The sequence below is a fragment of the Providencia sp. wls1922 genome (assembly GCF_009706505.1).
Taxonomy (GTDB): Bacteria; Pseudomonadota; Gammaproteobacteria; order Enterobacterales; family Enterobacteriaceae; genus Providencia; species Providencia lanzhouensis.
Window position 1 is genome coordinate 1 of sequence record NZ_WLUG01000107.1, and the last position, 53623, is coordinate 53623.

The following is a 53623-nucleotide window of genomic DNA, read 5'->3' on the forward strand; positions in this document are numbered from 1 at the left end:
CTTACCGCCTAGCTGCAATTCAAATTATTTAGAGTATTGTTTTTCTGGCATATTTTAGTGATCACTTGCCGAGCAAGTGCAAGAAGTGAATATGTTTTTCATACTGGTCGAGGATGTCATGAATGATCTGCTCTTTCGCCCAGCCCATCACGTCGTAATCCTGCCCACCTTCTTTTAAGTGAATTTCTGCGCGATAGTATTTTTGCTCTTCACTGCGCTCTTCATCACTGTCTGTTCCCATACCTGCCAGGGCAAAGGCCGGCTGAATATAGTAACGTAGGCGAACTTCGTATAAAAAGTTCATATCTTCGCCTAAATCCACCTCAAATCCGATCCTATCGTCTTTATCGGTATGGATATGGCAAACCGTGCCTTGCTTGGCGAGCTCCTCAGAAACCATCTCCATGGATGGTTTCACGGACTCTTCCATAAAGCGTTTTACATGAGCGCGTTTCGGGAAATAGACAATATTACGTAAGCGGCGCTGCCACGGAATCGGGTTACGGCTTGCTGTTGGGGCGATAGTGGCTAATTGCTGGCTATCACGCTTATAGGCATCCACTCGTAACGCTTTGAATAATCCATAAATGGAGACAAGCAGAACAGCGGCGAATGGCAAGGCACTAGCGATGGTTAAGGTTTGCAGCGCCTGCAATCCTCCCGCCAACAGCATGGTGATTGCCACAACACCCATTAATCCAGCCCAGAAAATACGTTGCCAGACTGGCGTATCGGAATCGCCACCCGAGGCGAGGGTATCGACCACCATGGCACCGGAGTCTGCGGAGGTGACAAAGAATACCACCACCATCAACATGGCGAAGAAAGATAATACTGTTGAGAACGGGAAGTAAGTTAGAAATTCAAATAGGGCGAGTGACACATCCGATTGCACCGTTTCTGCCAGTCGGGTTGCCCCTTGGTTTTTGATTAAATCAATGGCGGTATTACCAAAGAACGTCATCCACATTAGGGTAAAGCCCGCAGGAACAAACAGAACGCCAGTGACAAACTCACGAATGGTACGACCGCGAGAAATTCTTGCGATAAACATCCCAACAAATGGTGACCATGATAACCACCAGCCCCAATACAGCAGCGTCCAACCCCCTAGCCAATCACTGGATTTAGGTTCGTAGGCATACAAGTTAAACGTTTTGCTGACGATCTCTGAGAGATATCCCCCCGTATTTTCAACAAAGGATTTTAGCAATAAGACCGTCGGACCTAAGATCACAATCAACAGTAACAACAGGAAGGCGAGACCGAGGTTCAGCTCAGATAAAATACGGATCCCTTTATCTAATCCAGAGACGACGGATAAAGTCGCGAGAGCGGTGAAGGCGATAATCAAGCCAACTTGCACGGTTTCATTCACCGGTAAACCGAACAGATGGTTCATTCCCGCGTTAACTTGCAGTACCCCAAAGCCAAGAGAGGTCGCGACACCAAATACGGTACCGACTACCGCAAACACATCGACAGCGTGACCTAAAGGACCATAAATTCGGTCACCAATAATGGGATATAGGGCTGAGCGCAGGGTAAGTGGCAATCCGTGGCGATAGCTGAAAAAGGCCAGAATCAAGGCGACAATGGCGTAGATAGCCCAAGCGTGTAATCCCCAATGGAAGAACGTCAGGCGCATGGCTTCTTTGGCGGCTTCTACGGTTTGCGGATCCCCTACTGGTGGATTGAGATAGTGCATGACGGGCTCGGCAACGCCGAAGAACATCAAGCCGATCCCCATTCCAGCGGAGAACAACATGGCAAACCACGAGACATAGCTGAAGTTGGGCTGTGCGTGATCAGGACCTAATTTTATCTGTCCATAACGCGAGAGTCCCAGATAAGTCACACTCAACAAAATGATGGCTACAGCGAGAATGTAGAACCAACTGGCGTTGTTAAATAGGTTCTTTTGAAGATGACTTAGATGAGATTCTGCCATTTCAGGCATTAAGGCGGCAAAACCGACGATAAGCAGAATAATGATAGCCGAACTGTAAAACACAGGGGGGCTGATTTTGGTGCGTACTTTTTTGTTTTCAGTCACGTTTTGACTCATAACGACCTTCTTTGATTTTTATTTTATTTTTTGCATACCAATCTTAAGGGGGCATGCGGCGAGCTGTCCTTCTGAATGAAACAATAGGTTATTGCGAAAGGGTTTCCCTATAGGAAACGAAATAGAAAGAACAATAAAATGGCTAAATTGTGAGCGTTGATAACGATGATTTATGGCTGAATTATCAACAAAAATTGGTAAGTGGTGACCCCCTTTGAACCCTGTGATGAACAAAAAACGAAAGGGTATACTGCCATGGTAGGCATTAATGATCAACCTAAGCGGTAAAATGAAAATAAACATAGGGTGTAAATTTCATGTTATTTATCAATTCATTGTTTATTTATCTTACTGTATTTTGGTGTTATTTATGGAAATGTAGCCAAGTGAGCAAAAGAGATAATTATGTGGCTAAAAATAGCCTTAAAGCGGGCTAAATAGCAAAATGAATTAACGCTTATGCGCATAAAAAAAGCAGACAATATCAGTCTGCTTTGGAATGAAAAAAGGGGAAAATGCGATGATTTATTTCTTCGCATCATTCTCTGATTTTAACGCTTCGGTTTTGTCTTTAGCGTCAGTGGCGAGTTCGTCAGCCTTGTTAATGGCATCCGTTTTCATGTCTTGCGCTTTTTCTGAAAACTCACTAGATGCTTTGTCATACTGTTCTTTGAGTTTATCGGCCGAGTCAGATGCGTCTTGTTTCAGCTCATCCGCTTTTTTCTCACCTTGGTCTGCTAACTCTTTGGCTTTGTCTGAGAGTTCAGATGCTTTGTCTGAAGCATCGTTTTTCACATCTTGCGCGGTGGCTTTTGCGCTATCAGATAACTCAGTCGCTTTTTGCTCAGTCGCATCTTTTAACTGGGTAGCTTTTTCTTCGACTTGTTGAACCGCATCGTCTTTTTTTGATGAGTCATCGCAGCCAGCGACAAGGGTTAAAACGCCAGCAACAACAAGAGAAGAAATGATTTTATGTTTCATTATTAATTCCTTAACAGGTCATGTTAGAAAAATACTAATTAAACGGTAAATTCATTTGGGGCTAAAATACCGACATAAACACATCAAAATGTAGCACACGAAATGGAAAAAGATCCATGTGGCGTCTGTAAAGATGTGTGGAAAGGTACTTGTGTGGGAAGGAGAGAGCGCAAGTGAGTAAACACCCACTTGCGCTGATTGAGGGTTATTTCTTTAAGTCGTCATACAGCATCATGGATGCTTTATTTTCTGGGTCACCAATCCAACGAGGTTGTGGTTGGTACTCATTGTTAATCAGACTTTTTTGTGGCTCAAATCCGGTGTACTTGAAACCTGCCAAATCAGACCATGTATAGATAAAATCCATATTGCTGTATGGGCGAGCGGTTTTATCTTTCAAGTCAAATTGATGAGTCTGTAACCATTCTGGCGACTGCCATACTAAGAATGGAACGTTGTACATCACTTTGCTTGGCTTGCCTTCACTACGACCTAACATTTCATGTGGCGGCGTGTCGTAAACATCTTCACCATGATCGGAGAAGAAGACTAAGAAACCATTTTCTTTTGAAGAATCGAAATCTTTAATCAGCGTAGAAACCACATAGTCATTGTAATGCTGAGCATTATCATAGGCATTGTAATCTTTGATTTGGTCGCCTTTTAAGTTGGTTGGCACTGGGCTATTGCTATCGGTGAAGATGGCTTTATCTTCAGGATAACGGAACTCATAGCGCATATGGGTACCCAACAGGTGCACCACAATAAATTTCTTCTCAGCAGGATCAGCTAAGGCTTCTTTGAATGGGTCAAGCACCACGTCATCATAAATACGGGAGCTTTGCGCCATATCGTTGTTCAAATAATATTGCTTATCGGTTTGACGAGAGAACGCCGTTAGCAGCGTATTTCGCTCGGTCATGGTTTGCTGATTGGTGATCCAGAATGTTTTAAAGCCCGCTTGCTTCATCATATTCATAATCGATGGGCGGGAATTAAACAGATCAGGCTCAGTTTCTGAAGCAAAAGTTAAAATCTGTTGCAACGCTTCGATGGTATAAGGGCGTGGCGTGACCACATCATTAAAGACCGTCAAATTGTTTGGATACTGTTTTTCCAGTTGATCAAGCTCTGGCGTTGTTTGACGAGAATAGCCATACAAGCTCATTCTGTCGCGGCTGGTGGATTCACCAATCACTAACACAAACGTTCTTGGGGTATTGCCATTGGCATCAACAAAGTTTTCTAACGGTGGAATTTTGCTGTTGTCGCGGATTAATTCTTCCATGTTTGCCAGCTGGTTCTTATACAGGAAGTAACCACTTACAAACTGCCATGGTGCGGCATACGCTAATTTACTGTTAACGTAGGAAACGACGTTCTCAAAAGGGCGTTGCTGTTTGATGGCTTTGTTGTAGTAAGGCACACCAAATAGCACGATCAGAACGAGCGCGGACACAATCACACGTCCAGGTACTGGCAACGTGACAGGTTTTAAACGTGTCCATAGGAAAATAGCGCCGAGGGTGTAAGCCAAAATCACCGCAATCACTTTAAAGCTCAGATATTGGCGTAAGAATTCACCCGCTTCGTTGGTGTTGGTTTCGAACATCACAAACATCACGCTTTGGGATAATTGATGCCCATACACCACGAAATAAGCAAGAGCGACGACCGAGGATAGCCATAAAACAATCCCGATTAAGCCTGCTACTAGTTTGATTTTTCTAGGGAAAAATAGTGCGGGAACGAGCCAGAGTGAGCTATAGAGTAGAGAATCTCTTAACCCGATGGTATTACTTTGCCCGGTGATAACCACATACAGCTGTAATAAAGATGAAAAATACCAGAAAAATATTAGCAGCCAGAACAAGGACATCCAGCTAAACTTTCCTGCTTTTATCGAATTAACCATAAATTTTTAGCTCTTAATTATTAGTTTCGTTAAGTAACAATCAAAACATAGTCGAAAAATCGTTTTTTAGATAGATAGTTATCGAGTAAGTTCAAATTATATTAAGAATGTGTTTACTGTTTTATTGTTTATTGTAGATGCAGATAAGAACTAATTTATTACATTGTTTATCAATGATTTTTAAATCATTTATAAATTTTTCTTTTTGGCGCTCATTTAATGATTAACCTATTAAGAAATGAGGCTTTCCTTCACATTTTTCATTTATTGCATAAGCAATGGAATTGATATTATTCTTTGTTAATCTATTAGCTAGAAATACTGATGGCATTTAATTGATAGGGGATGCTTAATGCGAGGCATAAACGATGCTAGATAACGCCTTTGTGGCTTTTTTGAAATCCGCTTTAGCCGTGAGAATTCTGCTCTCCATTTTGATTATTGTTGATGGCGGGCTCATCTTAAAGCCCATCTTAAGTGCTTACACGGACTATATCGATTGGCGCCAAAGTGGATTTACCGAGTGGTTAAAATCCTTAGGGTTTATGAAATTGCTGGATATTCCCCGCTTCTTATTGGGTATCTCGCTTATCTTTCTTTCGCTATTTATGATCAATGGCGCGCGCATTGCATGGGTTTTCGCACTCTTATTATTGGCAATCATTGCCTTTGTTGACTTAAAAGTGGCGACGGAACATGTGCGACAAGGTTATTTCTCTTTTGGCTTGTTTGTCGCATTAACACTCTTTTGGAAACTGTACCCTCGACACAGTATCAGTAGCGCGGGGTTTGTGGCGCTCACCTGTATTATTTCATTATTGCTCTATTCCATTTTCGGTACGCTGTATATCGGCGATGAATTCTTACCCGTTGTGAAGGATGGCACCACGGCATTTTATTTTGCGCTGGTGTGTATGACGACCGTAGGGTTTGGCGATATTGTTCCTGTCACCCTGGATGCTAGGGTCTTTACGGTGACTGTAATTATCTTAGGGATCACCATTTTTACTACCTCCGTAGTGTATGTGGTAGGCGTATTAGCCAAAGGTACCAAAGAGATTGTTCGCAAGAGGTTTTCATATATGAAAAATCATTATGTGGTGATTGGTAGTACACCGATGGCGGTTAACGTCTATCAAGCACTGAAAAAACGGGAACTGCCTGTCGCCGTGATTTGCCAAGAAAGTCACCGCAGCCACTATCCCGAAAAAGATAATATCGTGACAGGAGACCCAACGGACTCCGCTTTATTGGCAGAAGCCAATGTGAAACAGGCGAAATGTGTGCTGATCATGACCGATAGTGACTCGTTAAGTACCTTTGCCTTGCTCGGTGTAAAAGCGCAATCGGGTAGTAAAAGCGAAGCAAAAACCGTGGTATTGGTTAACCAAGAATCAAACATGGATAAAATCCGTTTGCTGAACCCGGATATGCTGTTTTCACTCTCGTCCCTTGGCTCGGAAGTTTTGATGCAAGTGCTTTGCGGTGAAACAATTTCTAATGACAGCATTAGTGATATGCTGCTGAACAAAATTACAAAAAGCTAGCGACCTCACGGATGTTAAAAGGAACTCAGCCCCATGTTAAGTGCGGATAAAATTACCTGCCATCGACAAAATAGAACGCTATTTCGGCAGCTGGATTTTTCGGTTATGCCGAACCAAATTTTGCAGGTAGAAGGACCTAACGGGGCAGGTAAAACCACACTGTTACGCATGATGGCTGGGTTATTAAAGCCGGATGAAGGTGAAATTTTATGGCAGCAGCACTCCATTGAAAAACTTAAGGAAGAGTTTACTCGCCACTTGCTGTATCTAGGGCATAAACCGGCTGTAAAATCACTGTTAACCCCCTATGAAAACCTGAAGTTTTATTACCAAATGCACCACCAAGAACCTGAAGGCGACAAAGTTTGGTCTGCGCTAGAAGAAGTCTCTTTGATGGGGTATGAGGATATTCCTGTCGGGCAGCTTTCAGCAGGGCAACAGCGCCGAGTCAACCTTGCCCGCTTATGGTTAAGCGATGCGCCACTGTGGATTTTGGATGAGCCATTCACGGCGATTGATGTGGCGGGGGTAAATCGTTTAACTGAGTGTTTTCATCAACATGCAGAGCAAGGTGGCATGATTTTATTTACGTCGCACCAAGCGATGACAGGGCACTTTGGGACATTAAAACTGACAGGTGGGTACGAGTGATGTTTTGGCTATTAATAAAAAGAGAGCTTAAAATTGCCTTTCGTAGCTTCTCCGAATTGGTTAACCCACTGTGGTTTTTCTTAATCGTCATCACGCTTTTTCCATTGAGCATTGGACCTGAACCGCAATTATTGGCACGGATCTCTGTGGGGATTTTTTGGGTTGCCGCCATTTTATCGTCGTTGCTTTCGTCAGAACGTTTATTTAAAGATGACTATCTGGATGGCTCGTTAGAGCAATTATTACTGGCACCACACCCTCTGTTTATCACGGTTTTAGCCAAAGTGATTTCCCACTGGCTAGTGACGGGACTGCCTCTGGTGCTACTGTCTCCTGTTGCAGCGGTAATGTTATCAATTAATGGCGACACATTATTGGTGCTAGCGGGGACGTTACTGCTAGGAACGCCAGTATTGAGCTTTATTGGTGCGATTGGTGCTGCGCTCACCGTATCATTAAAAAAGGGGGGCGTACTGGTCAGTTTACTGGTGCTACCGCTGTATATTCCGGTGTTAATTTATGCGACGGGCACGATGGAAGCATACAGTTTTAATATGCCTCTTGGCGGATATTTTGCGATCCTCGGCGCACTATTTGCCGCAAGCATCACCTTTTCTCCGTTGGCAATTGCTGCCGCATTGAAGATCAACGTGAGTAACAGCTAGGGGAGATTTTTTCCAATTGAGCTGATACAGTCGGTGATGTGATGCTCAGTGTAAAAGGAAAAAACGTCATGCCCGCTGTTCCCTTCATCAGTAGCGATAATTTTAGCCGGCTGTTATCTGACCCGATGCAGCCGAGCGGGCAATGGGCGTTAATCTATTTTTGTGCATCATGGTGCCAGCCATGTAAGAGCATGCAGCCTATCTATTTACAACTCACGGATTACTTTTCTGATAATGGTACGCACTTTGGCGGTCGTATAAATTTTGGTGGCAGTATACATTTTGGAATAGTAGATATCGCTCAATCTCCGACAATAGCCCCTCAGTATGGAATTAAATCCGTGCCTTCCATTGCGCTTTTCCATGATTCTCGTCTTGTGGATTTAATGGCAGGGGAATATCGACTTTCACAGCTGATTACTCAAATAGAAAATAGGTTGCTATGTTCACATTGATATTAGAAGGTTTGGTGATTGGCTGCCTATTAGGATTAACGGGCGCTGGTGGTGGTATTTTAGCGGTTCCTGCCTTGATGACATCTCAAGGATGGGGCGTTGCACTCGCCGCACCAGTGGGGTTATTGGCCATTACATTGGCGGCATTAGTTGGTGCTATTCAAGGGCTTATTCAGCAGAATATTCGTTATAAAGCAGCTATTTGGATTGCGTTAATTAGCATTCCTACCGCGAAATATGGCGTTTATTTAGCACAAATTGTTTCACCCCAATGGCTGACTTTAGCATTTAGTCTCGTGATGCTGGTGGTTGCATATCGTATTGTTTTTAAGAAAGTAATTAAAGATGATGATGCTCCGTGCAAAATAAACCAGCAAACAGGAAAATTTATTTGGAATATCAAAACGGCATCTATATTAGGGGGAATTGGATTAGTTGCTGGATTACTGACGGGGCTATTAGGTGTAGGCGGCGGGTTTATTATTGTGCCTGCAATGAAAAAGTTCACCAATTTAAACCTTAAAAGCATTATTGCCACCTCGCTGATGGTGATATTCCTCATTGGCAGCATTAGTATTTCAATTAATATATTGAATGGTTTTGAATATCCATTAGAGGTGAGCGCAACTTTTATTTTAGCCTGCGTTTTAGGGCTGGTTGTTGGGCGTTTTTTGATTGGCTATATCCCTGTTAATATTGTTCAAACTATATTTGCATTATTGGTTGTTTTTGTTTCATTTTATTTGTTATATTCAATTTTTATTTTTATAAAAAATAATGGAATCCCCAGTTTTTTAATATAATAACTTCATTTCCACTACTCATTTATTAGTGGTTTTTCAGTTATTTTACTTTTAAAATATTTTTTTATATTTGGCTTGATTCAAATTGAGAATATTAGGCATAAGATGCTATTGGTTTGATGTATAAGAAAGAAAACTGATTTATCTTCAATGATAAACAGGTATAATGGATTAATCGCAATTCTTATTCAGCAGCGACATCAACAGGACACGCTATACCCTACCAAATACAATAATCATTACAGGTTGACTAGCATAAATATGACTAAACAAGATAGTTCAACAACCATCATTGATATCGCCAAACGCGCGAATGTGACCGATATTACGGTATCTCGAGCTTTTAATCACCCAGAATTGGTAAAAAAAGAGACGCGAGAAAAAATACTCGCTATCGCGCAAGAATTAAATTATGTCCCCAATGTATTTGCTCGGAATTTAAAGAATAAAAATAGCCGCATTATTGGGGTTGTTACGGACAGTACCTTTAACCCGTTCTATGTTGTATTAATCCAGACGGTTTCCCGCTTAGCGAAAGAGAAAGGGTATCAGGTGATGATCTTTGATACCGATAGCGATGAAAAAGCCGAGCAAACGGCTATTGAAACCTTAGTCAGCTATAAGGCTAGCGGTATTTTACTTTCGCCTGTGCGTGACGATAAAGCCTATCAACCGAGTTATTTATCACTGATTGATCAGCATAAAGTCCCTCTGGTTTTTGTTGACCGTTCTATTTATGGCAAAGATTACCCTGGGCTATTTTTGAAGAACTTTGAAATCGGGGCATTAACCGGTAAATATCTCAATCAGCAACGCAGCGAAAATACCTTAATTGTCTCAGGGCCTGAGCATTCTGAAATTAGTCTTTCACGCTTAGCGGGTATTTATGATCAATTTACTAACCGTAAAAATATTCATGTCCTGTACAGTAGTTATATTTTTAGTAAGAAAGATGAAGAGTATTTAAGAGAAAAAATAAAAGAACTCTATACACCCAATATGTATATCGTGGGCTTAAACGGAATTATTACCGCGGGGATGTACAAAATTATTTCTGAACTCGGATTATCTTGCCGTTATTTCTCGGTGGACTTACCGCCTTATGCTGATACTTATCATTTATCGATTTCAGGCGTTCACCATGACTCAGTTTATTTAGGTAAACGAACAGCGGAATTACTGTTTGCAGAGATAGAAGGTGGTACCACTAAAGAAACGGGTTCCAAGCAAATTTTCGTCAATGGAAAACTTGTGACTTACGATTAAAAAAATAAGGATTTCATCATGAAATCCTTATTTGTTGTTTTTCGTAACAGCGTGAAAATCAACGCTTCATTGAGCTAATTAAGGTTGCGCCCCAGATAATTAGGCCTTTTACAATATATTGAACGTACGGTGAGATACCCAGAAGGTTCAAGCCATTGTTTAGTACACCTAAAATCATTGCGCCGATCAATGTGCCGATGATCATCCCGCGACCGCCTGCGATAGATGCACCACCCAAAACGACTGCTGCAATAGCATCAAGTTCAAAACCGACACCGGCATTAGGCTGACCGCTCATAACGCGAGAGGTAAAAATCAGTCCGGCAAATGCGGCAGTGAAACCACTGATGACGTACACCAACATTTTATAGCGCTCAACGCGGATACCACTTAAACGCGCCGCCTCTTCGTTACCGCCAATGGCATAAATATAGCGGCCGAATGGAATATGATTAAGCACCACATAAAAAATCAGATACAGACCTAGCATTAATAGGATAGGTACCTGAATTCCCATCAACTCTTCACGTCCCCAAAAAGCAAACTCTTGAGGTAAGCCAGAAATAGGGTAGCCACCGGTGTAAATTAGCGCTAAGCCTTTCGCAATAATCATGGCGCCTAAGGTCACGATAATTGGCGGCATTTTACCGTAAGCAGTTAAAATCCCATTAATAAATCCAAACGCGATACCAGATAACAGACCCAGAGCAATGGCAATGGAAGGATCCATACCATAATATTTCATTAATCCAGCCATCAATGTACCGGATAGCGCCATCACCGCCCCAACGGAAAGGTCGATCCCTCCGGTTAAGATGGCAAATGTCATCCCGATAGCAATGATTGCATTAATAGAAACTTGGCGGGCAATAGTAGATAAGTTATTTACCGTTAAAAAATGCTCATTAAAAATGGACATACAAGCAAATAAAATAATTAACCCAACGAGAGGTAAAAATGCCGGTATCTTGGTTAATTTGGCAAAATTAAATTTATTCTTCGCCAGTGGAATTGTACTTTGGTTAGACATAGTCATGATCCTATATAATATTGCCGGCCGCATGTAACATAATCTGGGTTGAGTTAATCTCGTCCCCACTTAATTCAGCAGCAACTTCACCATCTCGAAACACCAAAACTCGATCGCTCACGCCAATAACTTCAGGCAGCTCTGAGGAAATCATAATAATTGAGATCCCTTTTTCGGTAAGTGAACGCATTAATTGATAGATTTCTGATTTTGCTCCGACGTCGATACCCCGTGTAGGCTCATCGAAAATAAGAATTTTGGCTTGTTTATTTAGCCAACGTGCAATCACCACTTTTTGTTGGTTTCCACCGCTAAGCGTTGAAACCGCTGTATCTGCTTCTGGTGTTTTAACTTTGACTTGCGAAATTAAATCAAGAGATAACAAATGTTCTTTTTTATTTTGAATTAAGAACAGTTTTTGAGCGTGGTTATTTAGCCAAATATTTTCTTTAACTGAGAATGGCAAAACCAAACCTTGGGTTTTACGGCTTTCAGGTAAAAGTCCAATGCCTAACTGGAGCGCTTGTGCCGCAGATTTCATTTTGACTTCTTGCCCCTCTAGAACCACTTTTTTCTTGTAGGCTTTATCCGCGCCCATCATGGCGAGAATATTTTCAGTGCGGCCAGAGCCGACTAAGCCTGCAAGACCGAGGATCTCGCCTTTTTTCAATTGAATGCGATTGGTTGGGCTAGAAGCAAACCGCTGAATTTGAGCGTCTAGAATGACCTCTTGTCCATCAAAATGACGTTTTGGCGGGTAGATATTTTCGACTTCACGACCCACTATCATTTCGATGATCACATCAAGGTCGGTATCATCCACCTTACGGGATCCAATATATTGACCATCTCGCAATACGCTAATGGTGTCGCAAATTTCATAAATCTCTTCCAAGTGGTGAGAGATAAAGAACATGCCGACGCCTTTTGCTTTCAGGTCACGCATCACATCAAATAGGTGATTGGCTTCTTTGGGGGTTAATGTTGCCGTTGGCTCATCTAGTACCAATATTTTGGCATCCAGAGAAAGCGCTTTGGCAATTTCCACAAATTGTTGTTCAGCAATACTTAAATGGCTAATGGGTTCATCAATATCAATATTAACGCCCAACTCAGATAGGATTATCTGCGCTTTTTCACGCATCAGCTTTCTATCTAATAAGCCAAATTTATTTTTAATTTCCCGGTTTAAAAAGATATTTTCAAAAGCATTTAAATAAGGGATTAACGAAAACTCTTGGAAAATAATACCGACGCCCGCTTTAATGGCATCACGATAATTATGGAAGGTGTACTCTTCGCCTTCGATAAGTATTTTCCCGCTATCTGGTTTATGAATTCCACACAGCACTTTCATTAGCGTTGATTTACCCGCACCATTTTCACCCAGCAGTGCGTGTACCTCTCCTTTTTCTAAAGAGAGATTAATATTATCTAGCGCCTTAACCCCAGGGAAAGTTTTACTGACATCTTTTAATGCTAACAATTGCATCATGTTGCTTCCCTTATTTTCTTTACCGCTTAAAAATGGGTAACAAAGCGAGTTGGAAAGTGAAATGCTTTCCAATAAACAGAGTGTCATTCATTTTTATTAAGAGTATTGCGCCGGGGAATAATCCGTAGGCGCAATACCGAGTTCGACTTATTTATTTACTTTGTTAATTGCTGATTACCAATGGAAATCTTTAGCATTGGTTTTATCGATTAACTTAACATCCAGAGGAACTTCTTTAGGTACGTTAGCTCCCCAGTGTTTTGCTAAGCCCATGGCTAAACCAATACGTACTTGGTCACGTGGGAATTGTGCGGAAGTAGCGATAAACGGTGAATTACCTTTGGCAATTTCAGCGACGGCTTCAGGAGAACCATCAACACTCACCAGTTTCACATCACGACCTGCAGATTCGATTGCCGCTAATGCGCCTAAAGAACCCACATCGTTCACACTAAAGATACCATTCAAGCCAGGGTTAGCTTGCAGCATGTTTTCAGTGACGTTCATCGCAGTATCACGCTCTTGTTTACCGTTTAATTTGGTCACAATCTTGATGTTTGGATACTCTTTCATGGCGGCTTCAAAACCACGAACACGCTCAAGGATTGGCACGACAGGGATACCATCAAGGATAGCCACTTCGCCTTTACCACCTAATGATTCACCTAAACGTTTACCCGCCATTAGACCTGCTTCGTAGTTTTTAGAACCCACGAATGAGTCGATTGGACCGTTAGCTTGTGCATCGATTGCAATCACCACGACACCCGCTTTTTTCGCAGCTAATACAGCTGTTTCTGCACCCACGCTATCTGCTGGGTTAATCAGCAGAATATCGATTTTTTTCTGAAGCATATCTTCGATATCGCTGGTTTGTTTTGAGACATCGTGTGCCGCATCAGCGATATAAAGTTGAGCGCCCATTTCACCTGTTGCGCTTTCTAAAGCCTCTTTCATGGTCACGAAATATTCGTTATTCAGTTCTTGAAACGACATTCCGACAGAAACAGGTTTTGCTGTCGCGTTAAAAGCCATGCCCAGTGTTAAAACGCTTGCTGCAACAGCTAACTTTTTAAATTTACTCAACATAAGATGTTCTCCTAAAGAGTCTTTAGTGTTATAGGGTACTGCTAATATTTATGATTATTAATGACTTACTTTAATTATGCTGATATTGCATTTCACTATATTGCACTACAACAGCATTATGGCTTGATAACGACTTTGATAGAGTCTGCCGATTTCGCCATAACAAATGCCTCTTCCCAATCATCGATTGAGTAGAAGTGGGTAACGATATCGTCAGCACATACTAACCCGCGGCTAAATAGGTCAATGGCGACCTCGTAGCTGTATGGGCCTAAGTGAGCACCTCGGATATCTAACTCTTTACGGTCACCGATAATTGACCAGTCTACGGTGGTTTCTTTACCGAAAACGCTGAACTCGACGAAGCGACCCAGTTTACGGATCATTTCTAACCCTTGAGTCACGCCGATTGGAGCACCAGTCGCTTCGATGTACACATCGCAACCGTAACCTTCGGTCATCTCTTTAACCAGTTTGATGGCATCTTCTTTCAGTGGGTTGATCACCACGTCAGCACCAAATTTCTTCGCTAATTCAAGGCGTTCATCGATAGCATCGATAACGACTAATTTTTTCGGGGTTTTGAGTTTCGCGACTTGGATCATGCACAGACCCAGTGGACCTGCACCTGCGATAACGACAACGTCATTTAAATCGATATCACCACGACGAACGGTATGGATAGCGCAGGCCATTGGCTCGATTAACGCCGCATCTTTTTCTGAAAGCTCATCTGGAATTTTGTGAATAATGGCACGCTCAGAAAAACGCATATATTCCGCCATCCCACCATCGGCAACTTCTTTTTGGAAGCCGTAAATATCATGGGTTTCGCACATCCAATATTTGCCTGACTTACAGAAACGACACTCCCAGCAAGGCACGATTTGTTCCGCTAAAATACGATCGCCTACTTTCAGACCATATTTTTCACCAGAACCTTCGCCCAGCTCAGCGACGCGTCCGTAAAATTCGTGTCCTGGTACGACAGGGGCTTTGATCCATGGGTTTTCACCCCAGAACATTTGAGCGCCATCATTCGCTTTACAGTCACCTGCACAGATACCGCATCCATCTACTTTGATGACCACTTCACGAAATCCTGGTGTTGGTCTTTTTATCGCTTCAAAGCGGTAATCATGGGGGCCATGACATACAACAGCTTTCATTTTTTCAGGTAGGGTACTCATATTCTAATAACCTCATTCTGGATGTTGGCTATAATGTTGACGTCAACATTAAACGTCGTTTTTGTAAGTAAACCGTTCTCTTTGTAATGCTTGACGGCTAAAAATAATAATGGTGTGAGAAAAGTGATGCTCTATTGTTATAAATAAATTGTTTAGTTTTTAATATGACGACGTCGTCATTTTTGAGAGATGCTAAATAAAAAAGTGATAATTGTGATTCAAATCCTATTTTTTATTTAAGAACTCTTTTGTTTATGAGGTTTGTTTGCCAGACAAAAATGCAAACTATAGTGGATGCGATGATTTTCGAAAGAGTATAATTAGTTTCGTTATTTTCAGAAGTGAAGAATCTTTGAAAAAACATTTCAGCTAACACTTTAAGGTGAAATTTGAATTTGTTTGCGTCATTAATGTGATCATGATCGATTTGGTGTAGCGTATAAATCTCTATTAATCCTTTTCTTTGCTATTTTTCCGATTGAATAAAAAGTGTTATATCGATAACTTAAATTAAATATCTTAGCATTAATGATTTTTTTAATTAAAAGGCATAAAAATGGCAACGACAATGATTGTTCTTCTGGTTTTACTGCTTATTTTAGCGGGATGGGGTATTTCTATTTATAACCGCTTGGTGAGTACCCGGAACCAAGTTAGCAATCAATTTGCCAATATTGATGTGATTTTAAAACAGCGTGCTGACCAAATTCCCCAGCTAGTCACGATAGTTGAAAAAGCCATGGAGCATGAAAAAGCGCTATTTACTTCATTGAGTGATGCTCGCCAAAATTATTTCAGTGCTAAAAATGTGAATGAAAAAATTGCTGCATCAAATGAAATGGATAAAGCGTTAAAAAGCCTCGTCGCGGTTGCTGAAAACTACCCAACGCTAATATCGGGTGAGCAATTTACCCAATTACAAATCGCACTAAGCGAAGTGGAAGATAAAATTGCTCAGCGCCGCGAAGGCTTCAATGATGCAACAACGGAATACAATACGGCGATCCAAATGTTCCCAGACAGTATTTTTGCCAATATTTTTGGTTTTACTGCGTTGCCTTTATTGGAAATCACTGAAGCTGAGAAAAAATATGATGGTATTCAATTCAAATCATAATCACCGTTAAAGGTATCATCTGTGAATATCTACTATTTTTTAGGTGCCGTATTAGGCGGCATTCTTTTTTATTTAGACAGAAAGTATTCAAAAAAGCGTAAATTAAACTGGGGCATTATTCTTTTTACTGCGGTGCTATTTGGGGCATGGGAAACTATCTCGCCGAGACCTGGTGAATATGAACGCTACTTTTTCTATGCTGTGGCAGTAGGGATGGCTTTTGCGGCTAGTCGTATTGTCGTTGGAATAACGGAAAGTGCGTATGATCGCTATCAACGTTTGCAAAAGGAAGGCTCCTCCAAATTTATTGCATTATTAAAAACCCTTGTTGGCACTGCATTGGCTGGGTGTTTAACCATGGGCTTTTTTATTGATATTCGCCTCTTTTTTGTGGCTTTCGTCTTATTGTTTGTTTTCAGTTTTATTCAAAATACCCCCGAAAAACGCTTTCTAAAGTTTCAAAAGAACCTCGCAACTTCAAAAATTCGCTCAATTGCGATGGGGCTCGTAGAAGTAGAAGGGAAAATAACCTCAGGAAAGGAAGTCAAAAGTAAGTTAGGTAATCGTAGCTGTTATGGTGCTTTTTATTACGAGTACTCTATCTCTACGGATAAAGAAGGTAAAAAAAGTTATACCCTCAGAGACAGCAGTGTTCAGCTACATAATTTCACCATGACGGATGATACTGGCTCTGTGAATGTGATTTGTGACCCAGATTATTTTGTCCATACCGGATTATCCCCCCATATGGATTATGAGAGTGGCAATCGTCGTTATAAAGAGTATTTACTTGAAAGTGGGAAGAGCTATTTATTGATTGGGTCAGCGGACAGTGAGAATGGCAAAGTGGTGATCACCCGTAAAGCGCCACACATGTTATTAGGTGTTTCGCCATCAGATTATGTGACTCGCTGGAATAAATCCGCGCCAATGCGTCGGAATATTGGAGTGACAGCAATGATTGCAGCTATTCTGATTGCGCTAATATTAATGACGCCAGTGAGTTATCAAGATGGATACTTAACGCTTCATTTTAACCAAATTTCGTTATCTGACAGTGAATGATATGAATCAGATTATCTTTTGGATTTTTGTCGCGGTGATAGGCACCATTTTGGTTCGCTATATTGTGGGGATCTACAACAATATTATTTTCTTGAAAAATAATTGCGACAAAGCATTTGCCAATATTGATGTGCTCCTAAAAAAACAGGCAGATTTAATGCCACAATTAACAATCGTAGCGGAAGGGGCAATGACTCATGAAAAGCGTTTAATTAGCGAATTACTGCAAAGTCGTCAGCACTATTTATCCACGGAACAGCTCGACGTTAAAGTGGATTCCGCAAACCAATTTCGCTCACATTTAAAGCCGATTTTTTTACTGGCAGAAAAATACCCCAAGCTGATTAGCCAGCAGGCGTTATTAGCATTACAAACGTCAGCAAAAGGGTTAGAAGACCAAATTGCGGATCGCCGAGAATTTTTTAATCAAACAGTCACGTTATACAACACCAACATTCGTCTTTTCCCGAATCTCATTTTTACACTCTTATTCCGTTTTAAAGATATTCCCTTGCTGTATGTTCAACAGGAGTCTGCATCATGATCACAATTCCTTTTTCATGGTTTGGTTTCACCGATTGGTTGGTGAATAAAGGGGAGCCGGGGTTGATCGTGATGTTTGCTACGTTTGGAATGATCCCTGCCTGTATTGTTTTCACGCTAGTGATGAGAATGATCGGGATGAAGAAATTTATCGCACCCGTAGTATTGGGCATGATTAGCTCAATGTTTATCAGCATGATGGTGCTTATTCCGCTGTTATTAATTTTCCGCTTCGATAATATTCCAAAAGCGATGTTAGTTTGGATGGCGGTTCTAGGAAGCTGTATTGTCTTTTTCCTAATGAACATGGATTACATTGAGATTTGGTCATCAAGCCGAGAAGATAAAAAGAGTGTGACAGCGAGAAAGAAACGGAAAAAATAAAAGGCATTTTTTACTATTGTTTACATTATATATGACTGTTTTATAGCGTAAGTCAAAAAATAAATTATTAAACTGTAAGATAATGACTTCATAATCCACCAAATAAAAATCAGCTACTAGTATAAAACACAAGAAGTAAGTAGAAGTAGTCATATAAAGACTCTCTAAATATGACGATCGGAAGAGGTGGTTAGATAAAAGTACCATTATTACTCTTTATTGTTGTAACAACCTGGCGATGGTTTTGGTATAACTTCACAAGTTTGTATAGTTTCTTTGGTTTACTGTGTATAAGTGTGAATGGTTTATTTGGCTGTCTATCTATATGGCATTGATTTTTAACTAAATAAATTTATCTCTATATTTTTTTGTCAATTATCGACCTTTTGTTTTTACTCTGTATATGTGTTAAATTGTAATTCTTCGCTGTTAGGAACAAATAAAAAGTATATTTGATATAAAAAACTGTATTTGCATTCTTTTTATGATGATTCTAGGTTTAAATATATTCAACAGATAATCTTAAAACGAGTAATTGAGTTTACTTGCTTGTTTTCTATGATGAAACATACTGAAATACTTTGTAATAAGGCAAAATTAAATAACTTGCTTTATTTAGCCTAATTCAAATCTTAAAAATATATGCTTATAATGGCTCCATCGAGTTAATTAGGCTGATGGAGTTTGTTAGCATTAAATCGATATTGAAAATAAATAAAACCAACTAAATATCTAAAACATTCTTGTTTGAATTTTAATTTTAAAATTCCAATAGGAGGGGTTTTATTCGTTTAAATATTATTTTTATTTTATAGGATTTATTTCATGTTTAAGAGAACCGTAATTGCATTATCTTTAATTTCTGTTTCAAGCGCGACATTAGCAGCGGCACCCGTGGCTAATTTAAAAGTATCAGGTTCAATTACGCCACCAACTTGTACTATTAAAGGGCAGAATGAAGTTGACTTAGAATATGTATTTGATGTGTCACCTGGAATGTTCCCTGTTTCTGGTAATTTAGGACTTGATGCAAAAACAAATAGCATTGAAGTGATTTGTGATGCAGCAACTTATTTAACTTTCTCCTCTACTGATAACCGTGCGAGTTCTGTATTAACTGCGGGTGTATATAACTTTGGTTTAGGTCTGTTTGATACCGATAAAAAAGTTGGTTTCTATACAATCAATATGAAGAATGCAACAGTTAAAGCGGATTCTTCAAGTGCTGCTCAAACTGTCGGTATTTCGAATGGAGCAACATATGCCACAACAATGTATATTGATAAAACGAAAAAAATGGCGTGGGCAACAGCTGCAAGCACATTAAAAGCAGGGCAAATTTTTGCAGCAGACTTTGATGTAAAACCAACTCTGAGTTCCGAATTGAAAACAAGTTCGGGTGATGCTGAATTAGATGGTCATGCTACATTAGCCTTTGCTTTCTCTCTCTAATTTTTTGATTGAAATGAATAGATATAAATTTATATCTATTCATTATGGAACGGAACTATGATTAAAAAAATAACACCATTAATATTATCGACAGTGTTAATATCTCCAGCTGTATTTGCCAATACAACTGCAAATATAAAAGTATCCGGCAAAGTTGCAATGCCAACCTGTTTAATTAATGGAAATGAACAGTCAGATGTTATTTTTGAATTAGCAAAAACATCGCCAAGATATTTGAGTCAAACATCCTATACGGTATTACAATCACCGGTTAAAAAGAATGTCACTGTGACTTGTGATGCGGAGACATATTTAACCTATCGTGCAACGGATACGTATCAAAGTACGCCATGGCCAACGTCATCTGCGGATAACTATTTTTTCATAGTGCATTCGGATAATGCAGATAAATCAGTCGGTGCAGTGATGTTTGCTGTTTCCAATGTCACCATTGATTCTAAAACTGCTTTTGTTGCAAGTGATGGCGTTACAGCAAATAACACTGTCATGACCAAAAAAATACTTAATGGTTTTGGTACAAAGAGTTCAACAATATTCGCTAATAAATTAACAGCAGGAAAAGTATTTTCTGCAGATTTTGAAACCAGCGGTGTTTATATTAACTCTATTAACCAATTAACAGCAGCGGGTATCGATTTGACGTCTAATGTCGATTATCAAGCAGAGGCTGTGCTGGCTTTTAACTTTGGTATTTAATTAAATTCTAATGAGATGTATTTCTTGGGGAATATATGCGTTTATTTGTCACTCCAGTAACTAAAGCTACATTACTATTTGCATATTGTAGTCTGTTTTTTAGTGAAGCAGTTTATTCGCATACTTTTCAAAATAGAAATATTATTGAACAGGTTGAGTCACCCCCTACGTGTGAAATCGCCATCCCTGATGGCGGGCAATATCAATTTAATCAATTGCATGCTCGCCAGTTTAATGCGATTAACGCAACGGAAATACCCGAGATTACCAAAACATGGCAAGTGTCGTGTAATACGCCAACTCAATTGCTTGTTCAGTTCTCGGATAATCGAAGTGACTCATCACAATTGGGAAATGAAGATTACTTTGGGTTAGGGAAGGTGAATAACCAGGGACGATTAGGAAATTACCAGCTGATACTTAATCAACCTAAAGTAGATGGCCAAGCGGTTGGGATCGGTGTAGTGGAAGGCGCAGGGCCATTTCAGCGCATTCAAGGAGCGGTATTAAAAGGGAAAAAATATGCATGGTTTACAAATGAAAACGTATTATCCAGTGGAAAAAATTTCACCGTTAATATAGCCGTTAAGCCTATATTAAACAGCCTTAAAGAAACCAATGGTCCAATTATTGAGGCTGTGGAATTAGATGGCAGTGCAGATATTATATTTTCATTTGGAATATAGCTTTAATTATTAGTAATTTATATTGGAAATAAAAATAATAATGAATAAGAAAAATCATTTTTCTTATTGCCATCTATTTTTAATTTTTGTCGTACTGCATGTAAATAATTCCGATGCATCTGAATCAATAAAGGGTGGAGCAGGATCGTCAATTAATTTTGATATCGACTCTTTAAAATCACTAGGGTATGGGGCAGAGGTCGCTGAATTCTTTATGAAGGGTAATCAGTTTTTACCCGGAAATCATGATGTCACCATAAAATTAAATGGCAGTAATGAATATACTGCGAATATTGAAATCAATGAAAACGGTGAGCTTTGCCTGACTGACGGGTTAATGAGTAAGTTAAGGTTAAAAAAAGTTAACTTAGCTGACGGATGTAATACATTCGAACAAATTTATCCTGAGGCAAAAATTGCATTACATCCTAGCTCCTACCAAATTGATATGGTGGTTGCCGAAGAGAATTTAGACCCAAAACTACAAGGCAATGAGTTAACGTACGGTGGTTTTGGTGTTGTCAGTAACTATCAGTTATATGGGATGCATATTAACGGTAATTACAGTCAGCGTTTCTATCAAGGAGAGTTTGAAACGGGTATTAACTGGAATAATTGGGTTTTACGAAATAACAGTAGCCTCTCCGCTGGAGATTCAAAATCACAATATCAATTTAATGAAACTGTACTGTCAAAAAGCATCGAACCCTTGCAGTCTTTATTAGATATTGGGCAGCTTAATACGCAAGGTGCCTTTTTTGGGGGAACACCGCTTGATGGTGTGCAACTTTACTCAGATAGCTCTTTGCAAGGCTCGAATATTTTAGTTGTTCCGGTGACTGGTTTTGCAAGTACACCATCAACTGTTGAAGTTCAGCAAAATGGGCGGCTGCTATATCGAACGATGGTACCAGCAGGACCTTTTGAGTTAAATCGCATTAATAATGTGGTGATTGGTTCGCCTTTGGATGTCACGGTTTTCCAAGATAATGGTGAAAAACAGCAGTTTCAGGTGGTGACGGCCAACCAGCAAACTGCGGTGTCACCCATGAGCTATCAATTTTCAGTGGGGCGTTATCGTAGCCAAAGTGATTTGCAAACGGATAAACCCATTATTGGTAGTGCAGAAATCAGCCAGCAATATGGCATGTCAAATTATGGGGCAGGCGTACTTTATTCAAATCAATTTCAAGCGGTGAGTGGACGACTTAACTCTTATTTTGATTTTTCAACACCGATTTCTACGGGGATTGGCGTTCAAAGTGCGAGAAATAATGAAAAGCGCGGGGAGCAGATCGATTTCAATAGCAATATTGCATTTGAGAAAATGACATTCGGGGCATCTGTTTTATATCGTACGAATAAATTTCCAACCTTGGATAGTTCATTATTAAAAAAGCAACCCGCTCAGGATGAGCAAGAAAATACGAATAGATGGTTTAGTGGAGAATTACAAACTACCTCTTCGTTATTTGCAAGTTGGGGTGATGTTACATGGGGGCGCTTTAGCGCTAACGTAAACCATAATCATTTTTATGGCGATAAATCTGATACCGTTTTTTATTCAGCGGGCTATAGCCGAAAAGTTGCAGATATATCGTTGAATGTGAATTACCAAACGGGTGATGATCGAGATAGCCGAATTTTTATTAATGCATCGATGCCGTTAGGTAAGAAAAAAAGCATGAGTATGCAGAGCCAATATTACCAAGATAAAACCATGGTAATGGCAAATTACAATCAGCAAGTCAGCGATAATTTAAGGTATTCCGTTGGGGCTGGTCGTAATGATGGCACGAGTGTCGTGAATGGCAGTATTAATAATGCCAATGCGTATAGCAATATTTCGCTGAGCGGTTCGATGTCCCAGAATAATACGCACTCAGTCACTGTCTCTGCATCAGGCGGCATGGCGTATTCCGATGGGTTATTTGCAACGTCATCCGTACCTTTAGGAGACACCTTTGGCATCGTGTATGTACCGGATGCGCCAGGGGTTAGAGTCAACACGATGGGCAGTGGCACCACGATAACGAATCATTTTGGAACGGCAGCGATTTCATCGTTACCAAAGAACCAAAAGTCTACCGTGCAGCTAAATACGGAGAAACTGCCTCTGAATGTGCGCTTGGATACAACGTCGTTTGATGTTGCTGCGGCGAGAGGGACTGTCATGACGAAACGCATTCAGGCAACCACAATGCGGCAATTATTGTTGAGCATCAAAATGGCCAATGGCAATGACGTTCCATTTGGTGCCAGTGTGCTCAATAAAAAAGGTGATTATATGGGTGTCATTATGGGGGAAGGTAATTTATTACTTAGTAATGAGCAAATTGGCGATGACATTATTTTGCGCTCACCTAACTCTGATGATTGCATTATTAAATATAACGTACCGGAATTTTTTTCCGCTGAATCACTTTATGAAGAGGCAGATGCTATCTGCCAATAATCTTAATATTATTTGAATACAAGTTTGAGGTTTCAATGAAAAAGTTAATTTATATCGCATTTTTAAGTTTAATAGGCTTAATGAGCGTACCTGCAAAAGCGAGTTTCCAATTAGAAACAATGACTGTTATTTTAGATGCTGGTGAAGAGCGCAAAGTATTTAGTGTAAAAAACACATCGAAAGAGCCTATCTTATTATCAACAAAAGTCTCTGATTTAGAAGGTTCTCAGCCTATGGCTAAAGATATTATGGTATCTCCGCCTATTGTTAGAATTGAACCAAATGAAAGCCAGCAAATAAATTTTGTTTTAAAGAAAGGGTTAGATTTAAAACAAGAACAGATTTTGCGTGTTTCTTTCCAAGGTGTCGGTGCCGTTAAGCAAAACTCTGCAAAAATGCCTATTCGCCAAGATGTGGCCATGCTGATTACGCCAGCTAATGGGGTATTAAGCCAAACACCTTGGAAAAATATCGCTGTTAATCAAAAAAATAATCAACTGACGTTGACGAATACAGGGGATCAAGTTGTTCGTTTATCACCTTCAGTCACGACATTACCGAGCAATGACGCTTATACCATTGATCAATTTTATTTAAGACCGAATGAAAGCAAAACTATTAATGTGAAAAACACAGTACAGGAGTTAGTGATTTCACCGTTAAGCCGTTACGGTTTTAAAACTCAAAATAATGACACTATAAAAGTCACTCATAATGGATAACTTTATCTATCGGTAGGACCGAGAATTAAATTTTTAATTAATCGTTCCAGTACAGGGAGATATATAAAATATGAAGAGCGTAGATGAAGATAGTAAACCCGAAAATCATGTTTACTCCGTAATAATCGGCAAAGAGCTGAAACGAATTCGTAAAAAGAAAGGTTTCTCGGGCTCTAAGGTGGCTAGTCAGTTAGGTATTTCACAGCAGCACTATTCACGATATGAATGTGGGAAATGCCGCATTTCTGTTGATACATTATTAAGTATTCTTTTTATTTTAGATTTTGATTTTGGAGACTTTTTTAGTGAGTTAAGGTTCCTGCTGAATAATGATTATCATGGTGAAATCCCAAATGTGAAGTTAAGTGATACTCACAAGGATATTGAAAGTTATTTTGATAAAACAAGTTAGAATTTAATCTTATTAAGAACTTTTCTTTATTTATTCTTTTCTACATTCATCTTGATTGTAAATCCGCCATTAGGCGGATTTTTTTATATTAAAGAGTGACTAATAAAATGCGAAATCAAGCTTACTGAATAGTCGTAATATATTCTGCATTCCAAATATATTCTCCTGCTTGACTTGGGCATTTTCCTTGTAAGTGAGTTTCAATCTGTTTCTCTTTTTGCCCTGCTGGCATTTGAATGACTTGGGGCGGTTTATTGAGAATACTTTGGTTATCAAGAACAATATCAAAATCATCAGGTAAATCATGAGATCTTACGGTTAAATCCATTTTTTTACTTTGTCCCATATATCCCACAAAACCCACAGTTAACGGAATAGCAGCCTTCAGGTTGTCACCGGGTGAACAAGTTTTTAAATCAATGACAGCCGGTGCGCTGATATGAGGATACGCCATACTTGATGCATGTAAATTAACAATCGTATAGGTGAGAGTTGTCGGTCTAAACAGTATCTGTCCTCCGCTATAATTATTTGTCACTATGCTACAGTATAAAACCCAAGTTTCATCATTAAATCCTGACAGGCTCGTGACATATGTAAGTCCATTAATTGAATTATCCCCCCCCAAAATAATTGAGTACTGTACCACTCCCATTGAGTCTAATTTTTCCATCATTAAAGGTTTCTGCATAGACCCCTAATCCATGACTATAGAAAACGGTTTTCATTTCCTCTAAGCTTGGCCAGCATGCAGATCGTAATGGACCTGATGTGCCGTCGGGATTGCTGTAATCTACCTCAAATCTAAACAATGTACTTCTATTTGCGGACGTAATTTCTTCAATATATACATCTTTAATTTCTTTTAGAATAAATGTTGTTTCCGCATAAACAGACAGCGGAAACAATGAAACAATAAAAATAAATAACTGGCGCAATGTTGTTGACCTTACTGGTTAATTCGCAATTTACATCGGCTCGATAGTGACAGTAATCTGTCCATTAACGTCACCAACAGGGGTACTTGAAGTTGAGGCTACCTGCGGAACGACAGTGATTTCAGTCTTAACCCCATCTTTGGTGCTGTCTCTTTCCAAGGTGGCTGTTGTCGACGATAAATCAAGATAGTTTTCATCGAATTTTAAGCAGTAGCGCATAAAGTCAGCATCCGTTTTAATACAGGAACCATCTGCTTCATTTGCTTTGAAGGTGTATTTATATTTGTTAGTGCCTGAACAGGTGGCGGTCAAAGTAAATATTTTAGAATAAGTATCTAGGTCATCTCCGGTTGTTTTACCATTGAATACAGAACTCGGAATTTTATCTAAAGTAACGGTATCGGGTGCATCAAGTGAGCAGCCTGCCAAAACAGTCGCTTTTATTTTAACTAACGCACTTGCACTTTCCGCGCTGGCTAAGTTGATATTTACACCACTAACACAGGTGATGACCAAAATTAATTTCACGAGTTTATTGATAATTAAATTCATATTAAGCCTGTTATTTAAATAAAGAATTAAAATAGTTTTGTTATTGACCAATGATTATTGGCAATTAACATCGAATCGAATTAATGATTGCAGATCTGCATTTTCAGGTAACGAATATATGGCTTGGCACTGATTTTCATCGTCATATCCCCATTTGGCTGTTAATTCGCCAGAGGATTCGAGCCCAGATAAATAAACCTGTCCATCATCATTCACAATTGCCGTTTGGTGCCCAATCGAGACCAAGGTGCCGAAAGGCAAGTTTTTGCCATTTTTTACGATGTGAACCAGTGCGCGAGCACCTTGGCGAGTCACAAAGTTTGCTTTGACGATAGCGCCACGAGTCGGCACCGTCGTAAGAACGCTGTTTTCAATTTCTGTTTGTTCATCTAATTCGCTGCTATCTAGGGCAACACGATTTAAACGATATGGCGTTGCGTAAGGCTTGATGGTGTAACCGAGCCAATCTGTTTTCACACCACTGGTATGTTCGACGGGAATATCGCTCGCTCCCGGTGCCGAAATCAGAATGTTGGTCTCACCAAGGGGTTGACTAAAAATGATGCCGTCAGAGTGCAGGGTCACTGCACCAGAAATACCCGTTGAAACTTTACGGTAATCCTGACCGTAGCTATAACCGGCTTGAGTATTTCCATAGCCGCCTTGGTAGGCTAAGTTGATATTCCCGTCATTTCCATTACTCGATGAATATCCTTGAGCAACGTTCCAATTCAGGTTTTGTTGAGCCAGTAAACTTCCGCTTAAGCTGGTCTGCTGGACTAACTCTCCTTGGTTATCGTGGTTAACACTATAAGAGGCATACATTGACGGCGCTCCTTGAGGTAACCATTTCTGTAACGGGATGGATACCGTTAAGAAAATATTCCTATCCGTTGTTTTTACATCGTATTGATCAACATTTTTATTTAATCCATATGAGAGCGTGTAATTAATATCGCCAATCTGGCTACTCAACCCTGATTGTATGGACACCGAACTGCCATTTCGCTCCCAAAAACTCTGGCGGACACCGGTTAAATAAATAGAACCAACCCCTGTTATCTTTTGTGAGATATTGGTCTGTATTCTTTCACGCTTATTATCGTAAAGATTAAAATAGTCGGTATGGTTGGTTTTCAGTTCCCCATTGGTATCAAGGGTTTCATTTTGTGATAGCCAGCCAGACATCCGGTTTAACGATGTTTCTTGCAGGGTATAGTAGCCTCGGGTTGAGTAGCGATACCCAGTGAGTTGAAGGTTAGTGCCGGTTTCAGGGAAGGCTCGTGCGTATAGAAAACGCAGTGACTGTCCTTGATAGCGACTCCCATCGGTTAATTGGCTATTGGCATGGGTGATATCTGCTGAAAATGCCCCCCATGTCCCTAAGTTAAAGCCGGTACCAACTGCTCCTGCCAGATAGTTTTTAGCATATTGAACGCCGCCATACAGCGTTGTTAATGACGATGCTCCCCAGATAAGCGTCGTTTCTCCAAATTGAGTCGTATCATAATTGCTGTTATCCGAGCGAAGCTCACCGGCGGTCAGGCTATAACTCATTCGACCTTCTCGTAATAACAGCGGAACAGAGGAATAGGGCACGATAAATGATTGAATATCGCCGTTAGCTTCAAGAATACTGACTTGCAAGTCACCACTCGAACTCATGGCGTTTAAGTCGGTAATGGCGAACTCACCAGGCGCGACATTAGCTTGGTAAATTAAATAATCATTTTGGCGAATTTCAATGGTCGCATTACTGTTTGCTACGCCGCGGATAATCGGCGAAAACCCTTGTTGACTAGAAGGGTACATACTTTCGTCCGTTCGCAATTGTGCGCCTCGAAAAGCCAGTGAATCGAAAATGGTATTATTAGTTGAACTGTCGCCTAATACTAAACGGCTTCGCCAAGGGATGATCCCTCGCTCGACATAGCTGTTGAGATGTTGCCAGTTACTTTCTTGATTATGTTTGCTTTTATAGCTGGTCCATGTCCGGTTATCACGGTATCTCCAGCTCCCTAAATTGACGCCATTTCTTAGATTCAAATAGATATTTTTACTGAAATCGTGCTGATATTGGTTATCAGTGACACCTAATGTATAGCTGGTAAATAATGCATTAATTCCTTCATCCCATTGGTTTGTTGGGATTTCATCTTTGGCTAAATTATTTAATGCTATTTGAGGAATACTGATATTCAATTTCATTTTCGGAAAATCAAATTCAGTGCTCGCATTAGGAATTAATTGCGCCAGAGGAATACATTGATGGTTGTCCGATTGTAGCAATGGAAGGCTATCAATATTGACTCCCAGCTCAGCCAGTTCCTGCGGCGTTAACAGTGGGATTAACCCTGTTTGGTCTGCTACGAATTTAGGTAATTGGTCATCTTGCTTTTGGCAATCTTGTGCTTTGACAAAGGTAATATTTCTTCTGTATTTGAGATTGCCATTCAATAAAACATCAACGTCATAGGTTCCTGGTAATTGTGAACCTTGGCTTACGAAAGTACTTAAGTCAGCAATATGCTCTGAATCGATAGAGATCAAAGAAGGTGGAAAATAGTAATTTTCTCCCTCTTGGGCGTTAGTGCTTGGTATTACAAAAAGGCAGATAAATAAGTATGAGGGTCTCAAATGGTTATTGATGATTTTTTTGTATTTTTTTAGTGAAACGAACATAGAAAACCTTATTTCCATTTGAAATAAAATAGATTAATTCTTAATTGAAAATGGCTGGTTTTGGTGAAGTGATCCCACCAAAATCATTGATTGAACTGAACGTCAATTTACTGGTATCAAACCCTGCTGGTGCATTAACCTCAATATGACTAAATGGTGCGATCATCGTTGATGGTAATTCATTATTTCCTGAATGAAGATCCGTTAAGGTCATGTAATACGGTGATGGATTTGATATTTTAATTTTTTGGTTATCAATCTTGCTAAATCGGATAAGGTTTTCTGCTTCCTTTGGTGTGATCTTTAATCCTTTTGGTCGAACGAAAAGTTTAACTCGAGTTACAGCCGCAAGGATTAATGCATTCTTATCAGCTAATTCATTCCGATCAAGGGATGGAATAGCCTTTACATTAAAATAAAATAGAGATTCTTTATCTTTCGCTAATTGTTCACCCACATAAACTAATCGAATAGTATTTTCATTTCTTGGTGCGCTAGTAAATAAAGGGGGAGTGGAAATAAAATCGCTTATTTTATTTCCTTTAGCATCTTCAATCCAAGTTTGAACTAGAAAAGCTGATTTGTCTGAGGTATTTCGAATACCCGTGGTAATTTGCTTACTTTCTTGTGGGTAAATAATTCGGGTGCTATCAAGTGTAATTCCACCAGCTAAACAAAGAGAAGAAAAACCAAAATAGAATAACGAAACCAGCCATTGATAATAATGACTTGCTTTAGGTAGCGAAAACATAAAAACTCCGGATATAAAATAATGCGCACCCGCTATGACACGGGTGCAAAGACAGAAATATTACTGATAAGTAATCGTGAAATTGGCAGATGCGTTAGCAGAACCCGCAGTAACTTCATTTGCTAATGCGATGTACTGTGCTTGGAAGCGTAATGTGCTGTCACCTTCATTCAACTTAATAGCATCCGTTGCCTTTGAGCCATTAACAGTTACTAACTTATTGTTTTGTAAAATTTGGATGCCCACGCCAGTTGCGATTGTTTGCCCACTTTGAGATGCTACTGGAGCAAGGATTTTTTCTTCGTCAAGAATGGTATTACCATCAAAAGTCAGAGAGGCATTTTTAAATGTTTCAGTTGCACATCCGGTTAATTTAATATCAAAGCCAACGGGTGATGATACAGAATCTTTACCATCAAAACCATCTTGGCGGTATTGACCTAAATTAACAGTTTGTGAAGCATCATCATTATCAATAACGCAAGGGGTATTCACAATGGTACCCGCAAAATTAACAACGCCACCACTGACAGTCACAGGAGCTAATTCTTCTGGAGCATTAGGTTCTCCTTCTGCAAATACATTTGCAGATAAAGCTAGAGAAATAGGCAATGCGATAGCGATTAACTTAAATTTCATTATATTACTTTCCATTAGATAAAATTTTAAAAGGGGTTATTTCTTTTTTGGTGCTTGCATTCAAAATAAAGCATGCACTCCGAAAAATACATTTATGTATTTTTGAGATTGCCTACATGAATTACACCGTCAGTTTCTAACTCGTCAATAAGTAAATTGAAAAGTCTATTTTGTTCTGGTTTTATTACCTTATTACTAAATTCATCAAAGGGGATATTTAATACATTTAAAAGTCTTAAAATACTTTCAATGCTTAATGTCGATATCCCTCTTTCATATCTTGATATTTGTTGCTGACTGACTGATATTAAGGATGCTAATTCTTTTTCAGATAATCCTTTGCTTATCCGTGCATTTCTAATAAAACGTCCTATTTTTTCATTTAGTTTCATTATATTGATAATTAGTTAATTACCTAGGTTGGTTAAATATGAGTTGTTTAATTGGATGATTTCAAAACGAGGCGAATTGTAGATAGGTTAAATAATGATGTAAATACTCAAAATATGATGAAATATAATGTTACATTCAAATGAAATAAAAACCCTAGAATATTGGCTATTAAATTACTCTTTTTATGAGTTAAATCTTAAGTGAAATAAAAGATTTTTTGGATAATGACGTAGATCAATAAATAAAATCTATTTACTAATCCCGAAATGAAATAAAATGATACAATATATAATATTTGCTTTCATTTTGCACTTTTGGTTACTCATTATGAGGGTTTTTATGGTGTGCTGTATTGCGGTGAAGTCTGTTTTTATAAAGAAATAAACTATTTAAATATTAATTAATACAGTCCATTAGCTGACAATTAACAATTGTAAGCGAGTATTTATAGTTAATTTAATGAAAACAAAATCCCCACGAATTAAATAATGTAGAGTGGGGATTTATTTTATTATGATACTTAATGATGAATGAGACGCATTAATTGTTGTTGAGCATTGGCGAGTCCAGTCTCATAACCTTCGGGTTTCATATCTAAACCTTCTGCGTAGATAAACTGAACATCATTAATACCCATTAACCCTAATACAGAGTTTAAATAAGGGGTAATTGCATCGGTCTCTTGCCCGTAATGAATACCGCCTCGAGCACTAAATACCAGCGCTTTGACATTTTCCACTAACCCCAGTGGGTAGGTTGCGGTATAGCGAAAAGTTTCTCTAGCACGAACCACTAAATCAAACCAATTTTTCAATTCAGTTGGTACATTGAGATTGTACATTGGCGCACCAAGGAGCAGTAAATCACTCTCTTTAAGCTCAGCAATAAGCTGGTCAGAAAGCTCTGTGGTATTTTTTAAATCAGAATTGCTAATTTCTGCGCCTCTTAATGCTGCGAAACGGGCTTGATTAAGAACGGGTAATGGATTTTCTGCCACATCACGCTCGATAACACAGTCTTGATAGCCTTGGGCTTTACGTTCATCCAGATATTGCTGAATTAAGGTATTGGTTTGCGATTGTGCACCGTTAATACTGGATTTGATAACTAAAATTTTCATGGAATTGTTCCTTATCAATTTAGGATGTGGTCAGTATATCTGGCTTGATAAGTTGACAATGAGTGATATTCTTTCCTTATATTGTTTCCAAATGAGCACCAATATGAACAAGTTAGATTTGAACTGTTTACCTATTTTCATTGCTGTGGTTGAAAGTGGAAATTTTACCGCGGCATCTGAGCGGCTACATGTAACTCGTTCAGCAGTGAGTAAAAGTATTTCACGTTTAGAAAATAGCCTAGGCGTTGCACTGTTTCAGCGAACTACCCGTCAGCAAACATTAACGGATGATGGAATGGTGCTGTATGAATATGCGAGTCATGCGCTGAACTCTCTGCAAGAAGCGTCAAACTTCTTGGAAAGCGGCAAGCGTAATGTCGAAGGGAAGGTCTGCATTACCGCGCCTAGGCTATTGGGAAACTTATATGTTATCCCGCTACTGATTGAGTTAATGAACCTTTACCCTAAATTGGAAATTGAAACGTTATTGAATGACCGGAATGTGGATTTACAGCAAGAAGGGGTTCATGTCGCAGTGCGAGTGGGGCAACTTGCTGATTCAAACCAATTGATTGCACATGAAATTGGTCACCATAAAATGATTTTTTGTGCATCACCCGATTATTTAACGGCAAACGGTACGCCGACGGCACTCAGCGAATTAGAAAAGCATCAGCTTATTGCCTACACACAGGGCGGGCACATTTTGCCTTGGCAAGTGTATGATCGAGCTCAGCAAGAGCACCGCTATTTACCCACCAGTAAATTGATTATGGATGATATGCAAACAATTATGTTGGCGACAATAAAAGGGGCGGGAATTGCGTATTTGCCTCAGTGGCTGGCACAAGAAAAAATACATTCGGGACAGCTTGTTGAGATTTTATCTGACTATCAAAGTGCTCGTTACCCAATTTCTGTCGTGTGGGTTGCTACGTCCTTTCTACCGCTAAAAATAAGAGTGGTTATCGATACGATTCGTGAAAAGTTAGCCTTAAGTTTAAGGTCAGAATAACGAAATTATAAACAGTGAGCCTCTTCACAATGTGAGGGTTTTTATTGAACATGCCTTGCTCTTGGTGAAATTTTAATTCTATATTCGTTATATGTTATGAAATTTAATTTCTTAAATGATCATAACGATTCCGTTATAAAAAACACCATGATGTTATTCGCACATTATAAAACCGATAAAGTGAGGCAAGGCATGAAATTAATCACCCTATTTGCAGCAACAACCTTGTTAGTGACTGCCAGCGTGGCAGCAAAAGAGTACCCCATTCATCATACTGCGCAGATCAATTCCCTTGAAGATGCTCAAAAATCGGCGGTTTGGGAGCAAGCTGAAGTGCTCACTGACTTCACGTATCCGTGGGAAAATGAGACGCCACCAAAAACTGATTTCCGTGCATTATGGAGCGATAATGCGCTCTATTTTCGCTTTATTGCTGACGATAAAGATATCCAGCTAGGCAAAGATACTGATAAAGATCAGGCGGTATTGGATTCAGACCGTGTGGAATTATTTTTTGCAACCAGCCCTGAGTTAAAACCGTATTACACGGCTGAAATGGACCCTTCTGGGCGTACATTTGACGCGAAAGCCAATTTTTACCGAGAAGTGGATCCAAGCTGGAATTGGCAAACACTAAAAACGGTGGGACAAATTACCCCTGAAGGCTATGTGTTAACGGGGAAAATCGATCTGGATGAATTCACCAAGCTGAATCTTTGGCAAGATAATGACAAGAAAACCTTGATGTGCGCCATTCTGCGCGGCGAATTTAGTGCCGGTGAGCCTAAGCAAGTGCGTAAGTGGATCAGCTGGATCAAGCCGGATTCAGTGAAGCCAGACTTCCATATCCCTTCCGCTTTCGGAAGCTGTAAGCTCGTCAAATAACCCTCATCCGGTGGCAGCCTTAAACGCTTTATAAAGTTGCCACCGGTTCTTTCACACTTTTTCATGTTGTTGTTGTGAGACCAGTCACGTAAATCATCACAAGTGAATAACTTGTAATGATTAGGATTGAAATTAAAATTCATAAATAGTATTTTTTAATGAAATATAGTTTCAGTTGAGGTGTGCCATGTCAGTAACCGAAAATACGCTTAGTGATTGTTTGAACAATGAACTTAATCAGGACACATTGCAGTTTTCTCGCTTAGATACCTTATCGATGTTAACGGTGATCAATCAGGCTGATAGCACGGTAGCAACGGCATTACAGTCGGTATTGCCAGAGCTCGCCAATGTGGTGGATGTGATTGCGGATCGTTTAAAACAAGGCGGGCGGATCTTTTATGTGGGCGCTGGCACCAGTGGTCGACTGGCGGTATTAGACAGCGCAGAGTGTCCGCCAACATTTGGTACATCGCCAGAAATGGTGCAATCGATTATTGCGGGCGGTCATTCAGCCATGCTGAAAGCCGTTGAAAATATTGAAGACTCAACGGAAGCATCGGTAGAAGAACTACGGGCACGCGGTGCAACGGAAAAAGATGTGATTATTGGTATTGCGGCAAGTGGACGAACGCCATTTACCTTAGCGGCGATTGAATATGGTAATCAAATCGGGGCATTAACCGTGGGGATAACCACCCGTGGACACGGTTTGCTTAGTGATTTAGCGCAGTATGCCATTGCGCCGGATGTGGGGGCGGAAGTACTTTCTGGCTCTACGCGCATGAAGAGTGGCACTGCACAAAAAATGATTTTAGGTATGCTAAGCACCTGTGTCATGGGACGCTTAGGGCGAATTCATACCAATTTAATGGTCGATGTGATGGCGAGTAATATTAAATTACTGCGTCGTGCTGAACGTATTGTTGGGGAAGTGTGCGGGATTGATGTAGACACTGCGGCAGCATTATTGAAGCAAGTGGATTATCACCCGCGCCGCGCCATTTTGATGCATGAATTGAATATTACTGCACAACAAGCGACAGAGATTGTTCAGTGTAACCCGAACACCAGTTTGGATTCGATGCTAAACAGTCACAGTGAATAGCGTAAAACATAACATAAACAGAGTCATAACTCAGTCGACACCGGGGAAATCCTATGGCTAATAAGATAGAACATCTGGAAGTGCTCGCCAGAGAAATAGAAAAATATGCGGGCGGGTTTGAAAACGTGGGTACCTTAACCCACTGTATGACGCGTATCCGTCTGGTTTTAAAAGATAATAGCAAGTTTGATGCAGATGCGCTTAAGCAAGTGGAGGGCGTGAAGGGGGTTGTCTTTAATGGTGAACAACAACAAGTGATTGTGGGCATGGGGACGGCGGCGAAAGTCTTCTCTGTGATGAATAAAAGAATGCAAAACAGCGGCGTAGCAAGTGATGAAAGTACACCATCAGCGCCAGAGAAAAAATCGTTCTCGATCCGCCGTATGCTGAATACATTAGCCGCAATTTTTGTCCCAACCATTCCTGCGTTAATTGGTTGTGGTCTAATTATGGGGCTGATTAATATTGTGCGTTTAGTGGCGCCAGGTGTGGTGGATCAGTTCCCTGAGCTGTTTAAATTATTAAAGCTGATCGGTAGCGCAGTATTTACCTATTTATCCATTATGATTGGGGTAAATACCGCGAAAGAATTAGGCGCATCCACGTCGATTGGTGCTGTGATGGCGGGGCTTTTAGCGATGCCGGGCTTAGCTGATATCACCTTATTTGGTGAAAAACTCCAACCGAATAGCGGCGGAATTTTCGCGGTGCTGATGGTGGTGGTGTTCTCCTCTAAGTTTGAAGTGTGGTTTAGGGGCATCATTAAAGAGAGTTTAGATCTGATTGTGACGCCATTTGTGACGATTTTAGTCTCTGCAATGGTGGCGTTAGTCGTCTTCCAACCGGCGGGTCATTATCTGAACCAAGTGCTGGCACAAGGGGTTTCTGTGGCGCTACTGAGTAGTGGTGGCGGGGCAGTAGCAACGGGTGGCATCTTAGGTGGCAGCTTCCTATTCTTATTACTGACTGGTCTGCACCAAGGTTTGATCCCAATTCATGCGGAAATTCTACAAACTTTTGGTTTGAACTATTTATTCCCAATCTTAGCCATGGGCGGAATGGGGCAAGTGGGGTCATGTTTCTGGGTGTTCCTGAAAACCAAAAACCAGCGTTTAAAGAAAACCTTAGTGGGCGCGTTACCCGTCGGTATCTTCGGCGTGGGTGAGCCATTACTGTTCGGTGTTTCCTTACCGCTGGGTAAACCGTTTATTGCTGGCTGTATCGGTGGTGCCGCAGGCGGTGCGCTGATGGCGTTCTTCCATGTGGGGATTATCATTCCATTTGGTACCGCAGGCTTGTCCTTAATTCCGCTGGTGGGTGATGGGCAGATTCTGGATTTTCTGATTGCGGTAGCAGGCGCATGGATTGTCGGTTTCATTGCCAGTATGATAATAGGCTTCAACGATCCAGAAAAATAATAAGAAGGTATAGCCATGTCAGCACTGACAGTAAAATTGGAAAGCTTATTGACGAGAGGCAAAGGCACAGAGCAGCGTATTGCGAAGTTTTTGCTGGAATATCGCGATAGCCTTGTGGCAATGAATGCCGCTGAATTGGCTCGTGAGGCTGGCGTGAGCAGCGCATCCGTCATTCGTTTTGCAAGGCAAATGGGCTATCGTGGCTATCCTGAATTCAAAGTCGATTATTTATCTGATGAGAAGCAACACAAAGCGGAAAGTTTGTATGGCAATCTGAGCCGTAACGATGATACGGCTCAGATTATCGCTAAATCTGGGCAGTTATTTATTAGTGCCATTGAAAAATCCTTAGAACTGCTAGAGCCCGCCGCGGTTGATGCCGTCGCACAAAAATTGGTTGAAGCGAAGCGCATTGTGCTATTTGGTATTGGCTCATCAGCGATTGTGGCGAATGATATTTTCCATAAACTGATTCGCGTTAATAAATCGGCGTTATTTAGCCCTGACTTGCATGTGCAGCTGAGCTATTCGGCAAATTTAGGTGAAGGGGATCTCGCCATCGCCGTGACAGCAAGGGGAAATACGCCAGAAGTTAACCGAATGCTGAAGTCGGCGCATGAAAATGGCTGCACGACGATTGCTTTAACGCGCTTTGGGCAAGATGACGCGGCGCGTCTCGCGGATTTAACGCTGCCATATTACTATGATGAACAACACTCTCAGCTGGGGGTGATCACACCTCAAGTGTTGCAGATGGTGATATTCGATACGCTATTTTTCAAATATTTAACCCTTGCCAATGAAGATGCAGACATCGCATTGCAAAAAGGTCGACAAGCCGTTACTCAGGCAGGATAAACCACCATGATTGTCACAGAGTTAGCCATCGGCGCACTGATTGGCTTGATTATAAGCACAACCGGTGTGGGCGGTGGTGTGATTGTTTTACCCATACTGACTTATTTTTTTGGGCTTAACGCCTTAGCCGCAGTGGCAACGGCCAACTTTCTCTCTATGTTGATGAAGGTCTCTTCGTCATACATGCATTTTCGGCTAGGCAATATTCCCTTAAAAGGAGCGATGATTGTCTTGGCGATTATGTTGCCAAGTACGTTTTTATCCAGCTTGTTTGTGACGTGGCTAGGCAGTATCCCTGCTTATGAAAAACAGGTGGAGTGGGGCATTAATCTGTTGGTCTCCGCCGCCATTATTTTTTCATTGTATTTATTTATTCAACGGATGTTTTTTGCTAATCCGCGTAAAAAAGTTGCCGTGAAAGAAAACCAATTGAAAGCGATGGCGATCCCGGCGGTATTGGCGGGAATTGTATTAGGCGCAACTGGGGTTGGCGGCGGAGTGGTCGTTCTACCCATGTTATTGCGTTATATGGATTTAAATATTAAGCAAGCCATTGGCACATCAATTGTGGTGACGACGGTGTTATCAGGCTCTTCGGCGCTGGCTTATGCGCAAGATGGTCACACGGATTTAAAACTGGCATTAATTTTATGTGTAGGGGCACTGTTAGTGATGCCGCTAGCGAAATATTTGCTGGTGAAATTATCTGAGCGAACTTTCCAATATATTACGTTATTGCTGATTTTATGCAGTGCGGTGATGATGACATGGAAAGTGATTATGCCATAAAGGTGAAATGATTTTTTCTTGCTCGTCTACTTTATTTCATTTATCTGAAGTTGATAGTTTAAATATCGTTATATTTAAACTATCAACATTGGTTTCTATTTAATTCCCATCTAAAAAAGAAAATCAATTTTTAATAAATTTATAAATATAATTGATTTCTTGTTCTCTTAATTGAAAAAATATTATCATTAATAAAATATTGGACTATAATAAATTTTTATTAATTGAAAATGAATCTATTTTTGATTTTCATTGTTGAATTTTAAAGTATAGCGCTATCTTTTTTGTATATGTAATAATTGATGTTGTTTTTTTTGCTTTAAACAATTGATATTGAAGTGGATGCTCTTATAAAGATACGGTATGTAATTAATTTTAAATTGCGATTTATATTTTGGAAAACACATTATTTGTTTTTCAATAGTATTGAAAAGCATCAATCCCAAATGATTATATTATGAAATATCAGTTAACACATATGTGTAGCCAATCAACACAGTTTTATGGTGTTGAAACAAACTTAAACCTAGAGCAATTTCAACAAGCGTGTGCTTATATTCAGTTAATTAGAGATAAGCTACCTAGTTTTTCATCTTCGGATGATTATTTAACTGAGTGTGAAACTCTTTTTCTTCTTCAGATGTTTTATGGCTTTATACCATTATATGAAAATAGTGAAGTGGATGCGATTGTTGATGTTCATCATAACTGGGAATGTTATGTCATTGGTGGGAATTTAGCGTCAATAAACCAATATGCGATATGTAATGCAAGCATTATTATGTTGGAATTTCTTCGCTATAAATTACAGACAAAACTCAATACTTATTCTAATGAGAAAATAAAAGTTGATTTAGCTCGGCTAGATTCCTTATTAAGCGGCCATTTTTTAAAAAAAGAATGGGCGCTGAAAGATATTTATGGATATGACCTTACGGGTATTCAATTTTTAAGAAGTGATAAAGTTGAATTAATCTCTAAAGAGCATGAAATAGAACCAAGGACACGGGGATATTTAATCCCCGAGATTTCGTTGTGATTAGCCGAAAGATTTTTAAAACGGGTATTAGGCTATTTTCTTTTCATTATGCTCATCTTGGAGGTTTGCGCTAAGGTTAATCCTTTGGTTTCTGGCGCAAACAGGATGGAAACCACTAAGCCGACTAACGAAACGCCAGCCCCCATGAGCACCACATGGCTAATGCCATATTCGTGAATAAAGACAGGCAGTGCCCATGTTGAAAAAATGGTTCCGATGCGGCTTATAGACATAATCACGCCAACAGCGGAAGCACGAATATCGGTCGGAAAAAGCTCGTTCGGATACAGCCATTGTAATATCCCTGGACCGCCAGAAAAGAAAGCGTAAATACCGAACATAATGATCACTAAGCAGATCCCCAGATTGGAGAATAAGCCAAGGATTGCCAAAGCGCAGGTCATAATTGCAAAGCTGCCAATTAGTAAAGGTCTTCTGCCCATTTTGTTGAGCCAGTACATTGCAGGTAAGCAGCCGAGCATAAAGAATAGGCTAATGACGACATTACCGAGTGCGGCATTTTTCCCTTGATCCCAACCAAGTTCCCCGACAATTTGCGGGCCAAATGTGTAAATGGCAAACATGGGGATCACTTGGCAAGTCCAAATCGCTGCGGTGAATAAGACAAAAGAGAAGTGCCGCTTGGTAAAAATATCAATAAAGCGGGTTTTCTTTTGCTCTTCGGCCTCAAATACCACGGGCTGACCGAATAATTTGGTCATCATCTTTTGGCATTCTTGATGCCGACCTTTGCGGATCAGCCAAAGTGGCGACTCAGGTAAATCAAAACGACCAATCAAAATCACGATGCAGGGAATTACGGCACTCCCAAGCATCCAGCGCCAGCCATCTTCAACATCGTATAAAGCATAGCCCACAAGGTTGGCGCAAGTGGCACCGACGTACCACATCGCGGCAATAAACCCGACAGCAAAAGCACGCTGTTTAGTATTAGAAAATTCGGTGATCATCGACGTGGCTATCGGGTAGTCAGCCCCGATGACTATGCCTATTAAAAAGCGCATTAATAGAAGCTGCAAAGGCGTTGAAACAAACATAGTGGCGACGGAGATTGCCCCAATAGCCACAATATCAATCAGGAACATTTTACGGCGACCGACTTGGTCGCAGATATAACCAAATAAAGAGGTACCGATAAACAGCCCCGCTAACGTGGCCGCACCGAGTAAACCAATCCACTCATTACTTAAATTAAGCACTGGAGTGAGTTGCTCTAAGGCAACGCCAATGAGGACTAATACGTAACCGTCAAGAAAAGGCCCACCGCTGCCCCACAACATAATGCGGCGGTGGACTGAGGAAAACTGGATGTCATCAAAGCTTTTAGGTTGCATAGTCGTTACCTGCATTAGCGCAATAAAATAAAAAAAGCTCTCGAAGCAACATAACTTTATGGGATAACTTCGCTTCGAGAGTAAGCGCTAGCTATATCAGCCGTATCGAAACTCAATACCGAAGGTACCGCGTGGATATTCCCATTTTTCCAGTGCGCTACCGAGACCCAGAATGCGGCATGTCCCACATTCAAGACAGCCGGCATAATCAAAACGCACCGAGCCATCATCTTGTTTTTTATACAAACCTGCTGGGCAGGCTTTGGTTAATGTTTCGAGTACCGCCATATCAGGTTGCTCTTTGATAACGATATGGGGGATCTCTTCATCGACATTAAATTTGTTAATACCGAGTTTGACATCAACATTTACGGGAGCACTCATATCGCTCTCACTCCTTTAATTCCGTCTTTAATTAGATTCATAAAGCCGACTTTTTTCGCATGTTGCAGCATGGTTTTGCGCAGAGGCACAGGGGCTTCATCTGAGATGGTGAACAGTTTTTTGGCAATACCAAGTGCCATCTCCGGGTATGCGGTGAACATGCGCGGGTTATCTAAGAATTCAGGCATTCTTTGGTAGGCTTTCATATCGCGCAATGGACCTTGTTCCAGCAAAGTGAGGTATTCGCTTAGGCCTTGCTTGCTAAAGTCCTCTTTTTTCATTGCGCTGAGTACGGCTTGAGCTGCGGCTTCACCTGAAGCGACGGCTAAGTCCATACCGCGAATTGTAAAGCCTAAGTTCATGCACATACCTGCGGCATCGCCAGCAACAAGAACACCATCTCGAACCAGTTCAGATTGCATTTTTAAACCAGCTTCAGGCACCACATGGGCGGCGTATTCAATCATTTTTCCGCCTTCAATTAATGGTGCGACAGCAGGGTGCTGTTTAAAATCTTCGAGCATTTGTGGAACGGATTTTTTGGCGTCTTTGATGTGGTGTAGACCACAGACCAGCCCTAACGAAATCGTATCTTCGTTGGTGTAAAGGAAACCACCGCCCATCAAACCATCGGTTGGCGAGCCTGCAAATAGCCACGCAACACCTTCGTTACCTTGAAGGTTAAAGCGGTTTTGTAAAACGTCTTTTGGTAGCTCAATCAGCTCTTTGACGCCGACAGCGACATGCTCGGCACTGACGCGTTTTGTCATGCCCAATTGTTCTGCTAGAAGGGAATTTACACCGTCAGCGAGGATCACCACTTTGGCTTCGAGTACATCACCGTCAGCTTCGACACCAACGACTTTGCCATCACGTTCAACCAGCTTATCAACGCGGATCCCAGTGATGCATTGTGCACCTGCATTTTCAGCTTGTTCAGCTAACCATGGATCCAGTTTTCCACGCAGGATGGACCATGAGGTTTCTTCGGGTTTTTGTGGGTCACCATTTTGGTAATCCACCGTCATTGCACCGGTTTCGGTCATAAAAGAGAGCTTTTCGTGGGTGATCATGTGCTCAATAGGCGCTTCTTTGGTAAACCCAGGGATGATCCGCTCTAAACTGTGAGCATACATGCGCCCACCTGTTACGTTCTTGCCGCCCGCATAGTTTCCTCTTTCAATTAGGAGAACTTGAGCACCTTCACGGGCAAGTACCAGTGCAGCAACTGAGCCAGCCAGACCAGCTCCTACTATGATTGCATCAAAAATATCATCGGACATAGTGTCTCCAAACTTAATACAGTAGTGAGGGAGTTCCCCCACTACTTAGGATGTTTATTTGGCCAGTTGCTGAGTCAATGCTGGAAGAATTTTAAAGAGATCCCCAACAATTCCGTAGTCTGCAAATTGGAAGATAGGGGCATTTTTGTCTTTGTTGATGGCAACAATTGTTTGAGCGCCATTGGCGCCAACCATGTGTTGTATCTGCCCTGAAATACCGACTGCCAGATACAGTTCAGGTTTGATCATCAGGTTGGAAATACCCACATAGCGTTCATGCTCCATCCATTTTTCGTTTTCAGCCACAGGGCGCGAACACGCAATTTCAGCACCAATGGAATCCGCTAATGCTTTAGCAATGGCAATATTTTCTTGGCTACCGATGCCTCGACCCACACTGACTACAAGGCGCGCTTTGTCTAACTCAACGGAGTTACCTGCTTTTTGCTGAACCGAGGTACGTACAACAGATTGTTTCGGTTTAATCCATTGTGCAACTTGGGCTGTGCCGCTAAGTGATGCATTACTTGATGCGGAATCAAAAGTCCCAGTCGCCACTGTGGCGATGGAAAATGAGCTGCTTAATGTTTCACTGCCGAACGCCAAACCGCCATAGACCATGTGTTTGATAACTGGCTTGTTATCTTCGATGACGACAGTGGTAGCATCATTCGATACAGCGGCTTGCAGTCTTGCGCCTAAACGTGCCGCCAATAGTTTTCCACGGCGTGTATTTGGCAATAACAGCAGTCCGGTATCACCATGTTGCTTGATCACATCGACGACGGTATCTGCATAATCTTCGATAATGCGGTCATCAGGTTTGCCGGATAATTGAATAACTTGGTTCGCACCGAGTTGAAAAGCTTGAGTGGTTTGCGCGTCATCCAATGCGAGAACGTTGACATGTTCACCAAGAGTCTGCGCGCCGCCGATCAGTTCAGGTAAGCGAGAAGTCATGTCACTCAGTACCCAAACGGTTGATAATTTGCTCATAACTCCCCCTATTATTTAATGATTTTTCTTAAATGTTCAGCGAACTGTGCAACTTGATCATCGCCATCGCCTTCAATAATGATGCGCTGACGAACTTTTTGTTTTGGTGCAGCAATCGATTGAGCCGATAACGCCGCCACATCACCAAGACCGATATCAGCAGCCGTCCATGCTTGAACAGGTTTTTTCGCCGCACCTAAAATGGCTTTCATCGATGGAATAACAGGGACGTTAATGTCTGAAGTCACAGCAATAACCGCAGGCAGTGGAATGGATAACGTTTCGATTTCGTCTTCGAGTTCACGTTCAACAACAATGGTATCTGGTGCAATAGAGAGGATTTTTTTGACCCCGTTAATGGCAGGAACTTGCAGCTCCTCTCCCATTAAAATACTGACTTGCTGGGCGTTGAGGTCAGCAGAGCCATCACCGCACAGAATCAAATCAAAGCCCACTTTTTTGGCGGCAGCACTAAGGGCAATCGCGCTTTGATGCGGCAGGGCATATTCGAATTGGTCTTCAACCACCACGACTAATTCATCGGGACCACGGGATAAAACGTCTTTACGACCTTTCATGTTGGTCAGTGCTTTGCCACCAATACTTAACGCAATAACTTTGCTTTCTGGTTGCTGCGCTTTTATTTGATTCGCAGCTTCAATGGCATTTAAATCATATTGACTAATTTTAGTGTCAGCGCGAGAAAAATCTAAAGAGCCATCTGAGCTATTAACAACAATATCTTGTTCATCAGGAACAGATTTGTAGCATGTAATAATATTCATTACATCTCCTAGAATAAAATAAATGGAACAGTTGTGGTTTAATATTTATATGAGTATCACGAACTGGATATTTAAAAATAAAATCTACATCACCAATATTGAATGCCTTAAATTAAAGCGGGTTTAAATATTCATACTGTTACATTACTCACCAATACTGTAAAAATCATCAAGTTAGCAATCTAATGTTCAATATTGCTAGCTTAATCACCAATACTGAATGAGTTTAATAACATTAACCTAACATTATATTTCATCACTTTGTTTTCATTGGTTTATTTTTCTGTTTTTAACGTAAAAATTAATAACAAATTTTTATCACGAATAATATTGTGACCTTAATAACAGAATTGTTATTGGTGAGCCGACATGATTCAAATAGTAAATAAATTAATTAATCTTTAATTGGCTATTGATAATAAGTAATTGGGCATATTTAAGAGGCGTTTATTTAGAAGTCATTAAATGAATGTTAAATATTTATTGTTTTAAAACTTATGTATTAAATAATAAATTGGAATAGACCTATGAGCAAAGAAAATAAAAAGGTCGGAATAGAACCGAAAGTTTTTTTCCCACCATTAATTATTGTCGGGTTACTGTGCTGGTTAACAGTACGTGACCTCGATGCATCAAACGAAGTGATTAACCAAGTCTTTAGCTATGTCACCAATGTCTGGGGATGGGCATTTGAATGGTATATGGTCATTATGTTTGGTGGTTGGTTTTGGTTAATTTTCGGACCTTATGCGAAGAAACGTTTAGGGGATGAAAAGCCAGAATTTAGCCGAGCTGGCTGGATTTTTATGATGTTCGCATCTTGTACTTCAGCCGCGGTGCTGTTTTGGGGATCGATTGAAATTTATTACTATATTTCATCGCCGCCGTTTGATTTTGCACCTTATTCTAATGAAGCTAAAAGTATCGGATTAGCTTACAGCTTGTTCCATTGGGGACCGCTGCCGTGGGCAACTTACAGCTTCCTCTCTGTTGCTTTCGCTTACTTTTTCTTTGTTCGTAAAATGGATGTGATCCGCCCAAGTAGTGCGCTGGCTCCGCTGGTGGGTGAGAAGCGTGCCAATGGCTGGTTTGGTACCATTATCGACAACTTCTATTTGGTTGCATTGATTTTAGCGATGGGAACCAGCTTGGGTCTGGCAACACCGCTGGTGACTGAATGTATTCAATATCTGTTTGGTATTCCACATACCTTGCAGCTTGATGCGATCATTATCTTCTGCTGGATCATCCTCAATGCGGTGTGTGTAGCATTTGGTCTGCAAAAAGGGGTGAAAGCCGCCAGTGATGTACGCAGCTATTTAAGTTTCTTAATGCTTGGATGGGTGCTTATTGTCAGTGGTGCGAGCTTTATCGCCAACTATTTTACAGACTCTGTCGGCGTATTATTAATGTATATGCCACGCATGCTGTTCTATACCGATGCAGTTGGCAAAGGTGGATTCCCTCAAGGTTGGACCGTGTTTTACTGGGCTTGGTGGGTTATCTACGCGATTCAAATGTGTATTTTCCTCGCACGTATTTCCAAAGGACGTACTGTTCGTGAACTGTGTTTAGGTATGGTTGCGGGCTTAACCGCAGGTACTACCTTAATTTGGACCATTCTCGGCAGTAACACGCTCCAACTGATTGATAAAAATGTCATTAACATTCCTAAGTTGATTGAAGAGTTCGGTGTTGCACGAGCCATCATTGAAACTTGGGCCGCTTTACCTTTGAGCACTGTAACAATTTGGGGCTTCTTCATCCTCTGCTTTATCGCCACTGTCACACTGATTAACGCCTGTTCATACACTCTCGCTATGTCGACTTGTCGCGCAGTGAAAGATGGAGAGGAGCCACCGTTATTAGTGCGTATTGGTTGGTCTGTACTTGTCGGCGTGATTGGTATTGTCTTACTGGCATTAGGCGGATTGAAACCCATTCAAACGGCGATTATTGCCGGAGGATGCCCACTTTTTTTCGTGAACATCATGGTAACGCTCTCCTTTATTAAAGATGCAAGAGTGCATTGGAAAAACGATTAATTTTACTCAGAAATAATATTTCAGAAACAACATTGAAGAGGTTATTGATATGGATTTTAGATTGAATGATGAGCAGGAACTGTTTGTCGCAGGGATCCGTGAACTGATGGCAAGTGAGAACTGGGAAAGCTATTTCGCTGAATGTGACCGTGAAAGCAAATACCCAGAGCGTTTTGTAAAAGCCTTAGCGGATATGGAAATTGATAACCTACTGATCCCTGAAGAGCACGGTGGCTTAAATGCAGGTTTTATTACGGTTGCTGCGGTATGGATGGAATTAGGTCGCTTGGGTGCTCCTACTTATGTTCTGTACCAATTACCGGGTGGTTTTAATACGGTTCTGCGTGAAGGTACTCAAGAGCAAATCGACAAAATCATGGCGTTCCGTGGTACGGGTAAACAGATGTGGAACTCCGCTATTACTGAACCGGGTGCAGGTTCTGACGTTGGTAGTTTACAAACGACATACACTCGCCGTAATGGAAAAGTGTACTTAAACGGTAGCAAATGCTTTATCACCAGTAGTGCGTACACACCATACATCGTGGTGATGAGCCGTGATGCGGATTCACCGGATAAACCTGTTTTCACTGAGTGGTTCTTAGATATGAGCAAGCCGGGTATCAAGGTGAACAAACTTGAAAAACTGGGTCTGCGCATGGATAGCTGCTGCGAAATTACGTTTGACAACGTTGAGCTTGATGAAAAAGACATGTTTGGTCGTGAAGGCAACGGCTTTAACCGTGTGAAAGAAGAGTTTGATCATGAGCGCTTCTTAGTGGCATTGACCAACTACGGTACAGCAATGTGTGCGTTTGAAGATGCGGCGCGCTATGCCAACCAACGAGTTCAATTTGGTGAAGCCATCGGTCGTTATCAATTAATTCAAGAAAAATTTGCACATATGGCGATCAAGCTCAATTCGATGCGCAACATGTTATATGAAACTGCATGGAAGAGTGACAACGGTTTAATCACCTCTGGTGATGCGGCAATGTGTAAATACTTCTGTGCAAACGCAGCATTTGCAGTTGTGGATTCAGCAATGCAAGTCCTCGGTGGTGTGGGTATTGCAGGTGAACACCGTATCGCACGTTTCTGGCGTGACCTGCGCGTGGATCGTGTATCGGGCGGTTCAGATGAAATGCAAATACTGACATTAGGTCGTAGCGTACTGAAACAGTACCGCTAATCGAGGTTTGTCGTTGATTGATCTCCTGAGATTCTCGGGAGATCACTTTAGTTTCACAGGAGATGAGAAAATGGCAGAGCATTTACCAATGCCCGAGTTTGGCCCGCTATCTGGGGTTAGGGTGGTATTTTCAGGGATTGAAATTGCAGGCCCATTTGCCGGACAAATGTTCGCAGAGTGGGGCGCAGAGGTTATTTGGATCGAAAACGTCGCATGGGCTGACACTATTCGCGTTCAACCTAACTACCCGCAACTATCTCGCCGCAATCTACGGGCGCTATCACTGAACATCTTTAAAGATGAAGGCCGAGAAGCGTTCCTTAAACTGATGGAAACGACGGATATTTTTATCGAAGCCAGTAAAGGTCCAGCCTTTGCGCGCAGAGGGATCACCGATGAATTGTTGTGGGAGCATAACCCGAAATTAGTGATCGCCCACTTATCAGGCTTTGGACAATACGGCGACCCGCAATACACCAACCTTGCGGCGTATAACACCATTGCGCAAGCATTCAGCGGTTATTTAATTCAAAACGGTGATAAAGACCAGCCAATGCCGGCATTCCCGTATACCGCAGACTATTTTTCTGGCATGACCGCCACCACCTCCGCTTTAGCGGCGCTGTATAAAGTTCAAAAAACAGGTAAAGGCGAAAGTATTGATATTGCCATGTACGAAGTGATGCTGCGTATGGGGCAATATTTCATGATGGACTACTTTAACGGCGGCGAAATTTGCCCACGAATGACAAAAGGGAAAGACCCATATTATGCCGGTTGCGGTCTCTATAGCTGTAAAGACGGTTATATCGTAATGGAGATTGTGGGTATTACTCAGATCCAAGAAATCTTCAAAGATATTGGTCTTGCTCACTTATTGGGTACACCGGAAATTCCTGAAGGTACGCAGCTCATTCACCGTGTTGAGTGTCCGTATGGTCCACTTGTTGAAGAAAAATTAGATGAGTGGCTAGGGGCGCGTGACATTGATGTGGTTTTAGCGCGTTTGGCGGAGCTGAATATTGCCAGTGCCAAGGTGCTTACCATTCCAGAATTAGAAACCAATCCACAATATATTGCCCGCGAATCTATCACCAGTTGGCAAACCATGGAAGGCCGTACCTGTCGTGGTCCAAACGTGATGCCAAAATTCAAAAACAATCCGGGGCAAATCTGGCGCGGCATGCCATCTCACGGCATGGACACGTCGGATATTCTGCAAAACATTGGTTATAACGAAAATGAGATTAGGGGGCTGGTCGAGAAAGGGCTGGCTAAAATTGTTGAGTAATTCAATGACTATTCAGTTCAATCATTCCTGTTGGGCTGAATAGACATTAGGGAAATGATGGGATAACAATTAATGGATGTAATCGGTAAACAAAATTTGCGTCAAATGTGGGATGATTTTGCGAAAACTCACGTCAATAAAAAGGCGCTTATCTTTGAATCCTGTGATGGCGATGTGCGTGAATTCAGCTATTTAGAAATGAATCAGCAGATTAACCGGACTGCCAACCTCTTTTTAAGCTATGGCATCCAAAAAGGGGATAAAGTTGCGTTACATTTAGATAATTGCCCAGAGTTTTTCTTTTGCTGGTTTGGTCTTGCCAAAATTGGGGCGATCATGGTGCCGGTCAATGCGCGATTTAAGTACGAAGAGAGCGCATGGATCATCCAAAACTGCCAACCTCGGCTGGTTGTCACTCGTCCCCATTTTGCCGATATTTACCAAACTCTTGTTGATGACAAAGCAACAGCGCTCGAACATATCTTCTTAATTTCAGACACCCAATTACCAACGCAGCAAGGTATAACTGACTTTACCGTTGAACTAGCTCAACAATCGATTGTGCTGGCGGAGCAGGTTGAACTCAGTGTGGATGATACTGCCGAAATTCTATTTACCTCAGGGACGACCTCTAAACCAAAAGGGGTCATTATCACCCACTATAATCTGCGCTTTGCTGGTTATTACTCCTCTTGGCAATGTGCATTACGTTCTGATGATGTCTATTTGACGGTGATGCCCGCTTTTCATATCGATTGCCAATGCACAGCGGCTATGGCGGCATTCTCCGCTGGGGCAACCTTTGTTCTCCTTGAGAAATACAGTGCTCGGCGTTTTTGGCAACAGATTGTGAAGCATCGCGCGACAGTGGCGGAGCTGATCCCAATGATGATCCGCACCTTAATGAGTCAACCAGTTGCCGACAATGAGCAAGCGCACTGTTTACGGGAAGTGATGTTCTATCTCAATTTAAGTGATAAAGAAAAACAACAGTTTATGGATCGCTTTGCGGTGACGCGGTTTCTTACATCGTACGGCATGACTGAAACTATTGTTGGGCTGATTGGTGATAGACCTGGGGATGAACGGCGCTGGCCGTCCATTGGACGCCCTGGATTTGGTTATCAAGCTCAAATTCGAGATAAACATAATCAACCGTTAAAAACCGGCGAAATTGGCGAGCTATGTGTAAAAGGCGAGCGGGGTAAAACCTTATTTAAAGCCTATTACAACAATCCAGAAGCCACAGAGAAAACTTTTGATAGTGAAGGGTGGATGCACACAGGCGATTTTGCTTATCAAGATGAAGATGGATTTTTCTACTTTGTTGACCGTAGTAGCAATATGGTCAAACGTGGCGGGGAAAACGTCTCTTGTAGCGAAATTGAGAACATCATCGCGTCCCATCCGGCAGTTGCGGATGTTGCGGTTATCGGTGTGATGGATGCCATTCGTGATGAGGCTATCAAAGCGTTTATCGTGCTGGAAGAGGGGGCTACGCTAACTCAAGAAGAGTTTTTCGCTTTCTGTGAAACGAAAATGGCGAAGTTCAAAGTACCCTCATTGGTGGAAGTCCGTCAAGGTTTACCTCGTAACTGCTCTGGTAAGGTGCTGAAAAAACATCTGAAATAATCGAATAACAACCTAAAGGTTTAAACTATGAGCGAATCATTAAAAGTTACCCGTCATGGTGCCGTGCTAGAAATTGTACTCGATAGACCTAAAGCCAACGCCATTGATGCAAAAACCAGTTTTAAAATGGGAGAAGTTTTCCTTAATTTCCGTGATGACCCAACACTGAGAGTGGCCATTATTACGGGGGCTGGAGAACGTTTTTTCTCTGCGGGATGGGATTTAAAATCTGCGGCGGAAGGGGAAGCCCCTGATGCTGATTTTGGTCCAGGTGGTTTTGCGGGATTAACTGAGATTTTCAACTTAAATAAACCCGTAATCGCGGCAGTAAACGGTTATGCGTTTGGCGGTGGTTTTGAGCTAGCGCTGGCGGCAGATATGATTATCTGCTCTGAAAATGCCAGTTTCGCGCTACCTGAAGCGCAATTAGGTATTGTGCCTGATAGCGGCGGCGTTCTGCGCTTACCAAAAATTCTGCCTGCGCCTATCGTCAATGAGATGGTAATGACAGGGCGCCGAATGGATGCTCAAGAGGCTCTGCGCTGGGGGATTGCGAATGAAGTCGTGCCTATCGAGAATTTAATGGATAAAGCTCGGGAGCTGGCTGAAAAAATCACACAAAGCGCTCCGTTAGCCGTTGCCGCACTGAAAGAAATTTTCCGTGCAACCGGAGAATTAACGGTGGAAGAGGGCTATAAATTGATGCGCAGTGGTGTGTTAGAAAACTACCCTGCCGTATTGCACTCCGAAGATGCTACGGAAGGTCCTTTAGCATTCTCAGAGAAGCGTGAGCCAAACTGGAAAGGACGCTAATCCTACCAGTGATTGGATGACGGTGAGGTGATTATGAGTTTTTATAGCTTTGAAGGGGTGACACCCGTGGCGCATCCAACGGCCTACGTTCATCCTTCCGCCGTGGTGATTGGTGATGTCATTATTGGTGCCGATGTGTTTGTGGGTCCAAATGCCTCATTACGGGGGGATTATGGGCGCCTAACCATCGAAAAAGGGGCGAATATTCAAGACGGTTGCATCATGCATGGTTACAGTGATGTTGAGACTATTGTGCGGGAATCTGGACATATTGGTCATGGCTCAATTTTACATGGTTGTATTATTGGGCGTGATGCACTGGTCGGCATGAATAGCGTAGTGATGGATGGCGCTGTCATCGGTGACGAGAGCATTATTGGTGCGATGAGTTTCGTTAAGGCGGGTTTCCAAGGTGAGCCAAGACAAATGTTGATCGGCGCACCTGCGCGTTTTTTTCGCCATGTGAGCGATGAAGAGCTTCATTGGAAACAGCTAAATACCAAAGAGTATCAAGATTTAGCGGGACGTTATCGTCAAAGTTTAGAAAAAGCCATTCCGTTAACTGAGATAGAGCCGAATCGCCCTCGGTTGCAGGGAACCACGGATGTCAAACCGAAAGGTCAATGATACCAATGTGCAAAAATCGTCAATAATACTTTGTCAGTAACCTCAACGCAGGCTTTAAGCCTGCGTTTTTTCGTTATGGCGTCGATGAAAATAATATTAACGACGCTGGGCTTTAGATAGCATCCACTGCCATTTCTGCTCACGATTAAGTTCTGTTGGTGGGACGAGATTCGTTTTCACTGGTGACTCAATCGTCATTTTCTCGGAAGTGTAATTTTTTAGGCGAGAATAAAGCTGGCTATCAATTTTAGTCACTTTAATCAATCGTTGGCATTGGCAGCCTCGCCCCGATAATTTATTGGGGATCATTTTGACTTCACACTGTATTTCTGCCACATCCGAAAGAATATAAGAGACAATATTCACCGCATTGGTATGCGGAATTTCAAAGTTATTCGAGATTTCTCTGGCGGTGATCCAGCGACCCTGTTTCATTACCCAGTTTGCAATGGATAAATACATCGGGCTTTTCACTGATTCTTTACACATAAGCGCTCCTTCAGCTCATTGCTTAAAAGTGATTAAGGCAATAAGAAACTATACGCCAATCTTGTTGTTATGATGTCTTGTATATTTATTAGACTATAAATAGCCATGATTAATGATTAAAAGTTGGTTAAAAACGTTGAGAGAAGATTAACTCTGGGTTGTTTTTTTGTTGTTTACCAAAGAGTTACAAAACAACTTTTATCATATAGTTATTTATACGCTATAAAATCAACGCAAATGTGGAGCTAAATCAAATAAGATCTGAATTTATGAAATTTAGATTAAGTTAAGGTGATTGCTGAGTAGATTGGGGTTGAATCAGTTTGGAAAGGCTAAAAAGCAAAAACCCGCCACTAGGGCGGGTTCTTTAAATAGTGGTGCCCGGACTCGGAATCGAACTTATGATTTGAACATCGTTAAGATTTATATTTAATATTTTGGAGCAAAGGTTTTTGAGATAATAAAAATAGATGAGTTTTCTAATCTATAGAATCTATTGCTTTTTTTGCTATACTTTTGAGATATCGTTATACACCAGTTGAGATAACTAAACATTATGGCTCAATTTAATCACTTTGAACTCTCGCTTCTGAACCCCAGCTTTGATTCCCCTTTGGTCGATGCGCTGACAGAGCTGGAGATCCTCCGACATTTGCAGCTGGAAACCGATGTTCATCCCATCCTTTTTGCACAGTTAAAGGCTATATTCCACATGTTGGAGAGTCTTGGCTCTGCAAGAATTGAGGGAAATCACACTACACTTGCCGATTATGTTGAAAGTAAGGTCGAAGGAACGCAGAGTTCGACGGATCAGCTCAAAGAAATCAATAACATTGAAGCTGCGATGGAGTTTATCGACGAATATCTGAGTAATGGCGATGATATAACGGAATATTTTATCCGCGAGTTACATAGTTTAGTGGTCGCCGAGCTGCAACAGGAAGGCGATAGAACGCCCGGTGCATATCGGCAACATAACGTCAGCATTGCTCAGTCTGACCATTTACCTCCGGATCATATCCACGTTCCTGATTATATGGCAGAGCTGACCGACTTTATTAACCGTGAAGATAAGCCAAAGTACGATCTAATGAAGATTGCTCTGGTTCATCATCGCTTCGGCTGGATACATCCCTTTGGCAACGGTAATGGCAGAACCGTTAGGTTGCTGACCTACGCGTTGCTTATCAAATATGGTTTTAATGTTCAGACTGGTGGTCGGGTACTTAATCCGACAGCGGTATTTTGTAATGATCGTGAACGGTATTACGCCATGCTTTCGTTAGCCGATAAGGGAACAGAGCAGGGACTGGAAGAGTGGTGCTTATATGTGCTTTCGGGGATCTCCTCTGAGCTGAAGAAAGTCGACCAACTGACAAACCACGCTTTTCTGAGCAAAAAGATTTTGTATCCGGCTATCGACTTTTCGTTGGAGAGGGGGCTGATAAACTTGCTGGAATCGAAAGTTCTGAAACGCTCTGTTGAATTGGGGACGATAAAAGCAGGGGATCTACGTGCCGTTTTACCTGATCTGAAACCGACGCAGATGACTTATCAGCTTGGTAAGTTGATTGAGCGAGGGTTGCTCAGGCCAGTAGAAGAGGGGGCTCGTATCTATACGGCGAAGTTTTCTAACTCGTATTTGATTCGTGGGGTGATTAAGGTTCTGCGGGAAGAAGGGTTTATTCCTAACCTATAATCTTAATGAGCAAATCGAACTGCCATTACCCTGATTTGCAATTTGATATAGGGTAACGTCAGTTTGAACTAGGTTGACAAACTGAAACACGGTAACGCTTTACTGTGCCTTATTGAATAAGCTTTAGGCATAAAAAA

At 41.2% G+C, this 53623-nt stretch carries 50 protein-coding genes; 30 read left to right on the forward strand and 20 right to left on the reverse strand.

Annotation, left to right across the window (positions count from 1 at the left end):
- Positions 1-61: 61 nt before the first annotated feature.
- The 3 genes from GKR71_RS14940 to cptA form a co-directional block, all read right to left on the reverse strand.
- Positions 62-2068, reverse strand: coding sequence for a BCCT family transporter (locus GKR71_RS14940; protein ID WP_036954027.1), 2007 nt, complete (start codon positions 2066-2068; stop codon positions 62-64).
- Between the two features lie 525 nt (positions 2069-2593).
- Complete coding sequence (locus GKR71_RS14945; RefSeq protein WP_036954029.1) at positions 2594-3049, reverse strand: hypothetical protein; 456 nt, start codon at positions 3047-3049, stop codon at positions 2594-2596.
- Positions 3050-3254: 205 nt separating this feature from the next.
- A complete protein-coding gene (cptA, locus tag GKR71_RS14950) occupies positions 3255-4964 on the reverse strand; it encodes a phosphoethanolamine transferase CptA (RefSeq protein WP_036954031.1) in 1710 nt (569 codons plus the stop codon).
- Between the two features lie 368 nt (positions 4965-5332).
- On the opposite strand from cptA, the gene GKR71_RS14955 reads away from it, so the two are divergent.
- The 6 genes from GKR71_RS14955 to GKR71_RS14980 all read left to right on the forward strand — a co-directional run bounded on the left by GKR71_RS14955 (position 5333) and on the right by GKR71_RS14980 (position 10351).
- Positions 5333-6511 carry an ion channel gene (locus GKR71_RS14955; RefSeq protein ID WP_036954033.1) on the forward strand — a complete coding sequence of 393 codons (1179 nt, stop codon included), beginning with the start codon at positions 5333-5335 and terminating at the stop codon, positions 6509-6511.
- Positions 6512-6544: 33 nt separating this feature from the next.
- Entirely contained in the window at positions 6545-7162 is a 618-nt protein-coding gene (gene ccmA, locus GKR71_RS14960) for a cytochrome c biogenesis heme-transporting ATPase CcmA (protein ID WP_154634508.1), read from the forward strand.
- A complete protein-coding gene (gene ccmB, locus GKR71_RS14965; protein ID WP_154634519.1) occupies positions 7162-7827 on the forward strand; it encodes a heme exporter protein CcmB in 666 nt (221 codons plus the stop codon). The genes ccmA and ccmB overlap by 1 nt, the downstream gene beginning before the upstream one ends.
- Before the next feature lie 68 nt (positions 7828-7895).
- Entirely contained in the window at positions 7896-8282 is a 387-nt protein-coding gene (locus tag GKR71_RS14970; RefSeq protein WP_154600409.1) for a thioredoxin family protein, read from the forward strand.
- Entirely contained in the window at positions 8270-9085 is an 816-nt protein-coding gene (locus tag GKR71_RS14975; RefSeq protein WP_036954041.1) for a sulfite exporter TauE/SafE family protein, read from the forward strand. The genes GKR71_RS14970 and GKR71_RS14975 overlap by 13 nt, the downstream gene beginning before the upstream one ends.
- Positions 9086-9346: 261 nt before the next feature.
- Entirely contained in the window at positions 9347-10351 is a 1005-nt protein-coding gene (locus GKR71_RS14980) for a LacI family DNA-binding transcriptional regulator (protein ID WP_036954043.1), read from the forward strand.
- Positions 10352-10409: 58 nt separating this feature from the next.
- Here GKR71_RS14980 and GKR71_RS14985 read toward each other — a convergent pair whose 3' ends face one another.
- The 4 genes from GKR71_RS14985 to GKR71_RS15000 form a co-directional block, all read right to left on the reverse strand.
- Positions 10410-11381 (reverse strand): ABC transporter permease, encoded by a 972-nt coding sequence (locus GKR71_RS14985; protein WP_036954045.1) that lies wholly within the window; start codon positions 11379-11381, stop codon positions 10410-10412.
- 10 nt (positions 11382-11391) lie between these two features.
- Positions 11392-12876, reverse strand: coding sequence for a sugar ABC transporter ATP-binding protein (locus tag GKR71_RS14990; protein WP_154634509.1), 1485 nt, complete (start codon positions 12874-12876; stop codon positions 11392-11394).
- A gap of 174 nt (positions 12877-13050) precedes the next feature.
- Positions 13051-13911 carry an ABC transporter substrate-binding protein gene (locus GKR71_RS14995; protein WP_414153954.1) on the reverse strand — a complete coding sequence of 287 codons (861 nt, stop codon included), beginning with the start codon at positions 13909-13911 and terminating at the stop codon, positions 13051-13053.
- 170 nt (positions 13912-14081) lie between these two features.
- Positions 14082-15155, reverse strand: a complete 1074-nt coding sequence (locus tag GKR71_RS15000) for a zinc-binding dehydrogenase (RefSeq protein WP_036954051.1) — start codon at positions 15153-15155, stop codon at positions 14082-14084.
- Positions 15156-15711: 556 nt separating this feature from the next.
- Here GKR71_RS15000 and GKR71_RS15005 point away from each other — a divergent pair.
- The 10 genes from GKR71_RS15005 to GKR71_RS15050 all read left to right on the forward strand — a co-directional run bounded on the left by GKR71_RS15005 (position 15712) and on the right by GKR71_RS15050 (position 24708).
- The gene (locus tag GKR71_RS15005) at positions 15712-16272 is read left to right on the forward strand and encodes a LemA family protein (protein WP_036954053.1); all 561 of its coding nucleotides are present in this window, start codon (positions 15712-15714) and stop codon (positions 16270-16272) included.
- A 21-nt stretch (positions 16273-16293) separates the two neighbouring features.
- Positions 16294-17337 carry a hypothetical protein gene (locus tag GKR71_RS15010; protein ID WP_036954055.1) on the forward strand — a complete coding sequence of 348 codons (1044 nt, stop codon included), beginning with the start codon at positions 16294-16296 and terminating at the stop codon, positions 17335-17337.
- Between the two features lies 1 nt (position 17338).
- Entirely contained in the window at positions 17339-17881 is a 543-nt protein-coding gene (locus GKR71_RS15015; RefSeq protein ID WP_036954057.1) for a LemA family protein, read from the forward strand.
- Complete coding sequence (locus GKR71_RS20415) at positions 17878-18264, forward strand: hypothetical protein (protein ID WP_108479470.1); 387 nt, start codon at positions 17878-17880, stop codon at positions 18262-18264. The genes GKR71_RS15015 and GKR71_RS20415 overlap by 4 nt, the downstream gene beginning before the upstream one ends.
- A gap of 825 nt (positions 18265-19089) precedes the next feature.
- A complete protein-coding gene (locus GKR71_RS15025; protein WP_108479469.1) occupies positions 19090-19716 on the forward strand; it encodes a fimbrial protein in 627 nt (208 codons plus the stop codon).
- A 57-nt stretch (positions 19717-19773) separates the two neighbouring features.
- A complete protein-coding gene (locus GKR71_RS15030; RefSeq protein WP_108479468.1) occupies positions 19774-20433 on the forward strand; it encodes a fimbrial protein in 660 nt (219 codons plus the stop codon).
- Positions 20434-20468: 35 nt separating this feature from the next.
- On the forward strand, positions 20469-21119 hold the full coding sequence (locus tag GKR71_RS15035; protein WP_154634510.1) for a hypothetical protein: 651 nt from the start codon (positions 20469-20471) through the stop codon (positions 21117-21119).
- 40 nt (positions 21120-21159) lie between these two features.
- Complete coding sequence (locus GKR71_RS15040; RefSeq protein ID WP_154634511.1) at positions 21160-23574, forward strand: fimbria/pilus outer membrane usher protein; 2415 nt, start codon at positions 21160-21162, stop codon at positions 23572-23574.
- 35 nt (positions 23575-23609) lie between these two features.
- Entirely contained in the window at positions 23610-24296 is a 687-nt protein-coding gene (locus GKR71_RS15045) for a fimbria/pilus chaperone family protein (RefSeq protein WP_108479465.1), read from the forward strand.
- Positions 24297-24366: 70 nt separating this feature from the next.
- Positions 24367-24708, forward strand: a complete 342-nt coding sequence (locus GKR71_RS15050; RefSeq protein WP_108479464.1) for a helix-turn-helix domain-containing protein — start codon at positions 24367-24369, stop codon at positions 24706-24708.
- A gap of 121 nt (positions 24709-24829) precedes the next feature.
- On the opposite strand, the gene GKR71_RS15055 is transcribed toward GKR71_RS15050, so the two are convergent.
- The 7 genes from GKR71_RS15055 to GKR71_RS15085 form a co-directional block, all read right to left on the reverse strand.
- Positions 24830-25399 carry a hypothetical protein gene (locus GKR71_RS15055; protein ID WP_230085098.1) on the reverse strand — a complete coding sequence of 190 codons (570 nt, stop codon included), beginning with the start codon at positions 25397-25399 and terminating at the stop codon, positions 24830-24832.
- Between the two features lie 277 nt (positions 25400-25676).
- Positions 25677-26198 carry a hypothetical protein gene (locus GKR71_RS15060; RefSeq protein ID WP_036954072.1) on the reverse strand — a complete coding sequence of 174 codons (522 nt, stop codon included), beginning with the start codon at positions 26196-26198 and terminating at the stop codon, positions 25677-25679.
- A gap of 54 nt (positions 26199-26252) precedes the next feature.
- Positions 26253-28880, reverse strand: coding sequence for a fimbria/pilus outer membrane usher protein (locus GKR71_RS15065; protein ID WP_230085099.1), 2628 nt, complete (start codon positions 28878-28880; stop codon positions 26253-26255).
- A 40-nt stretch (positions 28881-28920) separates the two neighbouring features.
- Positions 28921-29631 carry a fimbria/pilus periplasmic chaperone gene (locus GKR71_RS15070; protein ID WP_036954075.1) on the reverse strand — a complete coding sequence of 237 codons (711 nt, stop codon included), beginning with the start codon at positions 29629-29631 and terminating at the stop codon, positions 28921-28923.
- Between the two features lie 60 nt (positions 29632-29691).
- A complete protein-coding gene (locus GKR71_RS15075) occupies positions 29692-30270 on the reverse strand; it encodes a fimbrial protein (RefSeq protein ID WP_154600404.1) in 579 nt (192 codons plus the stop codon).
- 92 nt (positions 30271-30362) lie between these two features.
- On the reverse strand, positions 30363-30662 hold the full coding sequence (locus GKR71_RS15080; RefSeq protein ID WP_036954081.1) for a helix-turn-helix domain-containing protein: 300 nt from the start codon (positions 30660-30662) through the stop codon (positions 30363-30365).
- Positions 30663-31183: 521 nt separating this feature from the next.
- Complete coding sequence (locus GKR71_RS15085) at positions 31184-31783, reverse strand: FMN-dependent NADH-azoreductase (protein ID WP_036954084.1); 600 nt, start codon at positions 31781-31783, stop codon at positions 31184-31186.
- A gap of 103 nt (positions 31784-31886) precedes the next feature.
- Between GKR71_RS15085 and GKR71_RS15090 the strand changes: the two genes are divergently transcribed.
- From GKR71_RS15090 to GKR71_RS20420, 7 genes are all read left to right on the forward strand, one after another.
- Entirely contained in the window at positions 31887-32798 is a 912-nt protein-coding gene (locus GKR71_RS15090; RefSeq protein WP_108479459.1) for a LysR family transcriptional regulator, read from the forward strand.
- Between the two features lie 192 nt (positions 32799-32990).
- Entirely contained in the window at positions 32991-33683 is a 693-nt protein-coding gene (locus GKR71_RS15095; RefSeq protein WP_230085100.1) for a carbohydrate-binding family 9-like protein, read from the forward strand.
- A 187-nt stretch (positions 33684-33870) separates the two neighbouring features.
- On the forward strand, positions 33871-34791 hold the full coding sequence (gene murQ, locus GKR71_RS15100) for an N-acetylmuramic acid 6-phosphate etherase (RefSeq protein ID WP_036954092.1): 921 nt from the start codon (positions 33871-33873) through the stop codon (positions 34789-34791).
- 53 nt (positions 34792-34844) lie between these two features.
- Positions 34845-36209: a PTS transporter subunit EIIC gene (locus tag GKR71_RS15105; RefSeq protein ID WP_154600402.1), complete on the forward strand. Its 1365-nt coding sequence runs from the start codon at positions 34845-34847 to the stop codon at positions 36207-36209.
- Positions 36210-36224: 15 nt separating this feature from the next.
- Positions 36225-37067 (forward strand): MurR/RpiR family transcriptional regulator, encoded by an 843-nt coding sequence (locus GKR71_RS15110; protein WP_036954098.1) that lies wholly within the window; start codon positions 36225-36227, stop codon positions 37065-37067.
- A 6-nt stretch (positions 37068-37073) separates the two neighbouring features.
- Positions 37074-37856, forward strand: coding sequence for a sulfite exporter TauE/SafE family protein (locus GKR71_RS15115; RefSeq protein ID WP_154634514.1), 783 nt, complete (start codon positions 37074-37076; stop codon positions 37854-37856).
- 457 nt (positions 37857-38313) lie between these two features.
- Complete coding sequence (locus GKR71_RS20420; RefSeq protein ID WP_051422722.1) at positions 38314-38895, forward strand: hypothetical protein; 582 nt, start codon at positions 38314-38316, stop codon at positions 38893-38895.
- A gap of 32 nt (positions 38896-38927) precedes the next feature.
- Here GKR71_RS20420 and GKR71_RS15125 read toward each other — a convergent pair whose 3' ends face one another.
- The 5 genes from GKR71_RS15125 to fixA form a co-directional block, all read right to left on the reverse strand.
- A complete protein-coding gene (locus GKR71_RS15125; protein ID WP_108479456.1) occupies positions 38928-40250 on the reverse strand; it encodes an MFS transporter in 1323 nt (440 codons plus the stop codon).
- Positions 40251-40346: 96 nt separating this feature from the next.
- On the reverse strand, positions 40347-40634 hold the full coding sequence (gene fixX / locus GKR71_RS15130) for a ferredoxin-like protein FixX (protein ID WP_036954107.1): 288 nt from the start codon (positions 40632-40634) through the stop codon (positions 40347-40349).
- Positions 40631-41917 carry an FAD-dependent oxidoreductase FixC gene (gene fixC, locus GKR71_RS15135; protein ID WP_154634515.1) on the reverse strand — a complete coding sequence of 429 codons (1287 nt, stop codon included), beginning with the start codon at positions 41915-41917 and terminating at the stop codon, positions 40631-40633. Before fixC ends, fixX begins: the two co-directional genes overlap by 4 nt.
- 54 nt (positions 41918-41971) lie before the next feature.
- Positions 41972-42913 carry an FAD-binding protein gene (locus GKR71_RS15140; RefSeq protein ID WP_108479455.1) on the reverse strand — a complete coding sequence of 314 codons (942 nt, stop codon included), beginning with the start codon at positions 42911-42913 and terminating at the stop codon, positions 41972-41974.
- A gap of 11 nt (positions 42914-42924) precedes the next feature.
- Positions 42925-43698 carry a putative electron transfer flavoprotein FixA gene (gene fixA / locus GKR71_RS15145; RefSeq protein WP_036954115.1) on the reverse strand — a complete coding sequence of 258 codons (774 nt, stop codon included), beginning with the start codon at positions 43696-43698 and terminating at the stop codon, positions 42925-42927.
- 527 nt (positions 43699-44225) lie between these two features.
- Here fixA and caiT point away from each other — a divergent pair.
- The 6 genes from caiT to caiE all read left to right on the forward strand — a co-directional run bounded on the left by caiT (position 44226) and on the right by caiE (position 51298).
- Positions 44226-45743 carry an L-carnitine/gamma-butyrobetaine antiporter gene (caiT, locus tag GKR71_RS15150; RefSeq protein ID WP_154634516.1) on the forward strand — a complete coding sequence of 506 codons (1518 nt, stop codon included), beginning with the start codon at positions 44226-44228 and terminating at the stop codon, positions 45741-45743.
- Between the two features lie 49 nt (positions 45744-45792).
- Positions 45793-46935 (forward strand): crotonobetainyl-CoA dehydrogenase, encoded by a 1143-nt coding sequence (gene caiA / locus GKR71_RS15155; RefSeq protein WP_036954121.1) that lies wholly within the window; start codon positions 45793-45795, stop codon positions 46933-46935.
- Between the two features lie 70 nt (positions 46936-47005).
- Entirely contained in the window at positions 47006-48226 is a 1221-nt protein-coding gene (gene caiB / locus GKR71_RS15160; protein ID WP_036954124.1) for an L-carnitine CoA-transferase, read from the forward strand.
- 72 nt (positions 48227-48298) lie between these two features.
- On the forward strand, positions 48299-49858 hold the full coding sequence (gene caiC / locus GKR71_RS15165; RefSeq protein ID WP_154634517.1) for a crotonobetaine/carnitine-CoA ligase: 1560 nt from the start codon (positions 48299-48301) through the stop codon (positions 49856-49858).
- Between the two features lie 27 nt (positions 49859-49885).
- Positions 49886-50671, forward strand: a complete 786-nt coding sequence (gene caiD / locus GKR71_RS15170) for a crotonobetainyl-CoA hydratase (protein WP_108479451.1) — start codon at positions 49886-49888, stop codon at positions 50669-50671.
- Positions 50672-50704: 33 nt separating this feature from the next.
- Positions 50705-51298: a carnitine operon protein CaiE gene (caiE, locus tag GKR71_RS15175; protein WP_154634518.1), complete on the forward strand. Its 594-nt coding sequence runs from the start codon at positions 50705-50707 to the stop codon at positions 51296-51298.
- A gap of 96 nt (positions 51299-51394) precedes the next feature.
- Here the strand turns inward: caiE and caiF are convergent, their stop codons facing one another.
- Positions 51395-51787, reverse strand: coding sequence for a carnitine metabolism transcriptional regulator CaiF (gene caiF, locus GKR71_RS15180; RefSeq protein ID WP_036954132.1), 393 nt, complete (start codon positions 51785-51787; stop codon positions 51395-51397).
- Between the two features lie 556 nt (positions 51788-52343).
- Here caiF and GKR71_RS15185 point away from each other — a divergent pair.
- A complete protein-coding gene (locus GKR71_RS15185) occupies positions 52344-53486 on the forward strand; it encodes a Fic family protein (RefSeq protein ID WP_036954134.1) in 1143 nt (380 codons plus the stop codon).
- Positions 53487-53623: the final 137 nt, after the last annotated feature.

What these genes read in the sequence shown, in the direction of transcription:
- GKR71_RS14940 (WP_036954027.1), bottom strand. Translation starts at nt 2,068, where the DNA reads ATGAGTCAAAACGTGACTGAAAACAAAAAAGTACGCACCAAAATCAGC.
- GKR71_RS14945 (WP_036954029.1), bottom strand. Translation starts at nt 3,049, where the DNA reads ATGAAACATAAAATCATTTCTTCTCTTGTTGTTGCTGGCGTTTTAACC.
- cptA (WP_036954031.1), bottom strand. Translation starts at nt 4,964, where the DNA reads ATGGTTAATTCGATAAAAGCAGGAAAGTTTAGCTGGATGTCCTTGTTC.
- GKR71_RS14955 (WP_036954033.1), top strand. Translation starts at nt 5,333, where the DNA reads ATGCTAGATAACGCCTTTGTGGCTTTTTTGAAATCCGCTTTAGCCGTG.
- ccmA (WP_154634508.1), top strand. Translation starts at nt 6,545, where the DNA reads ATGTTAAGTGCGGATAAAATTACCTGCCATCGACAAAATAGAACGCTA.
- ccmB (WP_154634519.1), top strand. Translation starts at nt 7,162, where the DNA reads ATGTTTTGGCTATTAATAAAAAGAGAGCTTAAAATTGCCTTTCGTAGC.
- GKR71_RS14970 (WP_154600409.1), top strand. Translation starts at nt 7,896, where the DNA reads ATGCCCGCTGTTCCCTTCATCAGTAGCGATAATTTTAGCCGGCTGTTA.
- GKR71_RS14975 (WP_036954041.1), top strand. Translation starts at nt 8,270, where the DNA reads ATGTTCACATTGATATTAGAAGGTTTGGTGATTGGCTGCCTATTAGGA.
- GKR71_RS14980 (WP_036954043.1), top strand. Translation starts at nt 9,347, where the DNA reads ATGACTAAACAAGATAGTTCAACAACCATCATTGATATCGCCAAACGC.
- GKR71_RS14985 (WP_036954045.1), bottom strand. Translation starts at nt 11,381, where the DNA reads ATGTCTAACCAAAGTACAATTCCACTGGCGAAGAATAAATTTAATTTT.
- GKR71_RS14990 (WP_154634509.1), bottom strand. Translation starts at nt 12,876, where the DNA reads ATGATGCAATTGTTAGCATTAAAAGATGTCAGTAAAACTTTCCCTGGG.
- GKR71_RS14995 (WP_414153954.1), bottom strand. Translation starts at nt 13,911, where the DNA reads ATGGCTTTTAACGCGACAGCAAAACCTGTTTCTGTCGGAATGTCGTTT.
- GKR71_RS15000 (WP_036954051.1), bottom strand. Translation starts at nt 15,155, where the DNA reads ATGAGTACCCTACCTGAAAAAATGAAAGCTGTTGTATGTCATGGCCCC.
- GKR71_RS15005 (WP_036954053.1), top strand. Translation starts at nt 15,712, where the DNA reads ATGGCAACGACAATGATTGTTCTTCTGGTTTTACTGCTTATTTTAGCG.
- GKR71_RS15015 (WP_036954057.1), top strand. Translation starts at nt 17,339, where the DNA reads ATGAATCAGATTATCTTTTGGATTTTTGTCGCGGTGATAGGCACCATT.
- GKR71_RS20415 (WP_108479470.1), top strand. Translation starts at nt 17,878, where the DNA reads ATGATCACAATTCCTTTTTCATGGTTTGGTTTCACCGATTGGTTGGTG.
- GKR71_RS15025 (WP_108479469.1), top strand. Translation starts at nt 19,090, where the DNA reads ATGTTTAAGAGAACCGTAATTGCATTATCTTTAATTTCTGTTTCAAGC.
- GKR71_RS15030 (WP_108479468.1), top strand. Translation starts at nt 19,774, where the DNA reads ATGATTAAAAAAATAACACCATTAATATTATCGACAGTGTTAATATCT.
- GKR71_RS15035 (WP_154634510.1), top strand. Translation starts at nt 20,469, where the DNA reads ATGCGTTTATTTGTCACTCCAGTAACTAAAGCTACATTACTATTTGCA.
- GKR71_RS15040 (WP_154634511.1), top strand. Translation starts at nt 21,160, where the DNA reads ATGAATAAGAAAAATCATTTTTCTTATTGCCATCTATTTTTAATTTTT.
- GKR71_RS15045 (WP_108479465.1), top strand. Translation starts at nt 23,610, where the DNA reads ATGAAAAAGTTAATTTATATCGCATTTTTAAGTTTAATAGGCTTAATG.
- GKR71_RS15050 (WP_108479464.1), top strand. Translation starts at nt 24,367, where the DNA reads ATGAAGAGCGTAGATGAAGATAGTAAACCCGAAAATCATGTTTACTCC.
- GKR71_RS15055 (WP_230085098.1), bottom strand. Translation starts at nt 25,399, where the DNA reads ATGCAGAAACCTTTAATGATGGAAAAATTAGACTCAATGGGAGTGGTA.
- GKR71_RS15060 (WP_036954072.1), bottom strand. Translation starts at nt 26,198, where the DNA reads ATGAATTTAATTATCAATAAACTCGTGAAATTAATTTTGGTCATCACC.
- GKR71_RS15065 (WP_230085099.1), bottom strand. Translation starts at nt 28,880, where the DNA reads ATGTTCGTTTCACTAAAAAAATACAAAAAAATCATCAATAACCATTTG.
- GKR71_RS15070 (WP_036954075.1), bottom strand. Translation starts at nt 29,631, where the DNA reads ATGTTTTCGCTACCTAAAGCAAGTCATTATTATCAATGGCTGGTTTCG.
- GKR71_RS15075 (WP_154600404.1), bottom strand. Translation starts at nt 30,270, where the DNA reads ATGAAATTTAAGTTAATCGCTATCGCATTGCCTATTTCTCTAGCTTTA.
- GKR71_RS15080 (WP_036954081.1), bottom strand. Translation starts at nt 30,662, where the DNA reads ATGAAACTAAATGAAAAAATAGGACGTTTTATTAGAAATGCACGGATA.
- GKR71_RS15085 (WP_036954084.1), bottom strand. Translation starts at nt 31,783, where the DNA reads ATGAAAATTTTAGTTATCAAATCCAGTATTAACGGTGCACAATCGCAA.
- GKR71_RS15090 (WP_108479459.1), top strand. Translation starts at nt 31,887, where the DNA reads ATGAACAAGTTAGATTTGAACTGTTTACCTATTTTCATTGCTGTGGTT.
- GKR71_RS15095 (WP_230085100.1), top strand. Translation starts at nt 32,991, where the DNA reads ATGAAATTAATCACCCTATTTGCAGCAACAACCTTGTTAGTGACTGCC.
- murQ (WP_036954092.1), top strand. Translation starts at nt 33,871, where the DNA reads ATGTCAGTAACCGAAAATACGCTTAGTGATTGTTTGAACAATGAACTT.
- GKR71_RS15105 (WP_154600402.1), top strand. Translation starts at nt 34,845, where the DNA reads ATGGCTAATAAGATAGAACATCTGGAAGTGCTCGCCAGAGAAATAGAA.
- GKR71_RS15110 (WP_036954098.1), top strand. Translation starts at nt 36,225, where the DNA reads ATGTCAGCACTGACAGTAAAATTGGAAAGCTTATTGACGAGAGGCAAA.
- GKR71_RS15115 (WP_154634514.1), top strand. Translation starts at nt 37,074, where the DNA reads ATGATTGTCACAGAGTTAGCCATCGGCGCACTGATTGGCTTGATTATA.
- GKR71_RS20420 (WP_051422722.1), top strand. Translation starts at nt 38,314, where the DNA reads ATGAAATATCAGTTAACACATATGTGTAGCCAATCAACACAGTTTTAT.
- GKR71_RS15125 (WP_108479456.1), bottom strand. Translation starts at nt 40,250, where the DNA reads ATGCAACCTAAAAGCTTTGATGACATCCAGTTTTCCTCAGTCCACCGC.
- fixX (WP_036954107.1), bottom strand. Translation starts at nt 40,634, where the DNA reads ATGAGTGCTCCCGTAAATGTTGATGTCAAACTCGGTATTAACAAATTT.
- fixC (WP_154634515.1), bottom strand. Translation starts at nt 41,917, where the DNA reads ATGTCCGATGATATTTTTGATGCAATCATAGTAGGAGCTGGTCTGGCT.
- GKR71_RS15140 (WP_108479455.1), bottom strand. Translation starts at nt 42,913, where the DNA reads ATGAGCAAATTATCAACCGTTTGGGTACTGAGTGACATGACTTCTCGC.
- fixA (WP_036954115.1), bottom strand. Translation starts at nt 43,698, where the DNA reads ATGAATATTATTACATGCTACAAATCTGTTCCTGATGAACAAGATATT.
- caiT (WP_154634516.1), top strand. Translation starts at nt 44,226, where the DNA reads ATGAGCAAAGAAAATAAAAAGGTCGGAATAGAACCGAAAGTTTTTTTC.
- caiA (WP_036954121.1), top strand. Translation starts at nt 45,793, where the DNA reads ATGGATTTTAGATTGAATGATGAGCAGGAACTGTTTGTCGCAGGGATC.
- caiB (WP_036954124.1), top strand. Translation starts at nt 47,006, where the DNA reads ATGGCAGAGCATTTACCAATGCCCGAGTTTGGCCCGCTATCTGGGGTT.
- caiC (WP_154634517.1), top strand. Translation starts at nt 48,299, where the DNA reads ATGGATGTAATCGGTAAACAAAATTTGCGTCAAATGTGGGATGATTTT.
- caiD (WP_108479451.1), top strand. Translation starts at nt 49,886, where the DNA reads ATGAGCGAATCATTAAAAGTTACCCGTCATGGTGCCGTGCTAGAAATT.
- caiE (WP_154634518.1), top strand. Translation starts at nt 50,705, where the DNA reads ATGAGTTTTTATAGCTTTGAAGGGGTGACACCCGTGGCGCATCCAACG.
- caiF (WP_036954132.1), bottom strand. Translation starts at nt 51,787, where the DNA reads ATGTGTAAAGAATCAGTGAAAAGCCCGATGTATTTATCCATTGCAAAC.
- GKR71_RS15185 (WP_036954134.1), top strand. Translation starts at nt 52,344, where the DNA reads ATGGCTCAATTTAATCACTTTGAACTCTCGCTTCTGAACCCCAGCTTT.